The organism is Bifidobacterium sp. LH_417 (assembly GCF_056357035.1).
In genome coordinates this window covers 57,672-115,342 of record NZ_JBKEVI010000006.1, presented here as the reverse complement: position 1 = coordinate 115,342, position 57,671 = coordinate 57,672, and the positions used below count along the sequence as shown (strand labels likewise).

General features: G+C 58.6%; 49 protein-coding genes, 1 tRNA gene and 1 pseudogene (2 of these 51 cut by a window edge). 8 read left to right on the top strand and 43 right to left on the bottom strand.

What is annotated here, in order from left to right; translation table 11 throughout:
- From AC1AYR_RS05675 to AC1AYR_RS05595, 17 genes are all read right to left on the bottom strand, one after another.
- A protein-coding gene (locus AC1AYR_RS05675) for a hypothetical protein (RefSeq protein ID WP_476511735.1) crosses the window boundary here: on the bottom strand, positions 1-306 show its 5' portion. The gene continues 117 nt to the left of window position 1, outside the view; the window shows 306 of its 423 coding nt (coding positions 1-306); its start codon is at positions 304-306; its stop codon lies off the left edge, out of view.
- Between the two features lie 13 nt (positions 307-319).
- A complete protein-coding gene (locus tag AC1AYR_RS05670) occupies positions 320-691 on the bottom strand; it encodes a hypothetical protein (protein ID WP_476511736.1) in 372 nt (123 codons plus the stop codon).
- Entirely contained in the window at positions 688-1,020 is a 333-nt protein-coding gene (locus tag AC1AYR_RS05665; protein WP_476511737.1) for a hypothetical protein, read from the bottom strand. The genes AC1AYR_RS05670 and AC1AYR_RS05665 overlap by 4 nt, the downstream gene beginning before the upstream one ends.
- Positions 1,021-1,034: 14 nt before the next feature.
- On the bottom strand, positions 1,035-1,460 hold the full coding sequence (locus AC1AYR_RS05660; RefSeq protein WP_476555147.1) for a hypothetical protein: 426 nt from the start codon (positions 1,458-1,460) through the stop codon (positions 1,035-1,037).
- Between the two features lie 134 nt (positions 1,461-1,594).
- Complete coding sequence (locus tag AC1AYR_RS05655) at positions 1,595-1,939, bottom strand: hypothetical protein (protein ID WP_476511739.1); 345 nt, start codon at positions 1,937-1,939, stop codon at positions 1,595-1,597.
- A gap of 16 nt (positions 1,940-1,955) precedes the next feature.
- Entirely contained in the window at positions 1,956-3,581 is a 1,626-nt protein-coding gene (locus AC1AYR_RS05650; RefSeq protein ID WP_476511740.1) for an HK97 family phage prohead protease, read from the bottom strand.
- Positions 3,574-4,719 (bottom strand): phage portal protein, encoded by a 1,146-nt coding sequence (locus AC1AYR_RS05645; protein ID WP_476511741.1) that lies wholly within the window; start codon positions 4,717-4,719, stop codon positions 3,574-3,576. Before AC1AYR_RS05645 ends, AC1AYR_RS05650 begins: the two co-directional genes overlap by 8 nt.
- A gap of 93 nt (positions 4,720-4,812) precedes the next feature.
- Positions 4,813-6,246, bottom strand: coding sequence for a hypothetical protein (locus AC1AYR_RS05640; RefSeq protein WP_476511742.1), 1,434 nt, complete (start codon positions 6,244-6,246; stop codon positions 4,813-4,815).
- Positions 6,243-6,551 carry a hypothetical protein gene (locus AC1AYR_RS05635; protein WP_476511743.1) on the bottom strand — a complete coding sequence of 103 codons (309 nt, stop codon included), beginning with the start codon at positions 6,549-6,551 and terminating at the stop codon, positions 6,243-6,245. Before AC1AYR_RS05635 ends, AC1AYR_RS05640 begins: the two co-directional genes overlap by 4 nt.
- Before the next feature lie 151 nt (positions 6,552-6,702).
- Positions 6,703-7,338, bottom strand: coding sequence for an HNH endonuclease (locus AC1AYR_RS05630; RefSeq protein WP_476511744.1), 636 nt, complete (start codon positions 7,336-7,338; stop codon positions 6,703-6,705).
- Positions 7,339-7,341: 3 nt separating this feature from the next.
- On the bottom strand, positions 7,342-7,503 hold the full coding sequence (locus AC1AYR_RS05625; protein ID WP_476511745.1) for a helix-turn-helix transcriptional regulator: 162 nt from the start codon (positions 7,501-7,503) through the stop codon (positions 7,342-7,344).
- A 30-nt stretch (positions 7,504-7,533) separates the two neighbouring features.
- Positions 7,534-7,884 carry a hypothetical protein gene (locus AC1AYR_RS05620; RefSeq protein ID WP_476511746.1) on the bottom strand — a complete coding sequence of 117 codons (351 nt, stop codon included), beginning with the start codon at positions 7,882-7,884 and terminating at the stop codon, positions 7,534-7,536.
- Complete coding sequence (locus tag AC1AYR_RS05615) at positions 7,881-8,186, bottom strand: hypothetical protein (RefSeq protein ID WP_476511747.1); 306 nt, start codon at positions 8,184-8,186, stop codon at positions 7,881-7,883. The genes AC1AYR_RS05620 and AC1AYR_RS05615 overlap by 4 nt, the downstream gene beginning before the upstream one ends.
- Positions 8,187-8,611: 425 nt before the next feature.
- Positions 8,612-8,791 (bottom strand): hypothetical protein, encoded by a 180-nt coding sequence (locus AC1AYR_RS05610; RefSeq protein WP_476511748.1) that lies wholly within the window; start codon positions 8,789-8,791, stop codon positions 8,612-8,614.
- A complete protein-coding gene (locus AC1AYR_RS05605) occupies positions 8,772-8,960 on the bottom strand; it encodes a hypothetical protein (protein WP_476511749.1) in 189 nt (62 codons plus the stop codon). Before AC1AYR_RS05605 ends, AC1AYR_RS05610 begins: the two co-directional genes overlap by 20 nt.
- Complete coding sequence (locus AC1AYR_RS05600) at positions 8,957-9,253, bottom strand: hypothetical protein (RefSeq protein WP_476511750.1); 297 nt, start codon at positions 9,251-9,253, stop codon at positions 8,957-8,959. The genes AC1AYR_RS05605 and AC1AYR_RS05600 overlap by 4 nt, the downstream gene beginning before the upstream one ends.
- A 181-nt stretch (positions 9,254-9,434) precedes the next feature.
- Entirely contained in the window at positions 9,435-9,644 is a 210-nt protein-coding gene (locus AC1AYR_RS05595) for a helix-turn-helix domain-containing protein (RefSeq protein WP_476511751.1), read from the bottom strand.
- Between the two features lie 115 nt (positions 9,645-9,759).
- Here AC1AYR_RS05595 and AC1AYR_RS05590 point away from each other — a divergent pair, with 115 nt between their 5' ends.
- Together AC1AYR_RS05590 and rfbB are read left to right on the top strand one after the other, a co-directional pair.
- Positions 9,760-10,074 (top strand): helix-turn-helix domain-containing protein, encoded by a 315-nt coding sequence (locus AC1AYR_RS05590; protein WP_476511752.1) that lies wholly within the window; start codon positions 9,760-9,762, stop codon positions 10,072-10,074.
- An 83-nt stretch (positions 10,075-10,157) separates the two neighbouring features.
- A complete protein-coding gene (gene rfbB, locus AC1AYR_RS05585) occupies positions 10,158-11,216 on the top strand; it encodes a dTDP-glucose 4,6-dehydratase (protein ID WP_476511753.1) in 1,059 nt (352 codons plus the stop codon).
- A 46-nt stretch (positions 11,217-11,262) separates the two neighbouring features.
- Here rfbB and AC1AYR_RS05580 read toward each other — a convergent pair whose 3' ends face one another.
- The 13 genes from AC1AYR_RS05580 to AC1AYR_RS05520 form a co-directional block, all read right to left on the bottom strand.
- Complete coding sequence (locus AC1AYR_RS05580) at positions 11,263-11,835, bottom strand: NUDIX hydrolase (protein WP_476511754.1); 573 nt, start codon at positions 11,833-11,835, stop codon at positions 11,263-11,265.
- Between the two features lie 63 nt (positions 11,836-11,898).
- Positions 11,899-13,479, bottom strand: coding sequence for a hypothetical protein (locus AC1AYR_RS05575; protein WP_476511755.1), 1,581 nt, complete (start codon positions 13,477-13,479; stop codon positions 11,899-11,901).
- Positions 13,480-13,511: 32 nt separating this feature from the next.
- On the bottom strand, positions 13,512-14,582 hold the full coding sequence (locus AC1AYR_RS05570) for a LacI family DNA-binding transcriptional regulator (protein WP_476511756.1): 1,071 nt from the start codon (positions 14,580-14,582) through the stop codon (positions 13,512-13,514).
- A gap of 281 nt (positions 14,583-14,863) precedes the next feature.
- On the bottom strand, positions 14,864-15,748 hold the full coding sequence (locus AC1AYR_RS05565) for a carbohydrate ABC transporter permease (RefSeq protein ID WP_476511757.1): 885 nt from the start codon (positions 15,746-15,748) through the stop codon (positions 14,864-14,866).
- A gap of 1 nt (position 15,749) precedes the next feature.
- Positions 15,750-16,661 carry a carbohydrate ABC transporter permease gene (locus AC1AYR_RS05560; protein ID WP_476511758.1) on the bottom strand — a complete coding sequence of 304 codons (912 nt, stop codon included), beginning with the start codon at positions 16,659-16,661 and terminating at the stop codon, positions 15,750-15,752.
- Between the two features lie 72 nt (positions 16,662-16,733).
- On the bottom strand, positions 16,734-18,128 hold the full coding sequence (locus tag AC1AYR_RS05555; RefSeq protein ID WP_476511759.1) for an ABC transporter substrate-binding protein: 1,395 nt from the start codon (positions 18,126-18,128) through the stop codon (positions 16,734-16,736).
- 59 nt (positions 18,129-18,187) lie between these two features.
- Positions 18,188-19,714: an arabinosylfuranosidase ArfA gene (gene arfA / locus AC1AYR_RS05550; protein ID WP_476511760.1), complete on the bottom strand. Its 1,527-nt coding sequence runs from the start codon at positions 19,712-19,714 to the stop codon at positions 18,188-18,190.
- A gap of 358 nt (positions 19,715-20,072) precedes the next feature.
- Positions 20,073-22,283, bottom strand: a complete 2,211-nt coding sequence (locus tag AC1AYR_RS05545; protein WP_476511761.1) for an LTA synthase family protein — start codon at positions 22,281-22,283, stop codon at positions 20,073-20,075.
- 483 nt (positions 22,284-22,766) lie between these two features.
- The gene (locus AC1AYR_RS05540; RefSeq protein ID WP_476511819.1) at positions 22,767-24,026 is read right to left on the bottom strand and encodes a nucleotide sugar dehydrogenase; all 1,260 of its coding nucleotides are present in this window, start codon (positions 24,024-24,026) and stop codon (positions 22,767-22,769) included.
- Between the two features lie 367 nt (positions 24,027-24,393).
- Complete coding sequence (locus tag AC1AYR_RS05535) at positions 24,394-25,473, bottom strand: glycosyltransferase (protein WP_476511762.1); 1,080 nt, start codon at positions 25,471-25,473, stop codon at positions 24,394-24,396.
- 34 nt (positions 25,474-25,507) lie between these two features.
- Complete coding sequence (locus AC1AYR_RS05530) at positions 25,508-26,764, bottom strand: ABC transporter ATP-binding protein (protein WP_476511820.1); 1,257 nt, start codon at positions 26,762-26,764, stop codon at positions 25,508-25,510.
- Positions 26,765-26,787: 23 nt separating this feature from the next.
- Entirely contained in the window at positions 26,788-27,621 is an 834-nt protein-coding gene (locus AC1AYR_RS05525) for an ABC transporter permease (protein WP_476511763.1), read from the bottom strand.
- A gap of 99 nt (positions 27,622-27,720) precedes the next feature.
- Positions 27,721-28,893 carry a glycosyltransferase family 2 protein gene (locus AC1AYR_RS05520; protein WP_476511821.1) on the bottom strand — a complete coding sequence of 391 codons (1,173 nt, stop codon included), beginning with the start codon at positions 28,891-28,893 and terminating at the stop codon, positions 27,721-27,723.
- Between the two features lie 547 nt (positions 28,894-29,440).
- Between AC1AYR_RS05520 and AC1AYR_RS05515 the strand changes: the two genes are divergently transcribed.
- The gene (locus tag AC1AYR_RS05515; protein ID WP_476511764.1) at positions 29,441-31,513 is read left to right on the top strand and encodes a glycosyltransferase; all 2,073 of its coding nucleotides are present in this window, start codon (positions 29,441-29,443) and stop codon (positions 31,511-31,513) included.
- Positions 31,514-31,520: 7 nt separating this feature from the next.
- Here the strand turns inward: AC1AYR_RS05515 and AC1AYR_RS05510 are convergent, their stop codons facing one another.
- The gene (locus AC1AYR_RS05510) at positions 31,521-33,527 is read right to left on the bottom strand and encodes a glycosyltransferase (protein WP_476511765.1); all 2,007 of its coding nucleotides are present in this window, start codon (positions 33,525-33,527) and stop codon (positions 31,521-31,523) included.
- A 117-nt stretch (positions 33,528-33,644) separates the two neighbouring features.
- Here AC1AYR_RS05510 and AC1AYR_RS05505 point away from each other — a divergent pair, with 117 nt between their 5' ends.
- Entirely contained in the window at positions 33,645-35,540 is a 1,896-nt protein-coding gene (locus AC1AYR_RS05505) for a glycosyltransferase family protein (RefSeq protein ID WP_476511766.1), read from the top strand.
- Between the two features lie 192 nt (positions 35,541-35,732).
- Here the strand turns inward: AC1AYR_RS05505 and AC1AYR_RS05500 are convergent.
- The 6 genes and pseudogenes from AC1AYR_RS05500 to AC1AYR_RS05475 all read right to left on the bottom strand — a co-directional run.
- A pseudogene (locus tag AC1AYR_RS05500) lies at positions 35,733-35,954 on the bottom strand (transposase); the annotation flags it as partial.
- A 233-nt stretch (positions 35,955-36,187) separates the two neighbouring features.
- On the bottom strand, positions 36,188-37,915 hold the full coding sequence (locus AC1AYR_RS05495; protein ID WP_476511767.1) for a hypothetical protein: 1,728 nt from the start codon (positions 37,913-37,915) through the stop codon (positions 36,188-36,190).
- Positions 37,916-38,053: 138 nt separating this feature from the next.
- Positions 38,054-39,025: a glycosyltransferase family 2 protein gene (locus tag AC1AYR_RS05490; protein WP_476511768.1), complete on the bottom strand. Its 972-nt coding sequence runs from the start codon at positions 39,023-39,025 to the stop codon at positions 38,054-38,056.
- A gap of 137 nt (positions 39,026-39,162) precedes the next feature.
- Entirely contained in the window at positions 39,163-42,051 is a 2,889-nt protein-coding gene (locus tag AC1AYR_RS05485) for an RICIN domain-containing protein (RefSeq protein WP_476511769.1), read from the bottom strand.
- Positions 42,052-42,274: 223 nt separating this feature from the next.
- Positions 42,275-43,987 (bottom strand): ATP-binding protein, encoded by a 1,713-nt coding sequence (locus AC1AYR_RS05480; RefSeq protein WP_476511770.1) that lies wholly within the window; start codon positions 43,985-43,987, stop codon positions 42,275-42,277.
- A gap of 696 nt (positions 43,988-44,683) precedes the next feature.
- Positions 44,684-46,153 carry an ATP-binding protein gene (locus AC1AYR_RS05475; protein WP_476511771.1) on the bottom strand — a complete coding sequence of 490 codons (1,470 nt, stop codon included), beginning with the start codon at positions 46,151-46,153 and terminating at the stop codon, positions 44,684-44,686.
- A gap of 465 nt (positions 46,154-46,618) precedes the next feature.
- Between AC1AYR_RS05475 and AC1AYR_RS05470 the strand changes: the two genes are divergently transcribed.
- Positions 46,619-47,824, top strand: a complete 1,206-nt coding sequence (locus AC1AYR_RS05470; protein WP_476511772.1) for an ATP-binding protein — start codon at positions 46,619-46,621, stop codon at positions 47,822-47,824.
- A 104-nt stretch (positions 47,825-47,928) separates the two neighbouring features.
- Here AC1AYR_RS05470 and AC1AYR_RS05465 read toward each other — a convergent pair whose 3' ends face one another.
- From AC1AYR_RS05465 to AC1AYR_RS05455, 3 genes are all read right to left on the bottom strand, one after another.
- Positions 47,929-48,858, bottom strand: a complete 930-nt coding sequence (locus AC1AYR_RS05465; protein WP_476511822.1) for an AEC family transporter — start codon at positions 48,856-48,858, stop codon at positions 47,929-47,931.
- 198 nt (positions 48,859-49,056) lie between these two features.
- The gene (locus tag AC1AYR_RS05460; protein WP_476511773.1) at positions 49,057-49,932 is read right to left on the bottom strand and encodes a DUF559 domain-containing protein; all 876 of its coding nucleotides are present in this window, start codon (positions 49,930-49,932) and stop codon (positions 49,057-49,059) included.
- Between the two features lie 972 nt (positions 49,933-50,904).
- Positions 50,905-51,891, bottom strand: coding sequence for a glycosyltransferase family 2 protein (locus AC1AYR_RS05455; RefSeq protein WP_476511823.1), 987 nt, complete (start codon positions 51,889-51,891; stop codon positions 50,905-50,907).
- A gap of 466 nt (positions 51,892-52,357) precedes the next feature.
- On the opposite strand from AC1AYR_RS05455, the gene AC1AYR_RS05450 reads away from it, so the two are divergent.
- Positions 52,358-52,442: transfer RNA gene (locus tag AC1AYR_RS05450), tRNA-Ser, on the top strand.
- Between the two features lie 576 nt (positions 52,443-53,018).
- On the opposite strand, the gene AC1AYR_RS05445 is transcribed toward AC1AYR_RS05450, so the two are convergent.
- From AC1AYR_RS05445 to AC1AYR_RS05435, 3 genes are all read right to left on the bottom strand, one after another.
- Positions 53,019-53,333, bottom strand: coding sequence for a hypothetical protein (locus AC1AYR_RS05445; protein WP_476511774.1), 315 nt, complete (start codon positions 53,331-53,333; stop codon positions 53,019-53,021).
- 59 nt (positions 53,334-53,392) lie between these two features.
- Positions 53,393-53,767 (bottom strand): hypothetical protein, encoded by a 375-nt coding sequence (locus AC1AYR_RS05440; RefSeq protein WP_476511775.1) that lies wholly within the window; start codon positions 53,765-53,767, stop codon positions 53,393-53,395.
- Between the two features lie 741 nt (positions 53,768-54,508).
- Entirely contained in the window at positions 54,509-55,933 is a 1,425-nt protein-coding gene (locus tag AC1AYR_RS05435) for an MFS transporter (RefSeq protein WP_476511776.1), read from the bottom strand.
- Here AC1AYR_RS05435 and AC1AYR_RS05430 point away from each other — a divergent pair.
- Entirely contained in the window at positions 55,920-56,837 is a 918-nt protein-coding gene (locus tag AC1AYR_RS05430) for a winged helix-turn-helix transcriptional regulator (RefSeq protein WP_476511777.1), read from the top strand. The genes AC1AYR_RS05435 and AC1AYR_RS05430 overlap by 14 nt on opposite strands.
- 400 nt (positions 56,838-57,237) lie before the next feature.
- On the top strand, positions 57,238-57,671 hold the start of the coding sequence (locus tag AC1AYR_RS05425) for a hypothetical protein (RefSeq protein ID WP_476511778.1). Its footprint extends 1,273 nt past the window's final position; 434 of the gene's 1,707 nt are visible here — the first part of the coding sequence; its start codon is at positions 57,238-57,240; its stop codon lies beyond the right edge, outside the window.

Here is a 57,671-nt window from a genome sequence, read left to right as displayed (position 1 = left end):
GTCTCCGGTAATCTTCAACGCGCCGGCCTTCGCGGGCACGAACTCGAACGGCATTGACTCGCCCTGATGCGTCAGACACCACGCCTGCACGCCGTCCGTGCTGTAGTCCTCCTTGATCGTGCCCTCCACGGTCCATGAAGTCGTCTGAGCGCCCGTGTCCTGCGATCCGTCCAAGTAATTGATCGTGTCGTCCGTGCTCGTGTCCGGCGTGATGGTCACGTTGGTCACGTCGGCGCTGAAATCCTTCACGCTGCCGGACGCACCGATGGTGAGGCTTCCCGGTCCAAGAATCCTGTTCTTAGCCATGATGGTCGTTCCTTTACTGTTTGTTGATGGTGAGCAGATAGGCGGCGAGCACGTTCGACGTGTCGCGCGTCCAGTTGACGGGCTCGGCTTCCACGACGTTCACCGTCGCCGTCGCGGTGATGTCGTCGATGACCTGGTAGAGCAGTCCGAGCGCGTCGGCCGCGCTCGTCGTGGTGCCGGCCACAAGATACACCGAATATTCGGCCGTGAACATCGTCCACGACTCCCATTCGATCCGGGGCGCGGCGATGTACGCGTGAACCTCGCCCGTACCCGGTTTGACTCGCGCCGCGTCCTGAGTGACGCGCGTCAACACGTCCGGTACGACGTTGGAGAGCAGGGTTTCCAATTCGGTGATGTCCTGCACGATGCTGTCGGCGGTCATGCGATGCCCTTCCCGGCGAGGATGCCGGCCGCGCGGAGTTTCGGCCAAGCGGCCCGCAACGGATCCGTGCTAACCCGGTACGGTTGGATGCCGTCCGCGTCGCCCACGGCCATGACACCGTTCCGCGCGTCCCGTTGCCCATACAGGTCGGCCGCGACTGCAAGCACAATGTCGTTGCGTACCGGCGCGGGCAACGCGTCGAACCGGCTGCCCACGCCGGCCGTGAGGTAAGCGCGAGCCGATTCGAGCGCGTCCGCGAGGTCGTCCCGGTCACGGTCGGTCGCGTCCACGAACCGCATGAACCGGGACAACAGTTCATCCTCGGCCATGTCCATTCCTTTCCTTAGTCGAGTTTGATGAGGCGTGGTGTGAGGTCGGTATCCACGGTTTGGCCTTCCGCCACGAATACCGAGACAGGCCACAGGTTCACCGCTGTGTCAATCCCCCCCCCTGTCGCGTTCACGTCGTCGGGTTTCTCCCACGGCGAGGACTGGCCGGCGGGTTGGAGCATGCACCGAAGCGTGGTCGCCGCGAGGTCGCCGACCGGCGCGTTGGAGTATTGGCAGATGCCGAAGTACAATCCGGTCGCGATGTTCGCAGCTGTCACCTTCACCTTCCCCTCGGTGGCGTTCATGGTGACATAGCCGAGACTGTTCCGCGCCGGGACGTCTCCTATCGGGCCCGCCCACACTCCTACATAGGTGTTGCCCTTGAACGCGGGCGTGCAGGCGAGCGTGTACGTTCCGGGCGTGAAACGCGTCGCGTCCAACGGCCACGCGATGCCCTTTGCCGGGAGTAGCCCAGTGCCGGACACTACGAGAGCGCCGTCGTCCGCTATCGACGTGGTGAAACCATTGACAGGCGTGGATGTCGGCCCATAAGACAGCAGGTTCTTAGAGCCTGTCACGCTTTTGGGGCGGCGTTGATGGCGTCGCGGGCGGCGTCGGCGCTGGCGGCCTTCATAAGGCTGCGTCCGACGGCGGTGGCGCCGGCGAGCGTGTCGGCGGTCGGCGTGGCGGGGATGACGCCGGCCGCGATCTTCGCGGCGGTCACGGCGCCGGCCGCGATCTTGTCGCCGGTCACGGCGTTCGCGGCGAGCATGTCGGCGGTGATGCTGCCGGGCGCGGGCGTGCCCGACTGGTTGCCGACCTGTTCGCGGAGCTCGTTGACGGCGGCGATGAGGGACGCGATGGCGTCGGGTCCCACGGGGTCGCCCACGTCCGGCAATGCTACGGTGAAATCAGCCATGATGGTTCCTTTCGTTCTACTTGGTGGCGAACTTGACGGGGGTGATGCCTTGGGGGAACGTGACGCCGAACGCCGCGTACCCGTAAACGCTGAACTGTCGTGTGAGGTTGATTGCGTTGTCAGCCTGGAGCTGGAAGGGAGCGCCGCCGGACTCCCACATGGTCACGGCGGTCCTGTCCATGAACACCACGGTTTCGGCGGGGGCACCGTCGAGCAGGTACACGTCACGGCGGAGCAGTCGGCCCGTGGTGGCGGCCGGGTCGAGACTGCCGAGCGTGGTAGCGCCCTGGCCGGAAACGTCCATGAACCTGTCTCCCGTGTCGGTCAGGTGGGCGATCAGCTTGAAAACGTCCTCGCTCACGCCGATGTAGTCAAGAGTCGCGTTCACGTCATCGAAGCGTGCGGCCGCGTCGATAATCAGGTCCACCCAATCGTTCGGGGTGAGCGCGTCAACGGTCTTGGAGACGGTGAGCTTGTCCGCGTCCTGCACGTTGTTGATGGCACCGTAGAAGGCGACGCGGGCCGCGTTCTCGGTGGCCTTCGCGTAGGCGGCCGTCAGCGCCGACATGTACGTGTTCAGGTACGGGGACGTGGCGCGTTCGATGACCTGGCGTGACAGGTCGCCGTAGCCGCCGTAGGTGGCGATGTTCGCCGAGCGTTCCGTGAACGCGATCTTGCCATACGGCAGGTAGTCGCCTTCCTTGGCCTGCTGCTTCACGGTGGTGGTGTCCGTGTCGAGCACGAGGTAATTCAGGCTCATTCCCTCGGCCGGCAGCGCCTCATGTGCGAGAAGGTTTGCGATCGTGCGCTTCTGCTGAAGGATGCGGATACGGTCCGCGATCCATGCGGGCTGGGTGTCGGTGTCGGCGATGACCGCGCCCGTGTAGTCGCGGGTCACGAGCTGCCGGTAAGCGGTGCGGGCGGCTTCGGCCCTGCCGTCGTCGCCGCTGACGAGCGCCTTGAGCATGTCGGCCTGGGAGTCGTAGGGGATGCGCGTCGTGGCCGGCGTGGAGCGTGCCGCGATCTGGTCGTGAAGGCCGCTCAATGCGCTGCGCGTCTCGGTCTCCAGATTGTCGAGTCGTTCCGTGAGTTCGGTGAGCTGGGTCATATCCTGTTCCTTTCCGATTGTCGTGGTAGTGGTGGTGTCGTCGTCTGGCGTGTCGGTGCGTTGGCTTGTGATGACGGCGCCCTTGTAGGCGGGGGTGCCGCATACGGCGACTTCGCGTAGGTCGATTTTCCGGCGGTGGAGGATGGTGAGCCCGTCGCGTTCCTCGTTGATGGTCTCCACGGGGTCGAAACCGACGCTGAAACTGTCATAGACTCCATCGCGCACGAGCTGCGCGGTCTCGCGTCCGGCCGTCGTGTCGCTGATGACGGCCGTGATGTGAAGCCCGTCGTCCTGCACGTCGGTGTCGGTGACGCGGCCGATCAGGTCGCCGTGTTCGCGTGACAGCTTCACGCGGGATGTGTCGCCGAAATCCGTGTCCGGGTCGAACACCTCGCGGTATTCGCCGAACAAGCGGTACTCTTCGCCGAACGGTACGGCGATGCCTTCCACGGTGGTTCCGTCGCCGTTCGCGGCTTCGCGGATCTGTAGGCCGCGCACGGTGATACGGCTCGGCTTGTCGGTGATGTCACTCATTCGTGTTCCCTTCCTCGGTGACGTTCTCGGCCGGCGCGGGTTGTTCCGGCAGAGGGTCCATGTGCTCGTGCGCCCGTACCTCGTCCACGGTCATCCATCCGGCCTGCACGGCGCTGGCGTATGCCTCGTACCTGGTTTTCGTGTCGGAGCGGCGCGAGGAATCCCAGTCCATCGCCACGTAGGATCCGCGCGGCAGTATCTCGCCCAGAGCCTCACATATCGGGTCGGCGTAGGCGGCGAGCGTGTACGAACTGAACTCGATCCATGATTGTTCGATGTTCTGGTACGTGAGGCTGGAGCCGTCCGCGCCGGTGAGCATGAGATTCGCGGGGATGCCGAACAGGCGGGCTATCTGCGTGCCGTCGAACTTGCGCGTCTCCACGAATTGCAGGTCGGCGGGGCTTAGCAGCATGCTCGAATACGTGGCGTTGCCGCCGAGCACAAGCGGGGTGCCGGAGCGTGCGGCCATAAGCCGTTGTTTCGCCACCGTGGCTTCCTCGTCGCTGATCGGTTCCTTGAACGTGAGCACGCCGGACGGGCGGGCGGCTTCGTTCCTCCAGTTCGCGGCATAGTCGCGTGTGGCGGCGGCGCCTTCCAGTTCGACGCGGGCGGCCGCGATCGGGCCCAAACCGCGGATCGTGTTCGCCCGCACGGTCAGACGCTTGTGGATCATGTCCCTGTCCGGGATGTCGCGGCCGCGCCACGCATAACGGATATCGGGGTTGAGGGGATCCGTGGCCGCGTCCCATACCGTGACCTCGTTCGGCGGCAACGGCACCACGTCCAAGGTAACGCCGCCGACGGTGCGCTTGTAGAGGAAGAAATTACCGTCGGTGGCGAGGCAGCTCACGAGCCACATGACGAGTTCGCGCCGCGTCATCTGCCGGCACGGATTGTCTAGCAGGGTGGACGACGCGGCGCGGGGGCGGCCGTCCCTGCCGACCTGGACGATCGGCAGCGCGCTTACCGCCGTCTGCAACACCTGGACGGCGCGGAACACCTGGATAAGGTTCGTGGGGTCGGAGCCCACGGGCATGCGCGACGGCGGAACCACGTCCGGCGACACGACGTTACCGGTGTCGCCGTCGTTCGTGAGTTCGCGCGTCATCCACGCCGCAAGTCGTCGTTTCCATCCCATGCCCCACATGATGCGCCCGCAAGGATCCCGCTCCTAATCCCACGGGCGCATAAGGGCACGCAAGGGTGCAGGACGGCGCATAAGGGCACACGTTTAAAAAATCTGCAAGGGCACGCGTGCCGGCTTGTGGAGCACGCCCCACGCGGCGAGCTGGACGGATTCGATGGGGCTCACGTCGCCGGGCGATTGGCGGCGGTCAAGGAACCACGTGTCGCCCGCCCAACGGCGGACGGCCACGCCCACGGCCGTATCAAGGCGTTCGTCGGGAGCGTGCGTCGCGGTGTTCTGTCGTAGCAGGTCGATGAACGTGGGCCCGGTCTTGCCCATGTCCGCTTCGGGCATGTCGATGAGGCGGTACACGTCCGCGTGCTGGCGCATGTAGTCGGCGAGCGGCGCGGCCGGGCCCTTCCGGTCGATGCATATCGGCGCGTCGTACCGTTCGGCCGTGTCCGCGATCCAGTCGGCCGCGCCGGCCGTGCCCGCCCGCATGCCGACCATGCCGACCTTGAGCGGGTCGCCGGGCACGCCCACGGCTATCGACGTGGATTGTTGGTCGATGCCGACCGCGACGCCGAGACAGCATTTGCCGCGCATGTCCTCGATGCCGGGGAGGTCGCCCGTGGTCGCGTCCCATAAATCCTGCGTGTACACGCGTTCGGTGGTGCCGTCGTCGCGGATATTGCAGAACGCGCGTCGCCAACCGGCGGGGTCGGTTTTGAACTCGTCTCGGAACTTCGCGAGCTGACGGCGGTTGAACAGGTGGCCCGCGCCTGGGTGCGCCGCCCACACGGCCGCGAGGTCTTCCGGGTCGGCGTCCAGCGGCAACCCGTAGTCGATGAACGCCCAACCGGCCGGCGCCATGCCCTGCCGGCACTCGGTGAGCATGGGGTTAAGAAACGTGCTGTCGGCCGTGCCCTCGGTGCTCATAACCCATAGTTGGGGTTGCTGGCCCATCAATTGCAGTCGCGTGATCGTGGTCGGTATGAACGCCTGCAACAGCGCGTCGCCCTGTTTCCTCGTGAACGCCCACGCCTCGTCCAACGTGATGCGGTCGCCCTGGAAACCGTGGCCGCTGTTGTCGGTCGGCGGCGACGGCCTGAAACAACTGCCGTTCACGAACTCAAGCACCGAATCCGCCGCACCGTATTTCACGGTTTTGACGAGCGGGCGCAAAGGGCTGTTGTCCACGTCCTTGACGAGCTGGCGGAAACGGGCGGCCGCGTCGCTACCACGCTGGGCGATGTACCAATGCTGCCGGTTCGGACCCAACAGCATGCTACGCAGGTGTTCCGCCTCATCCAACGTGGTCTTTCCCGCCTGGCGGGGCACGGTCACGACGACGCGCTGGTACCGGTATATCTTCCGGCCTTGCTCGTCGGTCTCGTATTCGCCGGCGATGTCGGCCGTCAGCCGTTGCCACGGCAACAGGGGACGGCCCAACGCGGCGCTAACGGCGGCCACCTTGCCGCCGTCCGTCTCAAATGCCGGGTCGCGGCCCGTGCAGTAGCGTGGGCGTGCTTCGCTCACAGGCTCATTCCCTTCAACAGTTCGCGGGTCTCGTCCGGCAGTTCCGGCGCCGTGTCCGAGTCGTCCCATTCGTGCAGCGTGCGCACGAAATCCAGCAGGGTAGCCATGTTGCGGGAGATTTCACGGCCCTTGCGGTTCTGCGCGTCGATGTTCTCGCCCAACGAGGGCAACGAGTCAAGCACGAGCGCCCTGTCATAGGACATTTCGGGGTGTTCCTCGCGGTATTTCGCCACAAATCGGCCGATGGCCTTTTCCTGACGGCCGATTTCACGGCCCGCGTCCTCCAATCCTTCCAAAATCGGCATGTTTTCCACCTCAATTCCAACGTGTCCGCGACACTCGTAGAATGGTCGTAATCCAAATGTTTTCTAGGCGTGTCGCGGTTCAGCTATTTTTTAATTTTCCGGTCGAGAAAATAAGGAAAGGCGCCGGGCTTATTTCGACGGCCGGCCGGGCTTAAAAAGCGAGGTCCACCCGTCTCCAGTCGTCGTCACGCTCGTCGATCAACGCGCGAAGCGTGTTCGGTCCGATCATGTGGCGTTTCCACGCGCCGAGCGCCTGCCTTTCGCCTTGGTTCGACGGCGTGAACCCGCTCCCACGGTCCAAGCGTTCGACCTGATAGCCCAAGCGGATCCATTCGCGCACCGTCTTCGCGTCGATATCGAACGAGGGCACGATCGTGAGTTGCGGTGTGGCCGGCACGCGCAACGCGTGGCGGGTCGCGCCACGCATGGCGGCGGTCATCATCCCCCATCCCCCTTCCTCGTGGCCTACCGCCTCATACACGCGCCGGTAGTCCAGCAGTCGGCCGTGATAGTCCACGGGCTCCATGTCGCCCGGCTGGAGCAGCACCACGCGCACATCGATACCACGCCCCTGTACTAGACAATCTTGGCGTTTGCTGTTGCACTTACGGCACGCGGGACGGAGGTTGGCCACGGTGGTGCGTCCCCCGCACGAGTGCGGGTATATGTGGTCGAGCGTGTCCGCGTAACGGTCGCAACCGGGGAACCCTAGCCAGCACACGCGCCCGTACCGCTCGTACACGGCCGACTTGACGCGTTCCGGTATCGCCTGACGTATCGTTGCCATGATTCACCTCCTCGATGCCCGCATGAACGCGAGAACGTCGCTTTTGAGATAGCGCACGCATCGTGGGCCCAATACGGTCACGCGCGGGCCGCCGCCCTTGCTTCGCCACCGTTTCACGGTGCCCACGCTCACGTTCAACGCGTGTGCGACTTCCTCGGTCGTCATATAGTTGCCGTTCGCCAATTCCGTCCCCTCCTAGAACATGGATCCCTGAACGTTCGCCGGCCGCGCCGGTTTCCGTCCCTGCGTGGCCCATTTGCGGAAATCCCGGTTGTCCACATACCACACGCCGTTACGCCGGTAGGCCGGGAACCCCGGCAACGTGCGCAACGCCATGACGTTCGGCATGTGCAGGGCGTGCAGGACCTCCCAGCACGTCAATTCGGTGCTGTTCTGCCGTCCCGCGATTTCGTCCACAGCGTCCGCGAACTCGAACAGCTTCACGGCGCGGCGTTCCTCGTTGTCGCCCTTCCACGCCCACACCTCGGCCAGTGAATACGCTTCCTTGCGGGGCTTCGCGGGCAATCCGGCCGGCGGCATGGTCACACGAGCCATTGATAGGCCCCCGACCATTTCGCCACGTTCTCGAACACCTCGCGAGCGTCCCAGCATCGTTGCCCGTACTGACGGACCTTGTTGGAAGGCACCTGCGCGAGCTGGAGCAGGTGATACAGCTGGTTGTCATCGATCCGACCGTTACGCCGCGTCAATCCCGCCCATCTCGCCAACTGTTCCGCACGGATCAGGAACGAATCGGTGGTGGAACGCGCCTGAATGAAGTCGTGGAGCTTCGGGAGCAACCGTGTTCCAGCGTCCTTCAACTTCTGTTCATAAGTAGCTTTACTCATATCATTTCTCCGTTGTTCCAGTTACGTTAAATGTCTCTTTGGTTGGTGGACGGGAGAGGTCAAGACCAGAAAGACTGACGCGAAAGCGCGATAACGCTTCTCGTCAGTCCTTCGTGTGGGTCTTGCTTGGCACTCTTTGGTCGGAGCCACGGTGTCGTACACAAGAGCGGGCAAAGCCCGCCGGGAATGGTCCCCCACGTGGGCCCGCGCCATGATGGCACGCTATGGCCGCCCGATTCCGCCTTTACCGGCGGCCCACGGGGATCGGTGGCACTCTCTTCGTCTCGCTACTACCGCAAGTGCAATGCGGCGGACTTCACCCCGACCACGGGGCGCGTTGGTATGCCTAGCCCTAGCCATACGGGGCATTATCGGCGTTCCATTATGAGTGCCGGCGCATTATCGCCCGCCGGCGGCCGACTCGACTAGTCGAGGATGTCAAGACACGCGATCAACGCCTTCACCTCGTCACGCGTAAGCCAATAGGCGCGGGGCGTCAGCTGACGGTTTGACGCATGCGGTTCAATCTCCAAGTACAGAGACTTTCCATCCGGTCCCTTCGCGGTCGCGAACGAATACCCGAAATCAGACACCTTGGCCGCCATGCGCCCTCCCTCCGTTCACGCGCCGGTCGATACGTTCCGGCACATCCGCCAACACCATTCCGAGACAGAGGCAGACCACGCCGCCCAGCAGGTAGCAGCCGACCACGAACAGAATCAGCGCACTGAACACCGAACAGAACGACACCACGCCCTTATACGCGTCTCTCATGCCCCGCCCTCCTCGCAGTCGTCGCGATCGTCCGGGCGGTACGTGTCCCAGTTGCTCAATGTCCGTCGTTCCGCCTTGGCGCGGCGGTGCGCCTTCAACTCGTCACCCAACACGCCTTCAAGTCGCTGGTACAACGACATGAGGTCATCCACGCTCACGAGCTGCGTGAAGCACATGCCGTCACCGATGACGCTGAACGACGCGACACCATCGGAGAAATCCTTCCGAACGATATTGAACCCGATCCACACGGGCTTCGCGGATCCATCCTTCTTCGCGGTCTTCGCGGTCATCGCGCCAACCCCTTCCCGGCCGTCTTCAACATGTCTTGTTCAACGCACTCATGGCACTTGCAACACAAGCCGTTCACCCACCAACCGGCCCGAACCGCGTAATCCGCCGGGTCGTTGTTGTACGGGCAACGAATCTCTTTCCTGCACTTGTCGCAGTGAATCACATACGAGAACATTTGTTCTACTCACCTTCCTTGGTATCGGTGCGGCCGGTCAGATAATCCAGACTCACGTGACACGCGTCCGCGATCTTCGCCACATCCGTCAGCGTGAACCGAATCCGGCCGTTGAACTTCTGAGAGACAGCCGAGGTAGACACGCCGAGCTCACGCGCCACGTCAGCACGAGACAAGCCCGCCGACGCACACGCCAACTCAATGCGTCCAGTCATCATTCCTTCTATTTTTGAAGTCACGCTTCAAACAATAGCACATGTTTGAAGTTTCCCTTCAATGTCTCGAAGACATGGTGTTAAGTCTCGCTAAATTTGATATATGATGTTAAGTATGACTACACAGACGATAAACAAGCGAGACAGCGCGGAACTACTAGGAAACGTCATCTCTTCCAACGTCCGCGTTGCCCTTGCGCTGCGTGACAAGAACCAATCCGACCTTTCCCGCGCATTGGGCGTGTCGCCCACGCTCATTTCACAGAAGCTACGCGGCGTCACGTCCTGGACGATTGCGGACATGGCGAACGTCGGCGCTTACCTCGATGTCGATCCATCCAAATTCCTCGATCCGCACGGCCTTCTTGCGGGAGGTGTGACCGGGCCCCAGTTCTTCGTCTCGTCCGACGATCTAGGGTGTATCGTTTGACTTTACAAACATCAAGATTGAGTTATTGAAGTCCCGCGCACGCGCAACGGCCCCAATCGCCGACACCCCGATATGATGAGGCCATGAGCGATTACGGGAATCAGGGAGCAGCCGGGCCGCGTCACATCCTGGTGACGGGCGGAGCGGGGTTCATCGGCGCGAACTTCGTACACTGGGTGGCACGCGAGCAGTCGGACGTGCACGTCACCGTGCTCGACAAGCTCACCTACGCGGGCAAACGCGAAAGCCTCGACGGTGCGCCTGCCGACCGTCTCACGTTCGTGCGCGGCGACATCTGCGACGCCACGCTGGTCGAATCGCTGCTGGCGGGGACGACAGGCACCGCGACACCGCCGATCGACGCGATCGTCCACTTCGCCGCCGAATCGCACAACGACAATTCGATTCTCGACGCGACACCGTTCCTGCGCACCAACATCGACGGAACGTACACGCTGCTGGAGGCGGCGCGACGGCACGATCTGCGCTTCCACCACATCAGCACCGACGAGGTGTACGGCGACCTCGCGCTCGACGAACCGCGGCGGTTCACCGAAACCAGCCCGTACAAGCCATCCAGCCCGTATTCCGCGTCGAAAGCGGCGAGCGACCATCTCGTGCGCGCATGGCATCGCACCTACGGCGTGAAGGCGACGATCAGCAACTGCAGCAACAACTACGGGCCGTACCAGCACGTGGAGAAGTTCATCCCGCGGCAGGTGACGAACGTCCTCGCCGGCATCCGGCCGAAACTGTACGGCACGGGTGCGGCGGTACGCGACTGGATCGATGTGGAGGACCATTGCAGCGCGATCTGGGCGATCCTCACGCGCGGGCGCATCGGCGAAACGTACCTGGTGGGCGCGGACGGTGAGATGAGCAACATCGACGTGCTGCGCATGATCCTCGAACGCATGGGATTGCCGGCCGACGCGTTCGACCACGTGAACGACCGGCCCGGCGGTGATAAGCGGTACGCGATCGATGCCTCGAAGATCACGCGCGAGCTCGGCTGGCGGCCACGTCACACCGACTTCGCCGAAGGACTCGATGAGACGATCGCGTGGTATCGCGCCCATCAGAGCTGGTGGCTGCCCGACAAGCAGGCCACCGAGGAGAAATACCGGCTGCAGGGCCACTGAGGGGCCTGCCATCCCGCATCAACTGATCAGACACCATATATCAGGCTCATTGCAAGACGCTCTTCAATCGCCAGATAGCATAAGCAGCGATGGTGATACCGTCTACGATTTCACCATCCGCAATCATCCGGTCGATGCTTTCGGGCTCAGCCCACGTGAGATTCGACAATTCCCAGTCGTGCGCATCGACATGGACGTCATCACCCACTGCCAGCGACACCACTCCTATCGAATCCTTCAACACGCCGGTATCCGCGTGCATGTATTGCAACAGGGTTGCACCATCCGGCGTAGCACGTATGCCGGTCTCTTCATGAAACTCGCGTAGAGCAGTCTGTTCACTCGCCTCTCCGACTTGGCTCATACCACGCGGGAACTCCCATTCCCAAGCTCCTGTAGTAACACGCCAATGCCGAGCCAACAGCAGACGTCTGCCGTGCACCGCCACGCATACGGCACCAGGGTTGCCATCTTTGACTGAAGCATAATGTACCGCGAAACGATTCCCTGTCCCGGTATCCCGTACCCGCACTCTGGTCACGGTAAAGTCAGCGCCGCCTTGTTCGCGGTATACCACGTCTCTTCTTAAAATTGCGAGCGGGACAGGAGCATCAGTCATGGTTCTGTCGCTTTCCCACGGCGCGTTCGATATATTCGTCTCCACAATCAGAACCTTCCTCCCTTATCCCAAATACACTATGGTTTTGAAACTCGTGTTCATGCTCCGAACCCATTTGAAGATATCAATGAGATTAGGAACAATACCGATAAGCCACGCCACCAGCACTACCAGCCATATTGGCGCATTACCATTCAGCCATACGTTATCTGCCAGAGCAGAAAGCAAAGCCAATACAAAAGCTACCGCCGCACTTTGCATAATATCGTTGCGATCATCCTTCAGGCTATATCGCTGACACGCCTTCTCCACTGCATAGGCTACATTGCGCGTACGCGTTTTCTGCACACGTATGCTCATGTCTGCCGTACATTCTCTCCATTCATCGATTACAGGCTTGCTCCGATAGCAAAATATCGAGAACAACACAAATGGCATGCCTCCAAGGCTACGCGTAATGACGCCATTCAAAATCAACGATAGACCTTGGGATTTCTCACCCGCGATGCGTGCAAATGAATTGTCGGGAGTGTTCACCGCTACCAAGTACACGCCTAGATGCTGCGCCAACGTTTTCTGATAGACAAATTGGTACCAATCCCGCAACAGCTGACGGGATAATCCGTCTCCGCTTTCCCGCAACTCCGCTTGCCTAATGCACATGCGCGCAGCCGAGCGTTCCTCCATTGTTGAAATGGATTGCAGCGTATCAGTGAATATCCGCACGTCATCTTGTAGCGGCAAAGAGTCCAGTGCGTGTCCAACAGACGGCAAGTGGAGTTGGTCAAGCAACAGCTGCTTGTACCTCGATGCGTTGCAGTCGAATTGTGCAGTAAAACTTCTTTTGTTGGAGCATATTTGCGCATCGGTCCCCTTCCACTTCTCGATTCCCTGATTCTGATTCTCATACGACACCAACCCCTGGCGTTCAGCGTCAATCCATTCTTGCCATCGCTGACTGAGAAAGCGGCAACGATCAGCAACGTCACCTGCATTATCATCTTCAGACCTCTTTCCGTATAAAACACGTGCATAAGCTTCCGCGATGATATCCACCCGCGACTCTCCACGGCGGCGCGCGTCCTTCATTCGCTCGGTGAATTCCCGATAGAACGAAGCGTTAAACCCCAAAACCTGCGCATTCGTAATCGTTACGCCCAACACGCTGTACTCCAAGGGACGCAAGGTCAGCTGATCCGACTCCCCCTCACAGTCAATATCGCACGTCCGAGTGGACGAATCCGCTTGGCCAGCACTTTTCTGTACAGAGCCAACGGTCGCAGTGGTGAATGCTACAAGACATTCTTCCAGTGTCGGCATGCGGCCTGAAACAATAATTGCAGGACCGTCCTTATAGGATTTACCCAATATGCCGTTGACAGCGGTGGGGCCAAGTGCCATGAAGAATATGCCGTCCAACAGCTGCGCATCCGTGAGTAGTATTTTAGGGCAATACATATAGGCAGTGCGAATGATGCCTGCGAAATGCGTGGAGATTTCGGTATAATCGTTCAACAAGCGTTCACAAGGACAATTCGTGTCTGTTTTGCGCCAAAGACATTCATCAGAAGGGTATGACTGATATTCATGGACTAATTCATCCCACTCTCGCCGTTGCTCAGTAGAATCGAAATTGGAAATCATCGTTGCTCGTAATGACTGGCTACCACTCGTACTCATACCGCTAGTGTAGATTGCTGACGCCCCGAGGTTCCCAACCGGGTCGACCCGCGTTCGATGAGCGTGTAATCAGTGGTGTAGGTGCGCGCTGGTCCGCCATAGCCTTCCAACCGCTCGATAAGCATGTCCACGGCCTTGCGCGCGTAGATTTCGACATGTGGGTCGATGGTGGTAAGCGTCGGCGTGGAGAAGGCGCCTTCCGGCACATTGTCGAATCCCACGATCTGCACGTCCTCCGGCACGCGAACTCCCTGCGATTGCAGACCGCTCATCATACCGAACGCCAATGCGTCGTCGAGACAAATGATTGCATCCGGGAGATTCCCCTGTTTCGCCATCGCCCGCGACACTTCGACTCCCTCCGGACTATTCAAGGGGAAGACCGAAAACACCTGAGACCAGTCGACTTCCAGTCCTCGCTCCTCAAACGCCTGCGCATAACCTTGGATGCGCAGCTGCTGCGTGCCTTGTGAGGATTCCAATACCTTGCCCCAATCGCGATCCAGAGGAGCTCCGATCAATGCGACCGACCGACATCCGGAGTCCAGTAGACGTCCGACCGTTTCCCGCATCGCTTTGACATTGGGCATGGTGACCGTATCAGCCTTCCCGTAAGACAGGTAGTCGCCGGTCAGCACCACCGGATACGGCTGCGTGAGAATGGCGGCTTCGTTCTCCAGAGCGATATCCGAGAAGAAAATCCAACCGTCCGCCCCAAGCCGATGCGTCTCCGCAATAATCGACGGGATGCCCGCGCCGCCGGAACGGTAGGTGCTGATGATGACGCCATATCCACGTTCACGGGCGATATCGATGACTTTATCGGCAAAATACGGAGCAAAGGGCTGCAGGAAGTCAAAGACCGCCAAACCTATGAGCTTCGATTCTCCAGTCTTCAACGACCGCGCGGACACATTGACCGAGTATCCCAGCTTGTCGATGGCGAGCAGCACACGTTCACGGGTCGATGGACGCATGCTGCCCGTACCGTTCAGCACATTGGAAACAGTTTTGAACGATACATCGGCCTCTTTGGCCACGTCTTTGATGGTCACCCGCCTAGACATCGTCCGCTCCTTGTTCGGTCTTCGTTGACTTGGATTCTAACGATTCCCCCAGCCTAACCTCCCATTGCTCCTTCACCATGTCACGACACCGCGATTGCAGACGAATACGCAGACGAATATGGGGATGAATCCCGATGCGCACACGACGACACCCAGCCCATGCCGGAAAAAGGAGAACATGTGCTGGGTGTCGCCCGAAGAGGAAGGAGGAGGTAAGAATCGATGATGCCGTGGACGTTGGGCCTAGCGCTTATCCGACACGGCCCAACGTGATATGACGGTCAGCCCTTCACCGAACCGGCGGCGATGCCACCGACCCAGTAGCGCTGGAGGAAGAGGAACGCGAGCACCAACGGGATCACCGAGATGAACGCGCCGGAAGCGATGAGGTTCCAGACCTGTTCGACACCGGCGCCTGCGTTGGACTTCGCCTGCCACTGGGTGAGGCCCACGGTGATGGGGAACAGCTTGGTATCCGCCAACACGACCTGCGGCAGGAAGTAGTTGTTCCAGCAGTTCACGACGGAGAGCAGGAACACGGTGGTGATAGCCGGGGTCATGATCGGCAGGGATACTTGGAAGAAGGTGCGCAGCTCGCCGGCACCGTCCACTCGGGCGGCTTCCATCATCTCGTCGGGCAGGGATCCCGCGCAGTAGACGCGCATGAGGTACGTGCCGAATGGAGAGAGCAACGAAGGCAGGATCACGGCCCAAACGGTGTCGTTCATGCCGATCTGCGTCATCAGGATGAAGGTCGGGATGACCAGCGCCGTGGTCGGGATCATCAGTGCGCCAAGCACGATGTTGAAGTAGACGTTGCGTCCCTTGAACTTGAACTTCGCGAACCCGTATCCGGCCATGACGGAGACCGCAGTGGCACCGAAGCCGCCGACCAGCGCGTACAGGAGCGAGTTGCCGAGCCAGCGCCAGAAGATGCCGTCCTGATAGGTGGTCAGCTCTTTGATGTTGTCCCACAGGGCGAAGTTCTTGTCGAACCACATCGGGCCGTTCGAACCTACGAACAGTCCGGCGTTGGTCTTGGTGGCGGCGACGATCAGCCACCAGACCGGAAGGATGAAGTAGAGCACGCACACGCCCAGCAGGATCTTCGAGAAAACCTGCGGCCTGGCGATGGTCTGGCCATGCGACGAACCGCGCTTTGCCATGTCAGTCCCCCAATCCCGACTGCTTGCGGGTCAACCGCATGAACAGCACGCTGAAAATCACGACCAGAAGTCCAAGGGCGAACGAGACCGTGGCCGAATAGTTGAGCTGGTTGTAGTTGAACGCCAACGCTTGCGCATACATGTTCGGAGTGTATTCGGGCGGAATGGCAGAATTGGCGTTGTTCCTCAGCACCATCGGTTCGGTGTAGAACTGCAGGGTGCCGATGAGTGAGAAGATGGTCACCATCACCAAGGAGCTGGCGATCATCGGAACCTTGATGCGCACCGCGATTTTGGTCTCGGAGGCACCGTCGATACGGGCAGATTCGTACAGCTCGGTCGGAATCGACTGCAGGGCCGAGTAGAGGATGACCATGTAGTAGCCGGTCCACTGCCAGGTGACCATGTTGACCAACGCGCCGAAGATGCCGCTTGTGCTGAGGAAATCAGGTGCCTGCAAGCCGAACAAATCGAAGAACGTGGCAAACGGCCCCATCTCCTTGGAGTAGAGGAAACCCCACATCAGAGCGCCGATGACGACGGGGATGGCGTACGGGAGGAAGTACAGCAGACGGCAGACCGACGCGTACTTGTTCTTGACGGAATCGAGCACCAGCGCCAGCAGCAGCGCGAAGCCAAGCTGAATCGGGACCATCACCACGGTGTACAGCGCCACACGGCCCATGCCCTTCAGGAAAATCGGATCGGTGAATACTCGCTGATAGTTGGCGATGCCGGTGAACACGCTGCCTCGGACCTGCGTGTAGGTGAACAGCGAGACGTAGAACGCGTAGATAAGCGGGATGACGAGGAAGAGAATGAAGATGATTCCGAAGGGGGCGGTAAAGAACCAGCCCCAGCGATTGGCGCGACGAGAACTCAACGCCCCTGCCTGCGCTTGCTTCTGTGACATGATGCGAGACTCCTGATGGATGGTGTGGTCCGGGGAGACGCCTCTCCGAGCGTCTCCCCGGAACCGTGTGGTTTACTCGACGGTGAAGCCCTGCTGCTTCGCGTAATCCGACAGCGTCTTCTGGAGAGAATCCATGCTGGAGCTCACGTCGGCGCTATCGCGGAGAATCGAGGACAGGGTCTTGGTCTGCTCGTCGTTCGCATAGGTCTGGAACGGCAGGAACTGGTAGCCTTCGTAGGCCTGAGCGACCGGAGCGATGATCTCGTTGATCTTCTGGTTGTTGAAGAACTTCTCCTCACGGTTGAGGAAGTCGGTGGACTCGAGCTTCTTCTTCCAAGTCGGGTACAGGCCGGATTCGGTGACGGCGAGTTCCTGGGCCTCGTCATCGCCGAAGAACTCCATGGCGACCTTCGCGGCGAGTTCGGTGTGCTTGGCCTGATCGGTCACGGCCAGTGCGGAGCCGCCGCAGTTGATGGCCGGGTCGCTGTTGCTCCACACCGGGGCCTTGGCGACCTGCCAGACGGATCCCTCCTGAACACCGGACAGACCGTTGAGGTAGCCGACCATCCACGAGGCGTGGATGATGGTGGCGTAGGAGCCGTCCACGTTCTTCTTGTTCCATTCAGCGGTATCGGTGTCGTCCGTGGCCACGATGTCATCCTTGGCAAGCTTCTGCCAGAAGGAGACCACGTCCTTGACCTGCTTGGAGTTGATGTCGATGCCGACCTTCTCCGGATCGTTGGCGGAGTACTTGAACACGTCGCCGCCGTTCTGGTCGTAGTAGGCGTAGTTGAACAGGGTGCCGTTGGGCTGCCAGTTGCCGATGTGGCCCTCGTAGCCCTTCTCCTTGAGCTCGCGGCCGGCCTTCTCGTATTCCTCCCACGTGGTCGGAATCTTCACGCCGTACTTGTCGAAGATGTCCTTGCGGTAGTACATCACAACCGGACCGACGTCGACCGGCACGCCATAGACGCCCTGATCACCGCCGAGCTGCACATCCTTCCATGCGCCGGACGTGTAGTTGTCCTTGATTTTGTCGGCACCGAACTGAGTCAGGTCGACGAGATGCTTTTCCACACCGGAGGCGTACTGCGGCATGACCGCGTACTCCAGCTGGACGATGTCGGCGGCGCCGGACTTCGCCTTGATGGTGGTGCTCAAGCGTGAGTATGCCTTGGCGGACTGGTCGGAGCTGGTCCAGCAGACCTGAACGTCCTTGTGCGTCTCGTTGAAGTGGTCGATGAGCTTCTCGACCTGCGGGTACCAGGACCACAGCGTGACCTTCTCCGCATCCGGGTACTTCACCGTGTTGATGCACTTGGCGTTGTCGTTCGCCTTCGGGTCGTTGTTGACCGTCTGGGAACCATCGCTCGCTGACGACGGGGCGCCCGGCTGTCCACAGGCACCGACCGACAGCGCCATGATTCCCGCGAACGCGAGAGCCAGCACCTTCTTGGTGTTCTTCATGGTGTTCTCCTTTTCTTTCCTGCCTTCATTGGCAAAACCATGGATTATTCGGTTATGGATCAACGGATGTGAATGGTGGTGAAGGAGACCGGCGGTAGCGTCACCGAAACCCTGTCGTTCTCGAAGCGCGCGGTTCCGTTGTCGTGCATGACAACACGGTCGGGCTCGTCCTTGGTGTTCTTCGCCTCGATGTCGTCCTCGTGCAAGGTTCTGGCCTCGACGGAACCGTACGAGGAGGAGCCGCGCAGGTCAATGTCGAAGTCGATAGACTCATCCATGGACCTGTTCACGACGAACACCGCGAGCGAGCCATCGGCGCAACGCACTGCGATGGAACCGAGCGCATCCACCTCGCCGTAGCGCGGGGTGCTGATCTTCGGGGAATCCAGATTCGGCGTGAGCGCCGTGCCTCCCTTCGCATATCGCGCGATGGAGGCGAACGGATGGAACGTGGTCTGCCGCCAGGCCGGACCGTTCGGTTCAGTCATGATCGGGGCGATGACATTGACCAGCTGGGCAAGCGATGCCGAACGGACGCGGTCAGCGTTTCGGATGAGCTGTATCATCAAATCGCCGAAGACCACGGCATCGGCGGCGCTGTAGACCTGCTCGAGCAGCCTCGGCGCGACCGGCCAGTTGTCGATACCCGGGTTGTCCAGCGGATCGGTGGAGGCGTACCACACGTTCCACTCGTCGAAGGACAGGTAGACATCGTGCTTGGACTTCTTTTTGGCCTTGGCCGCATCGATAATGGCCGCGATCTCCTTGATGAAGTGGTCCATATCGTCGCCGGAAGCCAGGAAGCTCACCATGTCACCGTCCCACGGACGGTAATAGGCATGGCAAGACACATAATCGATGACGTCGTAGGCCTTGTCGAGAACGGTCTGCTCCCACTCACCATAGGTCGCCATCTCGTGGGTGGACGAACCGCAGGCAACCAGTTCGAGGTCCGGGTCGATCATACGCATCGCGGCCGCAACGCGCAGAGCCAGTTCGCCGTATTCCTCCGCGGTCATATGCCCGGTCTGCCATGGGCCGTCCATTTCGTTGCCGAGGCACCACATGCGGATATCGAACGGCTCTTCACGACCATTCTGTTTACGCCAATCGGACAGCTTGGTGCCGCCAGGGATGTTGGCGTATTCCAACAGGTCAAGCGCTTCCTCAAGACCGCGAGTGCCGAGGTTCACGGCCTCCATCAGCTCGTTGCCGCCGACCTTGTCGAGCCATTCGGCCATCTCATGCAGGCCGAATTCGTTGGTCTCGGTGGAGTGCCATGCCAGGTCGAGGCGGCGAGGACGTTCCTCCTGCGGGCCGACGCCGTCCTCCCAGCGGTATCCGGAGACGAAGTTACCACCCGGGTAACGAATCGCGGTGGCTCCAAGTTCCTTGACGAGGTCAAGAACATCCTCGCGGAAACCGTGTTCATCCGCCGACGGATGCCCCGGCTCGTAGATGCCGGTGTACACGCATCGTCCGAGATGCTCCACGAAGGATCCGAAGATGCGGTCGTTGATCGGGGCGACCTCAAACGCGTCGTCCACGACGAGGCGGGCCTTGCCGGTGGTGGTTTCCTGTGTCATGGGAACCCTTTCGTTCTCTATGCTCCATAGTTATGTACAACGTTGTCTCAATCGAGATAGGCGACCGGAGAACCCCTCTGCGAAACGCCGCATCGGACTTTTCCCGTAACTTTAAGCTCGCTTTCCTAGATTAGTACAACCTTGTACCGATTGCTGATACCTAAGATACACCCAGCCCGAAGGGCGCGCAAACGAAACTAGTACAACGTTAGAGTAACTGGCGGAATTCCGGCCGACACGCCGCATAGTCCTCCGTGCGACACGAGAAAACCGCACAAAACACAGCACAGAAACGAACATCACCAGAGAACGAACCACTCCAACTCGACAACGCACAATGCCTGTCTGCCGATACGGGCTACTTCACATCGAAGAAAGCGGTATCGGCCAGATAATTCTTGCCGGCGGTCATGTCGTATTGGATGAGACGGTACTCCTTGAGAATCTTCCGCTGTTCCTTGGAAAGGTCCTTATGCTTGATGACATTGCCGTTCCCGTCCAGATACGTGGTGGCCGTGTCATCGGTGAAACCGCCTTCGCCGAGCACCAGACGCTCCACGGCCGGCAGATTTCCACGCACCGTGGAAAGGAACGTCAGATACGGGGAGATCTTCGCGTTCATATGCTCGCTGGCCAACGCCATGAAATAGTTCGGTGACGTGAAACTGGTGAGCGCGGCGGACGGGTCGAGTTTCACGCCTGAGCCGACCGCTCCCGACGCCTGATTCGACCAGATGAAATAGTCCGTCTCATGCAGCGTCAGATTATTGTTCTTGTCAGCGGCGGCCGTCACGTAGTCGCTGGGCAGATGATCACCATAGAAGATCACGGTGACGGGCTTGTCCATGGTGTTCAACTGGTTCAGGAAATCGGCGGTCGCCTGATCGGTGATGTTCACGCCCTTGATATACGTGTTCACCGCGTAGCGCTCGCCATCGCCCAGATTCTCGGAGACATTCGCCCAGTCGAACTGGTTGTCGTTGTACCAGCCACTGTGCGGCGAATGGTTCTGCATGGTGACGAGCTGCACGAACTGCGGATGGTCGGTGCCGCTGATTTGGTCGATCACGTTCTGATAGGCGGCGGCATCGCTCACATACGGGTTGTTGTCCACTCTGTCCTGATGGGTAATCGACGGCTTGCTATCCAGCGTATAGAACTTGTTGAACCCGAACTTCTTGTAGTTCGCGTCACGCAGATACATGTTCTTGTAGTACGGGTGGAAGGCCGTGGAGCCGGTCTTGCCGTACTTGGCGTTCCATATCTGGTTGAACGAGTACGGGGTCTTCTGATGGGGCACGAGCTCCTGATACATGGACTGCATCGAGTCGTCGAACAACGCCAGATCGAGGCCGGTCAGCGTCTGGTATTCGATGTTTGCTGTGCCGCCGCCGTAACCGGGAGAGACCATCAGGCCGGATGTCGTGGAATCCTTGACGGCGCGGATGTTCGGCATCGGATCTTCGAGTAGGCTAATGCCGGGTACGCGCGTCGGATCGGAGAACGTCTCTGACAGAATCATTACCACCGTGCTGTCGGTCAGATTGTTCGCGCGCGACTGATTGGTGATCTGAGCCTGCTTGGCGTACTTCTTCGCCAGCGCCTGCATGGTCTCCTGGCTGTATCCCTCAGGCTTATCCATGATCTTCGGGTGAGTCAGGCGTAAAAAACTGATCACTGGCCCATTCGCCCATGCGTCATTGGCTGCATCCCATAGACGAGGAGTATCGCCCCACGACTTTGCCCACTCATAGCCCCACGCGCCGGGGATGCTCAACGTCCACGTGAACGAGCACAGGAGCGCGATGCTGACGCCTGCCGCGACGAACCTTGTGAGGTTGCCGACGACGGTCTTCACGTTGCGGAACGGACGCCACCAATGGAACGGGATGACACAACGGCGTCCATCGACGAACTGGAGAATTAGGCAGATGACGGTCAGCCAAATCAGCATGGTGATGGTGCCGTCGACCAACCCCCGGCTCCCTTTGGGTATGAACGAGGCGATTTCGCCGCCGTTGCCGCTCGACAGGAAACTCAGGTCGGAGGGTAGGACAGACTCGTTGCGCAGTTGGAACTTGATATGGTTCGCCACCGCGTATACGCTCATCACGATGCCGAACACGGCTGTCGCCACCCAGAATCGGTTCAGCACGAACACCAACACCAGATAGATCATGCCCAATGCGAGGAAGTTCAGCAGCCAGTTGAGCTTGCCTTCCAGCCACATCTGAGAAACGAATGTGGTGAGCTGCCCGTTCACGCTGTTAAGGGCTTTCGTGGTCTCATCCACCGCGTTCGGATCATCATAGGCGGGTTCTGAATACATGCCCCACTGGATGAAGATCGTGGCGGAGGCGGTCATCAGCGCCATCGCCAGCACGTACAACGTGTACGGGCACTTCGGGCGTTTCCGCCACAGGTCGCGAACCGCTTTAAGCAACATGCGCGTCGGATTCGTGAAGACGACCGCAAGAGCTTCCGAAGTGTTGGCCGATCGTATGGAAGCGACGATGGCCTTGGCGGGAGAGAGCCGTGCGCGACGACGGAAATCAACGAAATCAAGCATGCTGTCGTGGCGAGATGACAAGTCGGTGCTCCTAGCGGAGTCATCCGTGACGGAATCCTTGATAGCGGAATCCGTGGGCATCGACTCTGGAGATCCGGGATTCGTATCCGGGACAATCCCACTGGCTGCCGTTTCGGGCGAAGCCGTTGTGTCTTCGTCCTGATGCTGCATTTCGCTCACTATCCCTGTCCTACCTGTCCCGCTTTGGCAACGTACCGAGACATTGTAATCGCAGGTTCAGGACGAATTCACCTGATGTTTGCCTGAACGTACCGAGATGGAATGTGTCGGCACGTTCAGGATTCGGCTTCGTCTCGCGAAAGGATAGGCGGGCACCACGCCAATGGCGAAGGCGACGTATACGGGGAATCAGCGGTAATCAGCGGAGGCAGACGACGGGGCCGGTACGAGCCGACGTGCCTGCGGGCATTGGCGATGCCGGAGGCCTAGGTCGCTGGCATCGCCCAATCCCTGCGGAGGGATTCAATCCCTGCGGAACAGGTCCCTGGTGTAGACTTTGCCGCTCACGTCGGCGAGATCCTCGTTCCAGCGGTTGGAGATGATCACATCGGCATCGCGCTTGAACGTATCCAAGTCGTGCGTGACCGGACTGCCGAAGAAATCAGGCTTGTCGAGCGTCGGCTCGTAGACGATCACATCCACGCCCTTCGCCTTGATGCGCTTCATCACGCCCTGCACCGCGGACTGTCGGAAGTTGTCCGAACCGGACTTCATGGTCAGACGGTACACGCCCACCACCGGGTGCGACTTGCCGGCCGCGCGTGCCGCTTCCACACGCTGCAGAATCTCATCGGCGACGAAATCCTTGCGCGTGCGGTTCGACTCGACAATCGCCTCGATGAGGTTCTGCGGCACCTTGTCGTAGTTGGCGAGCAGCTGCTTCGTGTCCTTCGGCAGGCAGTAGCCGCCGTAGCCGAAGCTCGGGTTGTTGTAGTCGTCGCGAATACGCGGGTCATAGCAGACGCCCTTGATGATCTCGCGCGTATCCAAACCGCGGCTCTCCGCATACGTGTCCAGCTCGTTGAAATAGGCGACGCGCAACGCGAGATACGTGTTCGCGAACAGTTTGATCGCCTCCGCCTCCGTGGTGCCGACCACGAGCTCCGGGATGCCTTCCGTGCCGTCCGGGTTCGTGCGCGTCGCCTCGGCCGGATCGGCGCCGGCGGCGAGCAGCTCCACGAATGTGCGCGCCGCCTCGCCTGCCTCCGGGTCGTCCTGCGGGGCGCCGGCCACGATACGGCTCGGATGCAGATTGTCGTACAGGGCGTGGCCCTCACGCAGGAACTCGGGGGAGAAGAGAATGCGCGTGTCGTTGAAGCGTTCGCGGATCTGCTGCGTGTAGCCGACCGGAATCGTGGACTTGATGACGATCCACGCGGTCTTGTCGTAGGTGCGGATCGCCTCGATTGCCGCCTCCACGCTGGAGGTGTCGAAGTAGTTGCGTTGCGGGTCATAGTTCGTGGGCGTGGCGACGACCGCATAGTCCGCGCCCGTGTACGCCTGCTCCGGGTCAAGCGTCGCCTGGAAGTCGAGCGGACGTTCACCGGACTTGTCCGCGTCGAGGAACGCGGTGATCTCCCTATCCACGATCGGGCTCTTGCCGTTGTTGAGCAGCTCGACCTTCTCCGGCACGATGTCCAACGCGTGCACCTCGTTATGCTGCGACAGCAGCAACGCCACCGACAAACCCACATAACCGGTACCGGCAACCGCAATCTTCATATTCACGCGCTTTCTCTAGGATTCCGCTTTTTCGCTGGCTACCAGCTTAGTCGAAAGCGGCCTTGCCTCCAACGGAAGGGCTGTGAGGAATGCGCATGCAGAGGAAAGGATGCCGGGCCGAGCTTGTACGGGGGAAGAGAAGCCGACCCGATTGGGGTTCGCGGGCGGATCTGTAGAGTGGGAGGCGAACCTATAGGGGTTTCGGGTGAATGTGTAGGGTCTTCGAGCGAACCATACACATTCGACTCAGGATCCTACACGTCCGATTCGGAACCCTACAGGTTTGGCCTGGTGATAAGTAGATCAACTGCCCTAAGAGCCCGCATTTTCGAGGCTTCTGCTTATGTAAACACCCAAAGTCCTACCATCACGCCTTACGCATTGTCAATTTTCCTCTGACCCAGCGCGGAAAAGCAGTCAACGCAACGCCGATTCTGAAGGACCGGGAATGACGAACCTGTTCTAATTCACGTGCAATCTGGTCAGCACGAACCTGCGCAGCATATAAAGATTCCCTTTGTTTGAAAAAAGCCTCGTACAAAAGCATTGACTCATCAGATAAGAGGTCTCCGAAAACTGGAGCATGAATATGCTTAAAGTCCTCGTCAGCAAGATGAATGAAATCTATATACATCCTGCCTAAATGCTTTTTTAAATCAGAATTACTAATAGAGTTATATATTGACCTAATGTGTTCACTAATCGTAAATCTACTAATAAAATGCTTGCGGTATTCAGGATTTACATTATACATAGTGGACCCCGAACGGATTCGTCTACTATAATATTTGGTATTAGTTATACCAACCAAACCGGCTTTAACCAGCATGTCCAAAGTGAATGGATTATCTTCATACACGATACCTGGAATAAAAGGATCATTGCCTAATAAATCTCTGCGATATATAGCAAAAACAGCCGATGGGATAAAATGGTTGTTGCCCAACATCCAGCACAGAGCCTCCGGCCCGGTCTTTATAGTCAATGTATCAACACAACGGTCGCAGTATTGCAAATAGTCATTGACGCGCTGTTGACCAATTTCTGCATTCCCTACGGGCCTTAATGCATCCACATATGCCGAAGAACTAAACATTAGCATGTCTAAATGCTCGGATTCCATTATTCCGCTTAGCTCTTCTAAAGCATCACTACGTATGGTATCGTCTGAATCTAAGAAATAAACGTACTTCCCTTTCGCAAGCTTTAACGCATTATTCCTTGCCACACTCTGGCCTGCATTAATCTGATGTATAATGCGAGTTTCTTGCTGGGTAATGTCATCGAGACACTTAGTAGCCACAGCCAAGGTATTATCAGTCGACCCATCGTCAACAACAATAAGTTCCCAATCATTAAATGTTTGATTTTTAATACTCTCGATACACTCTTTGATATAAGACTCAACATTGTATGCTGGAACAATAACCGAAATCGTAGGATTCATATCTGCCCCTATCTAAAACCAGTATTAGAATGATTTAACATTGAGTTATCGAATACGCACGCCGGCTCAATAAGGCATAACCGCCATCATTAGTGCGATTCCTAATCATAAAAGCACAGGAATTCGATTCATTGGTATAAGCTATAAGCTCATTGCTCTTGATATTCGTGGGATCTTTTAATGTATGCAATTGCGCCTGAATACGAAACTCCCCATTAGTGAACGGATTTATGGGCAATTCAAAGGTAAGAACGTTCTTGCCTGTTTTATTTATCATGAAGTCTGCGCCTGTATCAAATACGGCACCGCCGCGTTTCACATCCAACAGAGTCAATGTGATATAAAATGGAACATCTTCATTGAATTCATATTCAACAGTGAACCTAAACGGGTTTAAATTACTGCATACTTGCTTAGAAATCGGCTTGATATTGAATACAGGAACACGATTATTCAGACCATCGGGATATTCTTCCGCACTCAAATTGGCTCCAACTTCAGATTGACTGAAGTTGTCTATAGTATATTGGTCTGCAACATCGTTCTTATTGCCGGATACAACAACCCTGCCATCGCGAATGAGAATCGCCTTATCACAATATTGTTTCACGGCATCCATTGAATGGGTGACCAAGATGACAGTTTTGGTGGGATCCTTTTTAATTTGAGCAAAGTAATTGTCGCACTTACGCTGGAACGCCTCGTCGCCCACGGCGAGAACTTCATCAAGCACGAGGATGTCACCTTGCGCCTTGATAGCGACGGAGAAGGCGAGACGCACCTGCATGCCAGAGGAGTAGTTCTTGAGCTTCTGATCCATGAAGTCTTCGAGCTCGGCGAACTTCACAATGTCGTCGTACATCGCGTCAATCTCATCGCGGGTGAAACCGAGTAATGCACCATTCAGATACACATTCTCACGACCGGTAAGCTCCGGATTGAAACCCACGCCCAACTCGATGAACGGCACAAGTTTACCTTTGACGGTCACTCTACCTTTTTCCGGCTTATAGATTTGAGAAATGACTTTCAAAAGCGTGGATTTGCCGGATCCATTGCGCCCAACAATGCCAAAGAAGTCTCCCTGCCGGACTTCGAAGTTGATATCACGCAGCACCTGCTGCTCGGTGTAACCTTTGATACCCTTCGTCCAGTTGAGAAATGCCATTTTCAGACCGGTAGCCTGTTCAGTGGGCAGCCGGAAATATTTTGCTACATGCTCCACCTTAAGTACCACAGGACGATCATCGTTGGCAGCTATATTCAAATCGGCGCTGTCTGCAGCATGCATTGCAGCTCTTACGGTCTTGCTCATCAGAGTACCTCCGCGAACTTAGCACTGTACTTACGGAAGATATGGACACCCAGCCATAGAACCACTACAGATAGTACGTATGGCACCAAACACAACAGCTTGTTGTCTACCACCGTCCAAATCGTCGGCACGTATTCCGGCGACAACAGATTATGACGGATATCCATGATTGTCTGCGTAGTCGGCACGAACATCATGAAATCGGCAGCCCAGCTGAATTCCGGATTCTTCTGTACCATGGAAAGGGGGTAGATAATAGGCGTCGCGTAAAACATCGCTTGCAGGATGACGTCCCAGATGTGGCCGATGTCGCGAAAGTATACGTACAGCGACCCGAGTAGTAGGGCGACCCCAAGCGAGATCGCGTACAACTGTAGAATGCTGGGGATCACGGTTAACACGCGCCACGTGTAGTGCGCGTGCGCGAAAAAACCGAAGAGGATGACCACGCCGAGGTTGATTGCCAAGGAAATCATCGAACCCATCGTTGTGGCGGCAACGATAATGTAGTTCGGGAAGTGAATCTTGCGCAGCAGGTCACCACGATCCACGATGGAACGCATGCCCATGCTCGTGGACTCGGTGAAGAACTGCCATAGACAGGTGCCGCACAGCAACGAGATTGGGAATGTGGGCGTGCCATCCGTGAACTTGAGGAACTTGACGAACACCATGTACATCACAGCAAACAGCATCAACGGCTGGAGGACCGACCACAATACACCAAGGTATGAGCCCTGATAGCGCAGTTTGAAGTTGGTCTTCACCAGCTCTTTGAATACGACCAGTGCGTAATGATACCTCTCCCGGAGGCGTTTGATCACGTCTTTCACAAGTGTCCTATCCTACTCGCATGCAGCCTCTGAAAGATGAGGCGTCATCTCTTCCGGTGTTTTCACATATTCTATCGGAGAGCTCGATAACCTTGAACATCATGGACGTTTTCCGCTTCTCTTACCTAACAGGGAGCGCAAAGCACGAAGCGGAGTCGCAAGCAGTTTCCCAATCTTGAATGATTTGGAGTTAGCGATTTTGGCAACCTCAGCACGTGCTGCGTCGGTTGCCCGCCAGGCAGTTTCCTTATCATGTCGTTCTGCAAGCATGGCAGTGCGCAGATGTTCCACATCATCATGCCATTTCGCGGAATTGATAATCTGCTGGCGCAAAGGGAACGTCAAGCTGACATGTTTGCCTGAATCAGTCAGCAAATCACGCATCTCGTCCGAAAGCAACTCCGGTTTGACCATCGAATTCAGCTTGGCAGCGGCTGCAAGCAGATCAGGATTATCATCCAGCAGCCACCAGTACAAACCGGCGTATTCTTTCTCCAGCCTACGAATGGCCAAATCATGCAACCTTGCAAAATGATATTGGCCAGATAACGCGAGCTCGTCTGTCAATCCGTTGAGTACTCCAAGTTTTTTGGCAGCTGTCCATTTGATTTCCTGATGACCCAATGAATAGCGATAAACCACATCGCGAATAGCAACAAATCGCTCAGCTTCTGCCAAAACTCGAACCAAGAACGGCGGATCCTGGTAGCGGGTATACGGCGGAAATCTGAGATTCTCATGAGTCCGCAAGAACATAGCGCGGAACATGAAACGATGAAAACCGTAATCAAACTGGTAGTCGGTATAATTGACGATGCCATCCGTTGGTAGAGTATATCCCCAAAATAGGGGATCTTCGGAAAAATCCGTTTGCACGCAATTGGTTTCCTCGTCGTAAATCGAGAAGGATCCTCCAACTACTTGTACATCTTCATAACGTTCGGCAGCTGCAAGCAATTTCTCCAAAGAATTATCAGCTGCGAATGCATCATCAGGATCATGGAAAATTATCCAAGTCCCATTAGCTTCACTAATGGCTCGATTACGTGCCGCGGAAACACCGGCATGAGGTGCCGCGACAACGCGAACACGCGAATCCGTTGCTGCGATGGATCTCATAATGTCAAGCGAGCCGTCTGTAGACCCATCATCAATGCACAGAATCTCTATATCTGCAATAGTCTGCTGAAGCAAATGGCGAATACTGGCTTGAATGCATGCCTCTTGGTTATATATCGCCAAGGCAACGGTAATTACTGGCGCTGGCATCATCGCCACCTTTCTTCATCTTTCTGCTTCATCATGCTGGATAGAGCATAGACGGTTTCCCAGACCAATGACCGCTTGTTGTTGCGCTTGTGCCATACGAGAATCGCGGACAAGCCGGAAGGTCACAGCCGCAAACCATGCGAACACTGGCGAAGATGCACACCAATGCATCTGTTCAATAGAAAACAGGCTGCGTGTACGCGTAGTTGCCTTCCTCATAAGAAGTGTCTAGTCCCGGGTTTTGGGCTCTTCGGATGTTTGCGCGAGTGTGGATCACTAGTGTGATTGTCCAGCCCGAGCGGATAGTTGACACATGTCTCAGGGCACAGTTGACAGTGTCCATGTTCGGCAGTCATGTAACATATCGTCCCAGAACCGCCTGACACACCGTATCCGGCACCATCACCGAGCCAAGGATCACCAAGACCGCAGTCGCCGTCACCACCAGTACCGCACGTACCGCGTCGTGTACCCGAGTGTGCGCCGCGACGTGTGTGTTCCGGATAATCTCACTCAACAAAGCCGGTCCTCCATTTGTATACTGACTGGTATGGCACAGGCACAGATTCCACCCACGAATACGACGTTCGAGCATACGCCCGAAAGCTCCGACGACACTCGCTGGGAGTCGGTGAACAGGGTCGTTTACCCGATGCGCGACGCCGACCAGACGATGCCGTTGTACGCGGTGAACTGGCATCCCGCGCATTTCGACCCGAGCGTGTTCGACGAGCGCGACAACCTGTACAGCGCGAATCCGAGCGGCATGACCCGTTCCGAGCTCGCGCGCCTCGTCGCGCAGGGCCGCCGCGCGCCGGTCGAGGAGCCGCATGGGTTTGCCGTCGATTCGCGCAATACGGTCACATTGGCGGCGGGCACGCACCTGTCGCTGTGCACGTATTTCAACGCGTTCCCGGCCGGCTATTGGCGGTATTGGACGCGCGTGAGGAGCGTGCGGTTCGTCGCGTGGGCGACGGGCAAGGGCACGGTCACGTTGTTCCGCTCCACGGCGCGCGGTCTCGCCGCGCCGGTGGAGACGTTCTCGATCGATACGAAGCATGGCGACGGCGGCCCGGAGCGTCTCGTCGCGGAGCTCTCGCTCAAGGGCATGCTTGACGGCGGCCTCTACTGGTTCGACGCGCGCGCGGACGTCGACGCGTCGCTGACGGTCGGCGACGCGGTCTGGCAGGTCCCGGCTCGCGTGCGTCGCACGCGCGAGCCGGGTACGGTGTCCGTCGCGATCACGACGTTCAACCGTCCTTCCTACTGTCTGGACCAGTTGCGCGCGATCGCGGGCGAGCGCGGGTTGCGCGAACGTCTGGATACCGTGTATTGCACCGATCAGGGCACTGATATGGTGCGCGACCAGCCCTGTTTCGCCGAGACGGCGGACGCTCTGGGCGGGCAGCTCACGTATATCCGTCAGGGCAATCTGGGCGGTTCCGGCGGTTTTTCGCGCGGCATGTACGAGACGGTGAAGGCGGGCGTGAGCGACTACACGCTGCTACTCGACGATGATGCGATCAGCGAGCCGGAGTCGATTCTGCGTGCGGTGCAGTTCGCGGATTACACGGTGCGTCCGGTGCTGGTGGGCGGCGGCATGTTCCATATCGATCACCGCACGGTGCTGCACGTGCAGGGCGAGCGGTATGACGCGCACGCGCAGTGGATGGAGCCGTCGCGCGGTGCCGAGTTCAACCATGATTTCCGTTCCGAGCCGTTGGCGGACAGCCCGTCGATGCACGCCGTGCGCTTCTCCGACTTCAACGGGTGGTGGTTCTGCCTGATTCCGGCTGAGACGATGCGCGCGATCGGCTTGGGATTGCCCGCGTTCATCAAGTTCGATGATATCGAGTATGGCCTGCGTGCGAAGCGGCACGGGTTCCCGACGGTGAGCCTGCCGGGCGTGGCCGTGTGGCATATGGGTTGGCATGACAAGGATCCGGCGCGCGGCTGGGAGGAGTACTTCCAGGTGCGCAACCGGTGGATCTGCGCGCTGCTGCACTATCCGGGCGCGGGGCGCGCGGCCGCATTCCGTATGCTCTACGAGGAGGCGAATCTGGGCCTGCGCATGCTCTACTCGGGCATGGCGTTGAGCCAGATGGCCCTCGCCGACATCCTGAAGGGGCCGGATTATCTGGTGGAGTCGCTGCCGACGAAAATCGACGAGGTCCGCAAGGCCCGCAAGGGCTTCGCGGACAGCGTCACGTATGCCAGCCCGCTGGACCTGCCCGAACCGGACGACCACGCCGATCGTTCGTGGGCGCCGCAGGGGCCGCGCGACGTGACGAAACGCGGCATGAAGGCGGTGCTCGCCGCCCTGCGCTCCCGTTCCCGCGCGGACGGCGCGAAGGACGAGACGCCGCAGGTGGCGATTCCGGCCCGGTTCTCGATCTGGCCGTCGTTCCTCGGCGTGCGGTCCGCGATGGTCACGTCCGCCGACGGCGATTCGGTGGCGTGGTTCCGCCGCGACAGCCGACTGTACCGCCGCAACATGCGCAAGTGCTTCGGTCTGGCGCGGCGGATCGCCCGCGACTGGAAGCGTCTGTCCCGCGAATACCGCGATTACGGCGTCGCCTCGATGGACACTTGGGAGCGCATCTTCAAGGACGCGGAGCGGTAAGGCCGTCTCACTCGCCGAAGTACCGCCGCCACCATTCCGGCGAAACCATCGTGGCGAACGCCTTGCGATACTGCTTCTGGTAGGTGCGCCAGTTCGCCACGAGGCGCGCGTACAGCGCGCAGGTCCGCACGAAGCCGGTGATCGCGAGCAGCGGCCTGCGCGTCAGCAGGATGCCTTTGCCTCGGTCCGGGTCGACGAACACGGCGGAGTCCATGAGTCCCGCCGCGCGCCAGTGGTCGGACGCGTCGTTCGCGACGAGGGTCAGCGTGTCGAGTCGGTCGGCGGGCACGTCGCTCGTGTGGTGGTCGTCGGCGATGAGGCAGTGCACCTTGGTCGGCTCCATATAGCCGTCGATGACGGTGTTCCGGTCCGCGCGCGGCGGGGTGATCTGGTGCAGTCCGATCTTCAGCGTGACGGCGGCCCGGGAGTCGTCGTGCAGATGCTCGAACTCCTCGCTCTGCGCGCGCAGCGTGTCCGGCAGCTCCTCGATGGGAACCATCGTCGAGTCGGCGAATCTGCCGCGAATCTCGCGGATTTCGGGCAGACGGGTCTCCAGAATGGAACCCACATGCTCCGGCCCGGCCATGATGTCCTTCATGGCGGCCTGGTGCAGCGCAACGGCGGAGTAGCGCATCTTGGCGGTGGCGGACATCGTGAACCGCACCATCTCCTTCAGCACACTGTTGCGGTACGCCTGGTTCGTGTACAGCAGGCCCATGATCGTGCGGTTACGGATGTGGAAATACGCCTGCCAGTCGAGCTGGTCGTCCTTGTCCACGAAGGACTGGTGCCACAGGCACACGCCGGGGACAGTGACCGTGCGGTAGCCGGCGCGCTGGGCGCGCACGCCGTATTCGACGTCGTCGTTCTTGATGAAGAACGGGTACGAGAGTCCGATCTTGCGGATCGTCTCGACGGGGATGAGGCACATCCACCATGCGTTGTAGTCGGCGTCCACGCGCTTGTGCAGGTAGGTCTTCTTGAGGAACGGCTCGGATGCGAGGTCGTCGTAGCGGGATTCCTTCACGGCGGTGCCCCAGCTGATGCTCTTCGCGTCGAATACCTCGGCCAGCGCGCAGATGCGGGTCGGTTCGCTCAGGAACAGCATGTTGCCGCCGACGAGCGTGGGTTCGATGCAGTGGTTCGCGAAGGCGATGGCGCGGGAGACGGATTCTGGTTCGAGCACCGTGTCGTCGTCGAGCAGCATCGCGTAGCCGCTTTCGTCGTGGCGTTCGACCTCGTACATGCCGCGCGCGAAGCCACCGGAGCCGCCGATGTTGCCTTGGCGGATGACGCGCAGCTTGTCGCCCAGCTTCGCTTTCGCCGCGGCGAATCCGGGGCCGTCCGTGACGAGTTTCGTGCCTTGGTCGACGACGTAGACCGCGTCGATGAGACGCATGTCGGCCGTGTCGGCGAGCAGGTTGAACTGGCGGATGCACCATTCCGGCTTGTTCATCGTGGTGATGGACAGGGACGCGGTGAGCGTGCGTTTCGCGGGCACGGAGGACAGCCACTGCGCGTCGACGATGGAGAGCGGGCCGTCGGATGCCGCCTGCGCGTCGAACCACAGCCAGCCTCCCTCGCTCATGCCGGCGATGGGGATGATGGTCTCGACGGCCTCGCCCGCGCTGGAGTCGCCGTCTACAGTGTTCACGTCGACGCTGTGGACGATGCGGTCGTCCGCCTTCTCGTCGGAGGCGTGGACGGTCACGGCGCCTTGACCGGCGACGCGCAAGCGCAGCGTCACGGATTGCACGTTCGTCCACTGCGCCCAGTACGCCGCCGGGAACGCGTTGTAGTAGCAGCCGGTCGAGTACTCATGGCCGGCGGGGATTTCGATGGAGGAGCGACCCTTCACCCACGAATGCAGCGTCCCGTTGTCCACGGATTCGCCGGCGGCGTCCCGCCCGCTGCCGTAGATCGGAGCCGCGGCCACACGGAATGACTCGTCCAATCCGACGTTCCCCGAAGGAAACACCACCCGCCAAATCGTCTCAAGCTCTGCATTAGGCATAGGAACACCTTACGAGCAGAACCGAACAAGAGATCGGCAGCCATTTTGTGTCACATACAGGAATACCGGTATCCTTGAAATGTTTGCAAGCAACACACCTAAGCGAGGTAAGGGCACATGCCATCAATGCGTTTCGCAAATGTGCTCATGGAGACGACTCCACGAGCGCTCAGCTACCCGACGATGTACTATCGCACCGATCAGCCAGTACGTGTCGATTCGGATGCTCATGAGTGGAGCATCGAGGGTGCAGGCACCGTCGACTTCACCACGTATTTCAACAGTCTGTCCGTGATGAAGCTGCTGAGGTACACGCGCGCGACCAACTTCCACCTGCATCTTGAAATTAAGGGCTCGGCCTGTACAGTGACGCAGACCAAAGCTTACCGCTTGTCCTCTTCGCCAGAAGTAGAGTCAGCAGTTTCGCAAAAGATTGAGACCAGCGAAAATTGGCAACCCGTTAATCTTGATCTCGCTGTTGACAATGACATGGTTCTTGTGGGATTCCAAATTGAAACCACTGGCAGAATCGTAGTTCGTAACGCTTATTACACACTCGATATTGACGGCGCGTTGACAGATGTGGAGCTTTCCCTCTCGACCACCACGTTCAAGAAGGAATCCTATATCACCAAGAACATCGAACTGGTGAAGAAGGAGATTCTTGGCTCTGGCAATGATATCGCCGAGCATTTCCGCATGCATGTCATCGACAATGGTCGCACACTCCCTTACAAAGAGCTCAGCACCGACAAGGTGACGGTCTCCCCGAATGAGAATGTGGGAGGGGCCGGTGGCTTCGCACGAGGCATGATCGAATCCATGGAACAGGACGTTCCCGCAACCCATGTGCTACTTATGGACGACGACGTTGAAGTCTCCCCCGAGAGCATCATGCGCACCTACAATCTTCTTCGTATCGTCAAGCCCGAATATTCGGAAGCGTTCGTCAGCGGCGCCATGTTGAACTATGAAGATGTACAGGATATGAAGGAGGACACGGGCTTCATCGATCCGAACGTCGGTGTCTGTGTTGCCGCTAAGATTCCCCTGCAGATTACGAAGTTCACCGATATCGTGTTCAACGAAGCGTATAACGAGGAGATGCGTGTCGGGAACGGCCGGCGTTACGCAGCTTGGTGGTATTGCTGCATTCCTATGAGTGTCATCAAACGCAATGGTATGCCGTTGCCGGTCTTTGTCCGTTATGACGACGTGGAATATGGCATCCGTTGTAATCCCACGTTCATGACGATGAATGGCCTTGGTATTTGGCATTCCAAGTTCGAAATTCGATACAACGCCGCAGTGGAACGCTATCAAAGCATCCGTAATGGCATGATTGCCCAGATGACGACGGGCCTAGCCCCCAGCATCGATACCTTCCTGCGTGAACTTCGCGATCAGGTCGATCTGGAACTTAAAAAGTTCAATTATACTGATGCGGAACTTGCACTCAAGGGCTTTGAGGACTTCCTTAAGGGTCCTGATTTCATTAAGCAACCGGTCGCACAAGACAAGTTCATGCAAGCGAATCGAGAGAAGGAGAAGCTTGTTTCCTTCCCTGAGCTGCAGAAGATGGCAGACGATATGGGGTTGGAAGGCTTCGACGTATCCAAGCTAACACGTCAGGAAATAGATAACGACGCCCCCCGCTCGATTCAGCAGCGCGCTTTTGATTTCCTGACTGACAATGGGCAGCGCCTCCTGCATGCCAGCATCCACGGTGCCAAAGGAACCTCTGGTAAGAGTTACGCTTTGATTCCAAGCGCCGGCTGGATTTATCCCGCGGGTAGCATCCATGGCGAAAATATCATTGTGGCTGTTGACTGGTTCAACCGCAAAGGCACCATCAGGGTCAAGGACCTCAAACGATACAACGAAGTCATGAAGCGGTACAAGCGCGATCTCACCTATTTCAAGAAGAACCGTGCACGTCTTGAATCAGAATACAAGGAAGCCAGTATTGAATTAACTTCAATTCCTTACTGGAAGCGATACCTTGGTATCTGAGTCATTGATTTGACTTGCCGAACACGCTAGTTATTCTGGTTCGGCACTGTTGTTGAGTTCGGTGCTTATTGCCGTTCGACACCGCGGTTATTGCTGTTCGGCACCGGGCGGATTAGGCTCCTTTCATCCATGCGATGGTCGCGTGGATGAAGGGAGCATCAACGATGACACGCAGAAATCAAGCCCGTATTGCTTCAATGCTTGTCGGCAAGCCGAGCGGCGTTTTCTGTGGGGGTAGTGGCCAGCCCGATACGCCTTCCTCGTCCCGCTGCGCTCGTATCCGGCGGCGCCGGTGATCTCGTCGGCCTCAGCATCGAGCATCGCGTTCAACGTCTCCTCGACCGTTTTCCTGATCATCCGGTCCAGCGTGGTCTCGAGCATGGCCTGGTCGACCTGTAGAATCTGCTGTGACATGGCTCGTGCCCTCGTTTCCAATCGCGATTTGTTTTGTTTGGCGACAGAAAATCGTACACAGGACACGGGCATGCTCATCACGTCAAAGCCCGACCAAAGTGCGCAAAATCTCGCACGTCATCACCGCCGGTACCAGTCACACGGTACCGGCGGTACCACTTCAGGAGCCCCCATTAGCAAACCAGATTATCCCCCACATTGAGTGGAGGGCAATCGTCTTCCACCAACGACACCTAATTCTGTACACTAATTTTACGTCGCACAATTCCGAAGATTTTACGAGCTAAATGCCGCGTTCTTGGTTCTATATCGCTCATCAAATATTGTCCACCCAATGCAGACAGAGGAAGCAACAGCAAATAAAAAGGTAGTGCATACACGCTCTTTGCTTCCCAGAATATATAACATATAAAACCACCCAAAAATGTTATAGTCAACATTTGGAGTACTGGATCGCATGCAGTTTTGTAATGCAAGCTCCTCACCAACATAGCCATAACGGCAATAACGGCAAACCCGTATATCATAGTCTGCATAACGTTATCAAATCCAATCATCACCTTATAGCCTCTTCCGGCAAGGAGCATATATTCCAAGCCACCCGTAGCAGAGCGATCCCCCTGAGACGAATACAAGGCAGTCTGGAATGAAGGTTCAGCCCATTCTGAAGCAATTTTGCGAGCGAAAAAAGAAAAAGCGCCAGCGGGGTTATCTACGAAAGAACTAATTAATGAAGTAAGAAGCTCTTTAAAACGCAAAGATTGCAGACCATAATCGCCATTGCTGCGTTGATATTCCTGTATGGCAATATTCGTCCACCAACCTGGCGCAGTGGGAGGATTTTCACGTAACCCAATTACCACCCATGCAGTCATCGGCATTCCTGTACCAAATTTCTGACCAGTTACCCTCTCCAATAAAACAATTGGAACCTTTGATATCAGGTTAGCAACTATCAGCATGGGGATTCCAAGTAGCACAGGCCACCTATTCATATGGCTAAGGAAGAAAAGAATGCAAACAATAGTAATGGCAATCAAGAATATTAAATAAGTGGTCTTAATCAAGACACTTAAGGATCCAACACCATATGCCAGCACAAGCATTACAGTACTTTTACGAATCGAGACCGCCGACAACGACCTTGATGCAATATATATTGCTAATATTCCAAAAAATACACCTACCACATTGGTATAAACAAATGCCGAAAAGAACAGCAAAGGCAAGCATGTGGACAGAATTACAACAAGAAAACATATACCCCGTTTTTGCAAGCCAGACTGCTTAGACATGCACACAAACAGTACAGCCATCCCAGAGACAAAAAAAGCATTAACAATTTGAAATGCCAATACGTTGTAAGACCCAAAGATAGAAAAGACGAACAAAAACCACATCATCGGCCCGGCCTGATAAGGGTACCATGAAAAATACTGATACAAATTCCCCTTATATAAATCAGGCGTAGCAGTACAACGAGCAATCGCTGCCGCATCCCCAAACGCACAACTAGAAGGCGCAAACTTACTGTAATCGTGATTAAGAATAGCGTCAGCAGCTCTCATTAAACTGATTGAATCAGCATACCAGTAATTGGTCAACGCCAAAGATGCAATCCAAGCCAACTGCACTATAAAAGTAGTTAGAAAAAGCAGAATCAACAGTCGTCTATAAGACAGAGATGCAAGCAAGCGACTTAAGAAAAACAAAACCAGCATAATCACAACAAATACTATCGGGAATAGTATTGAAGAATGCCGGTACATCAAATACTCAGTGAACACATCCGGCCTGTCTTCAGAACGAATGAACTCCACCGTAATCAAGCAAGACAAGCTCAGTAAAACTAGAAGTATAACGCCTTGCATAATAAGCGCAATATCATACAAAACACGACTAAAACCAGATAATCTCCAGCTTCTACCACATGACCCTCTGCTCACTACCAAATTATCCATAGCTCACCCTTTCTAATAAAGAATATTTTTTGCAGTAAATACACTGCCGCACATCGGTCTAGCGATCCAATATAAAGCTGCGATATGTCTATCCCGGACAAACAATCAGAAGCCAATTACGCAGACAGTTTTCTATCATCATTCATCCAGCAAATGCTGTTCTTGCACCAGGTAATTCGGGCGTCCCTTGGTCTGCATGAAGATACGGCCAAGGTATTCGCCGATAATGCCAAGACTGAGCAGCTGCACACCACCTAGGACAAGGACCACGACCATGGTGGATGCATAGCCGGGCACGTCAATACCCTGCACGAAGGTCTTGACCAAAATCACAATCGCGTATATAACCGCGGCCAGCGAGACAAAGCTTCCCACCCATGTTGCGATCTTCAACGGTGCGGTGGTGAAGCTGGTGATACCGTCCATGGCCAAATGGAACAACTTGAGATAGTTCCACTTGGTTTTGCCTGCCACACGCTTGTCGCGGTCATACAGGAACTCGATCTTCCTGAACCCGATCCAGCTGAACAGCGCCTTGGAATTACGCTCGGACTCGTCCAAACGCTTCAGCGCATCAATGCACTTACGATCCAACAGACGGAAGTCGCCAGTATCCTTCTGAATGGCCACGCCCGATACCTTCTGCAGCAGGTCATAGTACCAGCGGCTCGTGGCTTTCTTCAGCCAGCTTTCGCCTTCACGGGAACGCCTACGCGCATACACATCGTCATAGCCTTGCATCCACAGCTCCGCCATCTGCGGAATAAGCTCCGGCGGATCCTGCAGATCTGCGTCGATGATCACCAGACCATCCGTATGCACGCTCTCGATGCCCGCATACATGGCCTTTTCCTTGCCGAAGTTGCGCGACAGGAAAATGTATTCCACGTACGAGTGCTTGTTAGCGTACTCCTTGATCAGAGGCCGGGTATCATCCTTCGAACCGTCATCAACGAACAGCACCGTATATTCGAGACCGTCAGCATTGTCCACCAGAGCATCCATGCGTTCGAAGAGCAACGGCAACGACTCCTGCTCGTTATAGCACGGAATCAGCACCGTAATCGTCCGCTTATCGGGAGCCAGTTGCTCTACGGCCTTCACGTCCATATCTCACCTCAAAACACAGTCAATTAACCACATACATGGTAACCCAAGGAGCATCATTCACCGCAAATATAAAGCGGGCGGCTTTTCCAAAAGCCGCCCGCCACTGGCTACCACTCACGGCACCTGCCGCACCGCCACTACTTCACCACCCATTGCTGTGCTGCGGTGCCGTTGGACGCGTACAGCTGCACGTTCGCACCATTCGCCGTGCTGCCGCCCGAAACATCCACCACCATGCCCTCCACGGCCGCCGAACGCAACGTCACACTGCCGTTCGCATTCCGCACCGCAATCCACTTCTGCGCCCACGTACCATTCGACGCATACTGCTGGATATTCGCACCACTCGACGTACTACCGCCGGACACGTCCAACACCTTACCCGAACCCACATTCGTCAACGTCACATAACCCTTCGCATCACGCGACACCCTCCAACGCTGCGCGACCGTACCGTTCGACGCATACAACTGCACATTCGCGCCATTCGCCCTCGACCCACCGGACACATCCAACACACGGCCCGTCTTCGCCTCCGCGGCGAACACATACGTACCGTTCGCCAGAACATCCTTGTTCGCGGCCGCCGCCGCATCAAGACGCTCACGCGCGGTCTTCTGCTTGTCCAACAGCCATTGCTGGGCGACGGTGCCGTTGTAGGTGTACGTCTGGAGCTTCGCCTGGGAGACGGCGTTGCCGCCGGGAACGTCGATGGCCTTCGCCGATTTGGCGCTGAGGAACGTGAGCTTGCCGTTCACGTCGATCACGGACCAGTGCTGCGCCGCGGTGCCGTTGGACGCATACTGCTGAATGGCCACGGCGTTGCCGGTACGGCCGCCGGCCGTCTCCAACGCCTTGCCGGAATTCGCGTTCCTGATCTCGTACACGCCGTTGCCGATCGCCGTGAACCGGTGGATCTGCGCGGCCGTACCGTTCCACGCGTACAGTTGGGCCTTCGCATTGTTGGCCGTGGAACCGCCGGTCATGTCGATGACATACGTCGTGTTCCTCACGGAACGCAGACGGACGGACGTGCCGGTGGGCACGCGCGTGGAGGCGGACACGGACGCGAGCGAGAACTTCTGCGCGTCGGAACCGTTCGGCTCGTACAGCGCGACGACGGTACCGTTCGCGGTGTTGCCGCCGGCGATGTCGAGCACCCAGTTGCCGAGCGCGGACTGCAGGTACCAGCCGGCGCCGGAATCGCGGATGAACCAGCGCTGCGCCGCGGTGCCGTTCGCGTCATACTGCTGGACGGTCGCGTTGAGACCGGCGTTGCCGCCCGACACGTCAAGCGCCTTGCCGGAGCCGACGTTCCTGACGACGTAGCTGCCGTCGGACTGCCTCGTGAACGTGAACCGCTGGGCTTTGCTCCCGTTGGCGCCGTACAGCTGCGTCCTCACGCCGTTCGCGGTGCCGCCGCCGGCGATGTCGACGCCGGCCGAGTTCCTCTTCGCGGAGTTGATGTAGTACGTGCCGTTCGGCACGGCGATCGTGTCCAGCAAACGCACGTCCATGGCGGCCTTATAGGTCCTGTACCCGAACACGTTGAGGTCGACCTGGCCGCTGATGCCGTTGATGGTACCGGAGCTGGTGTACTGCCAGCCGCGATCGTTGGACGGCCACGCGGTGTACTGCATCCTGGCGCCGTACTGGGCGACCCAGCGGGTCTTCGCGTGGATGCTCGCACTGTTCAATGCCGTGTTCAGGTAGCTTGTGTACGAGTAGACGCTCAGATTGTTGTAGCCGGCGGCCTGCAGCTTCGCATACCAGGCGTTCACCATGCCCTCGTACACGCTCGGGCTCGTCGGGCTCTTATGCCCCGTGTACGTCCAGCTCTCCAGATCGTAGAACACCGGGTAGCTCAGGTCGCCCGGATTCACGCCCGCCTGGCGCAGCAGGTTCACCACATCCGCGCCCTCGGACGCGCCGTCCGCAGCGCTCTCCGCATACGAGAAAATGTACACGCCGAACGGAATCCCCAGACGCTTGCACTCGGAGATGTTGCGGCGCGCCTGCGCGTCGAAGCCATTGCCCCAGCCGTAGCTCAGACGGATGATCGCGCCCTCGACGCCCGCGTTCTTCACCGCCTGCCAGTCAATCGTGTTCTGCCACGCGGACACGTCGATCACGCCCTTCGCCTGCTGGGCGAACAGGTTGTTGCGCGCATCGAAGAACGCCTGCGTGCCGTTGTACGTGCCCCAATGCGCGCCATACTCGTTGTTCTGCAACGCAGCGAGCTGCACCGACGCGCGGGAGCCGGCAGCACCGCTCCGGCGCTGCGCGGACGGGGCGGTGGACTGCTGCGAGACGGAATCATCCTGCTGCTGCGTCGCGTCGCCATCGGCGTCGCCGGACGCGCCGGCATCCGCATTGCCGGTACCATCCGCATCATTCGCACCATTCGTGGCACCGGCGTTCACGTCACCGCCGTTCGCGGCGACCTTCTCCTTCACATCCGCGGCGCTCACCGGAATGAACGACTCGCCATCCGTCTTCGCCAACGGATCGGGCTGCTTGCTCTCCGTGCCCACGATCTTCGGATCGGTGACCGTCTCGCCCGTCTCGATGTCCTTCAACTCGCCTTCCGGCGTAGCCGCATATTGCTCGGACACCACCGTCGCGTCATCGGAGATCTCGGCGGACACCTTGTCCGGCAGCTCGGCATTCGGATTGTCCGGCATCGCGGTGGCAGCCGTCTCATCGGCGACCGTCACACCGTTCGCGACCGGGTGCGTCGTGGAAGCCGCGGAGGCCGCGGAGGCCGTCACGGAGGCCGCGGACCGGACGCCGGACGCATCCGCGTCGGCGTTCACGTCCGCGAGCGCGCTGGCCGGAGCGACACACACCGCGCCCAACATCGCCATCGCCGCGACGGACGCCACTGCCGCAGTCACACCGCGTCCCGCGCCGGATGCCGTTGCACGCGCACGCAACGCACGCAACGCACGCAACATGCTCACCGCACCGGAACCCGCACCTTTCGCACCGGAACCGGACCTGTCGAACCGCTTCTTTTCCACCATGCGTAACTCCTTGACGCGCCCGCATCCGCGTACCGCCGCATATCACCGCGCGTTCCAGCGAGCAAACCGGACTCTCGCACGCGGGAACAGGCAGGCGCGAACAGGCGTAATCCCAACGTTTTCAACCGCAGCCCAGTCTAACGGGCAAGGCGGATAAGGCGAGGCAGAGTGGAGCGGCCAAAATCAGCGGAACTCCGCCGCACATTCCGGCGACGGCATCATCCTATCTTGTGAGAAGGTACTTCCTGTTTCTGCTGCGCGGCGGCGCAGTGGCGAGAACGACTCCACGTTCGACGAGCCGGCTCAACGCCTTACGCGTCGTAGGAAGGCCTCTCCCCGAGCGACGGCCGATTTCGTGGACATCAAGCGGCGTATCCGCCGACAATACGGACAGTATCGCGGATTCCGATGCCGTAAGCCCCTTACGGACTCCACTCGGCTCCCCACCATCAACCTTCTCCGCTAGTGCGTACCGATCAGGACCGATTTCATCGGCCAGCCCCGCTTGAACCAATCTATGCAGAATCACCCTGATGTCGTCGGAATCCAGATACAGCGCGACATGCAACTGCGGGACCGTCATATCGCCATGCCTCTTCAACAAGAGCAACGCCATACGTTCATGACGAGTCAAGGGGACACCCACATGATCAAGCCAGTCACGGTTCTCCTGCTGCTCCACGCCGTAGCGTCCAAGAACGACCGTGAACCGATCGGGAGTCGCGCGGAACACAGGTTCCCCCAGTGCATGGGATTTCATCTCGCGAATCACCAGAGGAATGCCGGAGCCACCGCCTTCCACGGTCACATCATTCGCATCGTCATACGGTATCTGATGAAGCAGCTGCATCAACGTCGCATTGCGGCAGCACGACACGCCGCTGCCGATCGTGGCCAGTGTGACCCCACCCCATAATCCGCCAGGATTCGACACCTCCACCCGATCGGGGTAGATGTCCACGGTCACGGATTCTCCGAGGAATTGCGCATCATATTCCCTGTGAACCACTGCATTGGCGACGACCTCGCGCAGCACCTCCTTTGGAATCTCGCTATCGGTACGGGCTCCGACCCCCACGACGAACGTGGGAGCCCGCAGGTTTTTGGCGATGGCCTCCACCGCCTGTTCGATTGCTTCCGGCATATTGCCGTCGCATTGCACACGATCCACGAAACGCGGACCCTCAACCGCCGATTTCTCGACACCCGGATGTGCGACGACGTCGATGATCAGCTTGGGATAGTACTGCTGCGGGTACTGTCCGGCGGCCAACAGTCCCGCAAGACGCACCTCGCCAACCTTGTTCACCATATTCAATCTGGTCATGCGCTCAAGACGAGTATCAGTCCCGCGCAGCGCCTTGGAATTACGATGCTCGGCAAGCACCCTGTCCACCGCCTCGGCATTCAGATCGGAGACGTCGGCTTCAGGGACAACCATGCGATCCGCGGAACTGGGCGTCAGGGCATGGGTCATTTCGAACACTTCGGTTGGCGACAATCTCAAATCCTTGTCGTCCATACGGCGGTACCCACCGGTTTGCGGCCCTCTCGCCGTAAGATAGCAGGGTTTGTGCTGAATGCCGTTTTCATGGATGTCGATGACCAGGAACGACAAGCCGTTCTGCTCGCATCGGGAAACGTCATACTCCGGAGGATTCGTCAACCGTGCTCCTTGCGGATTGCCATCTCCCATACCATCCATGAACTGCGATGCGATATGGTTGGCGTCGAATCCCGGAACAGGCGAGAAATCACCATCCTCGCTGATTCCCAACAACAGCACGCCGCCCTTGGTGTTGGCGAACGCGCTCACACTCTCCCACACGCTGGTGCCGATGGTCCGCGCACAGGATTTCGCCTCGAAACGGGCGTCATCGTTGCCTTGGACGCGTAGATGTTCCAGCACCTCGGCGATATCGTCGTTCGTCCACATCATCATCCCCCTTGATCAGCTCATTTGTCTTATTTGTCCTATTTGTTGCGACCACATGGATCCAAGCAGTCGCCTCCAATCGACCCCAAACCCACGTCTGAAATCTCATGATAACGTGAAGATAAATACTCTATGATGAGCTTATCATGATTGCATCATGATAAGCTCATGACATCAAGAACCGGTATTATGACAAGCGGCACGAATACGCATGTCGAACGGCAACAGGAACCTGAACGCAAGCATCAACATGTAAATATCAAAATTGACCGAACCAAGAAAATCACGGAAAATCACGCACGACATTACGCAAACAGGCGTAATCCCAACGTTTCAACCGCAGCCCAGTCTAACGGGCAAGGCGGATAAGGCGAGGCAGAGTGGAGCGAGGTAGGGCCGGCCGAGTGGGTGGATCGCGTCGGCGCCGCACGCTAGGGGTAGGCCGTACGCCGGGAGTAGGCCGTATGCCGAGGCAGGCAGTGCGTCGCGGCAGACAGTGGCGTCAAGGCAGGCAGTGCGTCGAAACCACACGCCGAGGCGAACAGAAGCAAATACCCGGCAAATAAAATTTTGGCGGAATTCCAGCGATTTCCGCGATTCACGCATCGAAAACGCAGTTACGAAGCAAATAAAACGCCGGGGCATCCTGAGTACATACCGGTCAAATACCGAGCACGTCGAGCATACCGGTGAGCACTATCCGCGCTGGCCAACCCATCCGGGCACATACTGCATCTTCTTGTTCGCGGCCTCGGCATCGACCGGACGAATCAGATTCTCCGCAATCGCCGCCGCAATCAGCCGCGACATCTGCGAACTGGCAGTCGCAGACAACCCGAATCGACGACGCAGCGAAGCATTCGTCAGCGTCTCTCCATTGGCGAACTGCACGCAGGCATGCCAGTAACAAGCCTGCAGACGTTCCTCCGACGTGAGATTCCGGTATGAGCGCTTCTGCATCAACCGTACCCGCATACTCGGCGCATCCCCACGGGTCTCCTGAATCTCCGGAGCCGGAAGCTGCATGAGTTCGCAGGAGCGGATGATCTTATCCCAACCGGACCCCGCCTCCTCGCAGATATGAAGACGACGAGCCAACTTCGCCAATTTCGGGTTCCTCGATTGCGGCGGATCGTTGACCAGACGAGACACCTCAATGAGAGACGCGCCCGGATTAGAGAACTCCACACGATCGTCGAAAATCTCGATCAGCGGGCCACCGCCGCGAACCGTCAAATCCTGATGAATGAGCATATTGCCCAGCAATTCACGAATGGCGAGCTCTGGATACCCGTTGACCGTCACCCGCAGTCCCCGGTCAATCTCCTCACGCTCAGGCAACAACGCCTGCAAATACTCCATGATGGCGTCGATATCCGCATACCCGCCTGGGAAGGTCTTCGATCGGGTCGCCGCCAGACGGTCCCTGCCGGCATACCGAATCGTACGAATGGCTTTACGGGAAACCGTCTCGAAATCATCCATCCTGACCGCGAACAGCAACGCTCCCAAATTCGTGACCGCATACTGTCCGCTATCCAGTTCCTTCACAATGCCATCGGCGAGAAGATAATGCAGGATGCCGGAACCGCTCTCCGGAAGCGAAATCTCAGTCTGAGTGAAATAACGAGCCCAATTCAACTTGGACAACACCTCATCACGAGACAACCATCGCAGCGCGATCTGGTCCTCGAACAAACCGGTCCTCGTCAAATCCCACAGTCGCTGCTCACGCTGGGAGTTCTTCTTCAACGGCTGTGTAGCCGTACCGGAACGAATGTACTCGACGTTCTCAAACGTGACCGGATAGCCGACGGCCGGCCAGATTCGCAGCACGACCACGCGCTTATCATCCACATCGACACGAATGAAACGAAACTCCGCATTGGCGGACAATTTCACACGCAGCCAAATCTCCAGCTCCTGGTTGCCACGCTTCTCCTTCAACGGGTCGAACGACGTCCCCACGATGGCGTGACCGGAATCCTCCACACCCCACACCATGTACGCGTAATCCTGCCCCTCAACGACGGCGGAATTGGCTAAGGCCGCGATATCTCTGCCGATCATCTCGAACCGCGCATTTGAATCCTTGAATTCGATGGTCTGAGTCTCCGTCGCGTTCCGCGTCAAGCGCCTGACAAGCGCCACATAATCTTCCGGCATCTCCGCACCATCCCATCAATTCGACTCGCATCAGACGCACCACACGCCGTCACACACGCCGTCACACACGCCGAACGCACCAAGCACGCACAGGCAATGCAAAGCGACGCAAGAGCGGCGCAAGAGCGGCATAACTCCTGATCTCCCCTCCGATTGTACATACAGAAGCAAATACCAGGCAAATAAAATTTTGGCGGAATTCCAACGATTTCCGCGATTCACGCGTCGAAAACGCAGTTACGAAGCAAATAAAACGCCGGGGCATACACCCGGCAACAGGAACCTGAACGCAAGCATCATATGAATGCATTGCGCGGGGACGTTGACACAAGTACCACAAAGAGGGAAATTCTCTCACTTATTTGAGAGAATTTCCTATATTTTGATATACTTATCACATACTTGGCAGTAGTTTGACTACTGCGGCAACCGCAATCGGCCACGCAACAGAGAGGACGGCGGACCATGAAAACCACAACCACAATCGAACGACCGACATATACGGCCTGGTTGGACCGGTGGCGCGACAAGGACGTCATCAAGGTGGTCACCGGCCTGAGACGCTGCGGCAAATCGACCATACTCCGCATGTTCCGCGACCGACTCCTCGCCGAAGGAGTATCCCCCGAACGCATCATCGCCATCAACTTCGAAGCACTGGACGAGGAATACCCCACTGAAGCCAAGCCACTGTACGACTACATCGTCTCGCGCATCACACCGGGCGCAACGAACTATGTGTTCCTCGACGAAATCCAGCACGTGCACGAATTCGAACGCGCCGCCGACGGGCTCTACGTACGCGACGACGTGGACCTCTACCTCACCGGCTCGAACGCCGATCTGCTCTCCAGCGAGCTGGCGACGAGACTCACCGGCCGATACGTGGAACTCCGCATGCTCCCCCTGTCGTTCAAGGAATACCGCAGCACACGACCTTCATCGGAAGCCGCCGAACAGTCCTTCAACCGGTACCTGCTGTACGGAGGCCTGCCATACGCATCCACGCTTGACCACGATCAGGACATCGCAGACTACCTAGGAGGCGTGTTCAACACCATCCTGGTCAAAGACATCGCCCAACGTCACCCCCGCACCGACACCGCCGCCTTCAACGAAGTGGCCTCGTTCCTCGCGGACAACGCCGGCAACATCACCTCCGTAAAAGGCATTGCCGACGCCATGAAGCAAACGCATCGGAGCATCTCCCCCACCACGGTGAACGAATACATCGCCGCCTTGCGCGAGAACTACCTGCTGTTCCGCGCCGACAGATACGACATCAAAGGCAAAGCCTATTTGAAAACCCTCGAAAAATACTATCTGGGAGACCCAGGATTCCGCTTCTGGTTCCTAGGCAAGACCGGCGGCGATCTCGGGCATCGCATCGAGAACGTCGTCTACCTCGAGCTTATGCGCCGCTACAGCACGGTTCACATCGGCAAGGTGGGCTCCACCGAAGTGGACTTCTACACGCCCGACCCGCAAGGCGATCACTACTACCAGGTCTCACTGAGCGTGATGGACGAATCCACGCTCGACAGGGAACTCAGACCGTTGCGCGCCATCAACGACAACCATCCCAAGACACTGCTCACCATGGATCGCATCGGCGACGGCGACCACGCCGGCATCAAACAGGTGAACATCATCGACTGGCTGCTGGAATAAAGCCCGCGCCGGCCGAGCCGCATCCGTGCGGTGCTGTGGCACTATCGGCCTACGCGCCCGCGCAGCGTCCCGGTGCTGCCGGCCTACGCGCCTGCGCTGCCGGCCTACGCACCCGGCAGCGCCGCGTGGAGGGCGGTCATCACCACGAGGGAGATCACGGCGGTGACGGTCAGGGAGAAGCCGGCGAGCTTCGCATTGCCCGTCAGGGAATCCGTGAACTTCGTCGAGAAAATCGTGATCGGGGCGAACGCGCCCAACACGACGATCTCTCGGATGCGCATATCGAACGGTAGCAGGAACCAGGCGGCGAGCGCGATCAGCACGCCGAACAACGCGCGCCAGGCGATCACCTTGGCGAGCTCGACCTTGTCCTTGCGGTTGTCCGGAATTTCCATCATCAGGCCGATCATCGCCATCGCGCAGAACGCGTTCGCATTCGCGAACGGCGTGATCAACGTGACGATCGGCTGCGGAATCGTGATATGCAGGAACATGAACACGAGCATCAGCATGTAGATGTCGAAACTGATCGAACCGAGGAAATCACGCGCGATATTACGCAGACGCAGGCTCAGCGGCAGGCTCTTGAAATTGCCGTCCATGTGCAGCAGCGTGCGCGTGATCGTGAGCGAGCCCGCCGTGGCGACCGTCGCATTGCCGATATCCAGCATGATCACCGGCAGACCCGCGGACGCACCCATGAACGTCTGCACCACAGGCAGGCAGAACGCGCCCAGGTTCAGGCCGGACGCGTTGAGCATCTGAAACGCGCGGTAGTTGCGCTCGTCGCCGCGCGAACCCGCGTACACCACGAACAGCGGGATCGCGCAGGCGAAGAAGCCGAACAGGACGATCCACAGCATGCGCATGTCATGCTTGTTCGTCGCGAACGAGAGGATGATCGCGCACGGCAGGGTGAGGTTGAACACGAGGCCCTGCGCCACCTTGTAGTCGCGCTCGCCGAACACGTGCAGATGCTTGAGCGCATACGGGCCGATGATGGCGAGCAGCAGCGCGCCGGATTTGGACAGCATGGACACCACGGACAGCATGGATTTGGCCTACCCTACCTCTGATTGCATGTGACGGATGAATACGCAAGCCACCATAGGAGCATTCCGAGGCTGGTGGAGGCGCGGCGGTCACATGGCGTTCGGCCGGGTAACGGTGCGGTTGCCGATGATGGGGTGAAGCGGGGGCAGTCAGCACTGGGGCTGGTGCTGACGCTGACGCTAACGCTGACGCTGGGTCATTACCAGAGCCGTCAAACGGACCATGAACTCGCTCCACTGGCCGGGGTTCTTCAACGTGTCATTATGAGCGGTCAGCACCTCCCATCCCACGGCGGTGAGCGCGGATTGACGGGACACGTCGTCGCTCCACTGGCCGGCATGATGCCGGCCCGCATATTCGATGCCGATACGCAGATCGGGCAATGCCATATCCAGATACACCACCGCCTTCTCCTCATCGATTCGCACGCGATGGTTCACCACCAACGTGCGCAATTCCGGCAACGGTTCACCCTCCAACTTGAGCCGCATACGAGTCTCCATCGAGGAATCCGTGTTCTCGCGCATACGCTTCACGGCGTTTCGGCATTTCGCCCGCCCCTTGAACTGCTTCGGCAGAACCTCGAGCATCGCACGGAAATCATCCGGGGTGAAATGCGGGTCGGACTGGTTGCGGCGCATCATCGAATCAGCAAGCACCGTCAGCTCTTCCTCATCAAGCAGACGAGCCATCTGTGCCCAGACGATAAGCGGGTGCGTGGCACGCACTCCATCCACGACGAGAGTGGGCGAGTAATCAGATCGATGGTCCCTTGGAAGGGAACACAACGACGGGTTGGTCAGCAGATGGCATTTCGCCCCATTCCAGAGCACCCGTTTCGCCGGATCGCCCACCACGATGTGCAGTTTCTCCAAGTCAATGGCTCCACGCGGAAACAACGGCAGCTCGATGCCGTGGAGACGCAGCGCGGAAATCAGGCCGCACTCGAATTCGATTTCGTGCTTATCCGCGAGCTCTACGGCCTTATGCAGCTCGTCCAGTCGATTCAATGCCAGTTGCCTCATCGCTATGCCCGGCGTCATTGCAGCGTTCATGCCCTCAGGGTAAATGGCGCGCACGGGAAGGCGAAATCGGGATCGGATGCGGTGGATGAATGTTCATAAGGCGGTGGATAAGCATCGATGAGGAGGGCGAGCGTCGAGGAACCGCCAGGGCCATCAAAGGGAAGGAATCGCCCGAAGCTCGGGGACGCCCGGCGAGCCCCATGAGGAGGCGAACACACGCGGGAGAGGCGCACCTGTACGGTTCAAGCCCATTCTTGTACGGTCTGAGAGTGCTTCTGTATGGTTCAGGCGGGAACCTGTAGTCTACAGGCGTAAACCTGCGGAGTGCGGCTGGGAAGACGCCTCCAGACGGAGCATGGCCACATGGCCAGAATGCTGCAATTCCGCCAAAAACACATGGCATGGAATCCCTCTATGGCGGTCGCTTCGCTACCACACCCTACAGGTGTGGCGTTTTCTCATACACATCGCCCTCCGAATCATGCACATCATGCCGCCAACTCCACACATATCGTTTCCCATTCCACACATCCGCCCATTCCCTTCTTTACCCCCTTGCATACCCCCTTAATTCTGCCCAGTCTGAGACGATAGCTGGCATAAGCCCCCAAAGCACGGCCGACACGGCTGCACTTGCAATATACCCCCTTAATTCCCACCCCCGTAATCAGCTCGCGCCAGCACGCCACATTGCGCCAGCACTGGCGGAAGCCAGCGCTTCCAGCGCAGAAGGACACCTCGCCCGACACAAGGGAATACCCCTAACCCCCTTATAGATTCCGTCACACCCCGGGCCGATGCGATGACCTAGGGCCGCTGAGAACCGCTGAAAGGCCGCCCAGCCCAGCCGTTTTGTCAAAGCACCACCTTCGGTCTCTGAAACCCACTCAACAAATCGCCGGAGGCCGCTGGACACCGCTCGGAAACGCCTGACCGAAAAGCCGGCCGCAGAGCCGGTCCCGGGGGGGCATCACCCCGGAACACCGGCTCCGCCCCCTCGAATCAGTCGTCGAGCACGTCGGGCAGCGGGCACGGCATGGGACGCCAGGCGTTGTCGTGCAGGAGCTTGCGGGAATCCCACCAGCCCTTGGCGATCTGGACGATGCCGGTCTTGAGATGTTCGCGGTCGACCATGACGAGGCGGATGAGCTCCTTCGCGGCGGTGGCGATCGTACCCAAACCGAAGAGGAACGGGCGGTAGTCGCCGTACACCATGAAGTAGCGGGCCATGTAGCCGCGGTTGCGCATGATGTGGTAGCGGTTCATGTCGGACGTGGAGTTGAGCTGGCGCAGGCCGGCGATGTCCCAGTTGCCGATTTCGCGCGTGCGGCGCAGCACGACGTCGGGCACGACGATCGGCGCGGTGACCTTGCTCGCGCGATAGCCATAGATCGTGTCGTCCCAGTAGATGAAGAAGCGCGGGTCGGGCAGGCCGATCTCCTTGACGACGCGACGGTTGAACAGGCCTCCTTCGAAGCACAGCGTATTCATCGTGCGGAATCCGGCGCGGCCGAACGCGGCCGGCGCGATCGGGTTCGGAATGCCCAGGCCAATGCGGAAGTCGTACTGCCAGTAGAACGGGCCGCCGTCGTAGTCGAAGCGGCTGCCCTGGATGACCTCGTGGCGGCGGGTCCACGGGGCGAGCTTGGCGATGCCGTCGGGCAGGACGGCGACGTCGTCGTCCATCACCCAGAACCATTCCGCGCCGAGCTGATATGCCTTCTTCACGCCGGCGGAGAAGCCGCCCGCGCCGCCGAGGTTCTCGGCCTGCGGCGCGTAGACGACGCGCGACTGGTTGCCGGCGCGGTCGGCGACGGTCTTGCCCCACTGGGCGGTGACTTTGGCAGAGAAGTCCTCGACCATGGACTTGGTCTCGTCGGAGTGCTCGTTGTCGACGACGACGACGCGCCACGGCGCCTGCTCAAGCGCGAGGATCGACTCGAACAGGGTGGCAAGCAGGTTCTGGCGCTTGTAGGTGGTGATGACCATGGCGAGCTTGTCGATGGTCTTGGAATCTTTCTGGGCGCTCGTGGCGTTCTGGGCGCTCTTTGCGTTCTTCGCGGCGTTCACGGCTTGTGTGGTCGTCTTCACATCGGTCATGCGCCTTATTCTCTCACTACCCGGCGAACGCCGATGCGGATATCGATGTGGATGCCAACACGTGGATGCCAACGCAGATACCTCCAACGCACAGCCAGGGCGGACTGCACCACGCATTGACGCTTCACCACATCCCGTTAACCTTCGCCCCCTATGCTGGAGCATGGGGAAGGCTCCCGCGGCTCCAGTAAAGAGCGGTGAGGAACAGTGACGCACGTCAACGGCGACGCGCACGACAAGCTACGACAGTTGCGACACGCCGAAGAGCCGCTGATTGGACACAAGGACAAGCACAGTGCTATGCTCTCTCAATTGTGTGCTGAGCTTGCTTGTTCAGGAGTTCAGGGAAACACATGGAGGATTCGCCTAGTGGTCTATGGCGCACGCTTGGAAAGCGTGTTGGTGTAACAGCCTCACGAGTTCGAATCTCGTATCCTCCGCCCGGTAAGGATTTCGGCGTTTCGCCGGAATCCTTTTTTCATGCCCGAAACCCGCAAAAACCGCGAAATTCCAACGTTTTCACACCATTGGCCGCATGACCGGACCGCGCCACGGACCGCCATGCAGACCCGTGTTCCGCTCGCCATACGTGAGCGTCTACGTGAGCGTTTTTCGACCGGCCCGAGCGCACTCACGCCATCACAATTCCATCACATTTGTGCAGATCCGCCATTCCCCCATGCCGTGACCCGCATCGCCGCGGGGAGCCGCGGGATTCCGCAATGCATGGACGATGCCCCAGCCGCAGGCTTCCTCGCCGTGAACCAACCGGCTCCGATGGAGCCGGCGAACCCGGTATCGGGAACAGGGGCGAACGTCATGCCATCCGTCGACGGACACCGCGGACGCCGTCGGACACGCACTGACAGCGCTCATGGCCGATGACGGATGCACGCTCGCGGCCATCGTTCTGGGCGCCATTGAACGCGGCGTCATGCCGGCCACTGGCGGGTCATCGTGCGATGATGCGGCCGCTTCCAGTGTTGTGATGTCCACCAGTCCCTCCATGAGAAGCCCTACATCCGTTGCGCGAGCAGACGGCGGTAGATGTGCGGCTTGTGGCGGTTGCCGAATCCCTTCACGACGATGCCCTGCTCTGTCCGCCGGTAGACGATGCGGGTGTCGGCCTTGGCCCCGCGGGCACGGTGGTGCTGGAAATGGAACGAGCTCCATGCGGACAGATCGTATTTGAGCCGCGTCCCCTCGACCTTTCCCGACACGAGATCGTCCATCGCCGTGCATACGGCGAGCGTGGCCCGCATGAACTCCTCCTCGTCGGGCCACGCCTGGGCCATGAGCACGACGTCGTCGACCAGATCGTCAGGGTTCATGGACAACCCCCCGACCCGGGAGATCATGACGACGGCGTCACGAATGACGGTTCGGGAGATCACCGCGGCCCGCCCTTCGCGACGACGCCCATCAGCATGTCGGCCCTGGCATCGAAGCTGGCGAGCGCGGCATCGATCAGCCCGCGCCCCGACTCGACGTCGGTGCGCGCCTGCCGGGCCACGAACATGTCCCTCACCGAAAGAGTCTCCAGCTCGTCCTCGTAAGCGTCGAGCGAGTCCAGCAGGTCGTTCATCGCGTCCACGGACACGATGAAGCCGGCCGTGTCGGAACGGTCCATGAGCTGGAGCACGCCGTTGTCGTCCAACCTGCGCCGCCATGCGTTCGACCGGCCGAGGTCCGTGAGCGTCACCTTGGAATCGGGATTCGCCGCCTCACGCAGCGCGTCGGCGCGCTCCCTGGTGATGGATGCCATGACAACCCCCTTTACGAAAAACAATCGGAATCTATTTCGAATAGTACTTCGTGTTGCAATACTTAGCAACCATCGTAGGAAAATGTGGCCGGCTTGAGAATCAGGCACTCGAAGCCTGTACCGTCGGTGTGGTCCACATAAGGGACGACGTGGTGGAGGGGCGGCCACATGGAAGGATCTGCAGTCTGACGTTCCTTCGTGATCCGTCAAGGTTCCCCCGGGGATTACGGTATGCCATCATGGGGGACGGGGCATGATCATTGGAATGCCAACGATTCCGACGTCCTTATCCAAGTCGGGTTCCCAGGTTCCGGAATCGTGTGAGACTTTTCTGGAAAGGTTCGCCGACTGATTACCGACTCGTCCAAGTGGCGGACTTCATCTGCACTATCGAATTGACTGCCCGCAAGTACGACAACCATGAACAGACGGCGACTGATGAACGGTTCTTCGGCTCGGCTCGCACATTCAAGAAGAACTATCTGCAACAGGTGCGCAGACACCTGCTACCAGTCCGATGGCAGCATCGGGAATTCCCATTCCAGACTCGCGTATACTTCGCAGTAAGCCAACCCCGCTGGGGAAATGGAAGTGAGAGCCGGACGCCCCGAGTATCTTGGGGGCCGGCTCTCGCGTTATCTATACACATGCAGGGATGTATTCGCCACTGTTTTCCCAGGCACCGCAGCCTTGTGAACTGAATCCAGCTACACCGTCAGGAATAGTGACCATCGACTCGGCTCAGCGTTCGCGCCAGCGCAGAACGGCGTAGACGAACGCAAAAGCGAGCAGGACGGCGGCCGCGACGAACACGGCCCTCAGCGAACCGTCCAGCGAGGGCATGAAGGTGGCGACCACGCCGAACACCGCCACTCCAATCGCGCCGCCGACCTGACGGAACGTGTTGAACACCGCACTGGCGATGCCCGCCTGCCTCTGGTCCACGCTCACCAACACCAGTCCGGACAGCGCCGGCGTGACCAGAGCGCCGCCGAGTCCGACGACGCTCAGCGCCACGGCGATCACCCATGCGGGCATCGGTGCGGGAACGAGCACGGCGGCGAGGAATCCGACCGCCATAGCGATCAGGCCGAAAGACACGGCGAACCGGGTTCCCATCGAATTGATGATCTGCCCACTGAACACATTGGTGACCACCATCACCACCGCCGAGGGGATGAACACCAGTCCGGCGGTGAACGGGCTCATGCCCTGCTCGCTCTGCAGGAACAGGGTGGAGATGAAGACCATGCCGAACCAGTTGAAGATCATGATGAATCCGACGATCAGCGAGATGCGCATGCCGTCGTTGCGGAACAGCCCCAACGGCACCATCGGATGCGCGACCTTGGCTTGGGAGACCACGAACAGCACGAGCGCCACGACGCCGATCGCGAGCAGAGCGATCGTCACCGGGGACGAGAAGCCCAGGGAGCCGATCTCGATGACTCCCGCCACCAATGCGGCCAGCCCGATCAACGCCAGCGTCTGGCCGAGCCAGTCGAACGAGATGGCGCGGGTGGGCGACGGCGCGACCTTCGGCGCGAGCGCGAGCACGATCAGGCAGAACGGCACGTTCACCGCGAAGATCAGACTCCAGTGAATCGGCGTCAACAGGCCGCCGAACAACGGGCCGAACGCCGAGGCGGACGCCGAGCCCGCGCCCCACAGCCCCAGCGCGAACGCACGGCGACGGGGATCGGGATTCGCCTCGTTGATGAGGGCCATCGACGCCGGCAGAATCAGTGCGGCGGCCACGCCCATCACGCAGCGGCCGATGATGAGCACCAGCATGCTCCATGCGAAGGTGCTCAGCAGTGAGGCCGCACCGAACAGCGCCGTGCCGAAGAAGAACATGCGCTTCGCGCCGAACCTGTCCGAAAGACTCCCGGCAAGCAACAGCAGCGAGGCGAACAGCAGCGTGTAGCCGTCGATCATCCACTGCTGCAGGGCCATGTCGCCGCCGAGTTCGGCAGTGATGGTGGGCAGGGCCACGTTGACGATCATCGTGTCCATACCGGTCAGGAAGAACGCCAAAGACGTGGCGAACGTGGTCACCGCGGCGCTGTGACGGGCCGTACGACGCAATAGACGTCCGAAACGCAGTCCACGCACCTCCTCCTCATGCACGAAGTCCAAGGTCCCGGATTCGTTGATTGTTGTCATTCTCACCTATGCTTTACCGATTGATTATTTCTATTTGGTTGTTGCAGTCATCATGGTATGCCCGGCGATTCGTTTGAAACAGCGGATTATAAGTGCTTTTCATTTACTCTGTATAAACCAATGGTTTACACAGAACGCAATACCTCCAAGTCGATTGGAGAAAAATTCCGGGGCGCGACCGGCGGCACGGAGGGGACTCCTCCCCACCACTGCAACCGAACACATCGAATACGACGGCAGACTCGTGATCCGCGTATGGGCCCCGGCCGGCCCCGCCGTCATCAGCTTCAAGCACGTGATCTACGACCGGGTGGCCGATGTCGACCGCCGCATCACTAGCGAGACGCAGATCGCGCAGATGCACATCCGCAAACAGAACCATTTCAGCGAACAGCGCGTGTACCGGTACCTGAAACCATCCGACTCCCGATTCGACCTGCTGCCGCGCGTACGCAAGATGGCCGCCCTGATGCTGCTCGGCAGCGGCATGCGCAACCTGTACAAGTACTCGAAGCCCTACTCCGGCAAGGACCCCGTACTGGACGACGGCGACGTGTTCGAGGCGTTCGTCCCCGTGCGCTGGGTGGAGGGCAACACTGCCGAAGACGATTTACCTGCTCGCGATACGCCGAACCATGATCCCGATGAACAGGTAAACGACCCAAGTGAAACTGTAAATGAAACTGTAAACGGCATCGTACCAAGGGAGTGGCGTCTTCTGGAACTGCTTCGCGAGAATCCGGCGATCACGTACCGTCAGGCGGCGATCGCGCTGGACGTGTCCTACACCACCGTATGGCGCACGTTCCGGGCGATGCAGGAAGCCAAACTGATCGAACGCACCGGCTCGGACAGGCGCGGCACATGGCGAATCCTCACCCCGCCGCAACCATCCCATGAATGACGCGAAGCCCCGTCACGACGCGCCGTAGACCGGTAACGGAGGTGGCACGGCAAACGCATGACAGCCCACAAACCCAAGCGACAGTAGGTCTAAGTCACCATGAAGGTTGGGGTCTCGTATCCTCCGTCATCGCCGGAACCCTTATTTTCCAAAGGATTTCGGCTTTTGCTTAGCTTTCTCACAGGTTCCGGTGCTATTACTTTCCGCTCATTTCGGAGCCTCGCTCGCGGTACCCCGTACGGGCACCGCACTGACCCCACCCGCATGAACTGTTGAGCATGTTGCCTCGCGCACCCACCCAATCCCCAAAAGACTGGATTCCCAGACACCGGAGAAGTCTCGCCATCCTTGTTTCCCAGTAGAATTGAACAGTTATCTGTTCTATTAAGGGAGAAGAACAATGGCGTTGAATACCACGCAACTGGAGCGTTACTATAATGCGTCCATCGGAGAAGTATACGGGGCGATGAAGCGCTATCTGGAATCAGGGCAGTCCCGCTTCACTTTGAAGAACGCCGATGATTTATCGTGCTCATGCACGTTCTCGTCGGGTATCAGCATGACCACATGGGGAGAGAACTTGACAGCCTCGGCTGTCCCCAGCGGGGATGGCACCTTGGTTAGACTCACTGTGGCCGGGAAACTGGGGTCAACGGCAGCCGGGTTCCAGAACTCCCACAACGTCACCATCGCGGATGAATTCTTCTCAGGAGTGTCCGGAGTTCTTTCTGAGAGTGACGCAGAACCGCGAGACACACAAGAGCAATCAGTCCCGGCTGCATATGCAACGCCTCAAGCTCCCGAGGAGACACAAACGGGGAAAGAAACGATCTC

Coding starts and splice junctions, on each gene's coding strand:
- AC1AYR_RS05670 (WP_476511736.1), bottom strand. CDS start 691: ATGACCGCCGACAGCATCGTGCAGGACATCACCGAATTGGAAACCCTG.
- AC1AYR_RS05665 (WP_476511737.1), bottom strand. CDS start 1,020: ATGGCCGAGGATGAACTGTTGTCCCGGTTCATGCGGTTCGTGGACGCG.
- AC1AYR_RS05655 (WP_476511739.1), bottom strand. CDS start 1,939: ATGGCTGATTTCACCGTAGCATTGCCGGACGTGGGCGACCCCGTGGGA.
- AC1AYR_RS05650 (WP_476511740.1), bottom strand. CDS start 3,581: ATGAGTGACATCACCGACAAGCCGAGCCGTATCACCGTGCGCGGCCTA.
- AC1AYR_RS05645 (WP_476511741.1), bottom strand. CDS start 4,719: ATGGGATGGAAACGACGACTTGCGGCGTGGATGACGCGCGAACTCACG.
- AC1AYR_RS05635 (WP_476511743.1), bottom strand. CDS start 6,551: ATGCCGATTTTGGAAGGATTGGAGGACGCGGGCCGTGAAATCGGCCGT.
- AC1AYR_RS05630 (WP_476511744.1), bottom strand. CDS start 7,338: ATGGCAACGATACGTCAGGCGATACCGGAACGCGTCAAGTCGGCCGTG.
- AC1AYR_RS05625 (WP_476511745.1), bottom strand. CDS start 7,503: ATGACGACCGAGGAAGTCGCACACGCGTTGAACGTGAGCGTGGGCACC.
- AC1AYR_RS05615 (WP_476511747.1), bottom strand. CDS start 8,186: ATGAGTAAAGCTACTTATGAACAGAAGTTGAAGGACGCTGGAACACGG.
- AC1AYR_RS05610 (WP_476511748.1), bottom strand. CDS start 8,791: ATGGCGGCCAAGGTGTCTGATTTCGGGTATTCGTTCGCGACCGCGAAG.
- AC1AYR_RS05605 (WP_476511749.1), bottom strand. CDS start 8,960: ATGAGAGACGCGTATAAGGGCGTGGTGTCGTTCTGTTCGGTGTTCAGT.
- AC1AYR_RS05600 (WP_476511750.1), bottom strand. CDS start 9,253: ATGACCGCGAAGACCGCGAAGAAGGATGGATCCGCGAAGCCCGTGTGG.
- AC1AYR_RS05595 (WP_476511751.1), bottom strand. CDS start 9,644: ATGACTGGACGCATTGAGTTGGCGTGTGCGTCGGCGGGCTTGTCTCGT.
- AC1AYR_RS05590 (WP_476511752.1), top strand. CDS start 9,760: ATGACTACACAGACGATAAACAAGCGAGACAGCGCGGAACTACTAGGA.
- rfbB (WP_476511753.1), top strand. CDS start 10,158: ATGAGCGATTACGGGAATCAGGGAGCAGCCGGGCCGCGTCACATCCTG.
- AC1AYR_RS05580 (WP_476511754.1), bottom strand. CDS start 11,835: ATGACTGATGCTCCTGTCCCGCTCGCAATTTTAAGAAGAGACGTGGTA.
- AC1AYR_RS05575 (WP_476511755.1), bottom strand. CDS start 13,479: ATGATTTCCAATTTCGATTCTACTGAGCAACGGCGAGAGTGGGATGAA.
- AC1AYR_RS05570 (WP_476511756.1), bottom strand. CDS start 14,582: ATGTCTAGGCGGGTGACCATCAAAGACGTGGCCAAAGAGGCCGATGTA.
- AC1AYR_RS05565 (WP_476511757.1), bottom strand. CDS start 15,748: ATGGCAAAGCGCGGTTCGTCGCATGGCCAGACCATCGCCAGGCCGCAG.
- AC1AYR_RS05560 (WP_476511758.1), bottom strand. CDS start 16,661: ATGTCACAGAAGCAAGCGCAGGCAGGGGCGTTGAGTTCTCGTCGCGCC.
- AC1AYR_RS05555 (WP_476511759.1), bottom strand. CDS start 18,128: ATGAAGAACACCAAGAAGGTGCTGGCTCTCGCGTTCGCGGGAATCATG.
- arfA (WP_476511760.1), bottom strand. CDS start 19,714: ATGACACAGGAAACCACCACCGGCAAGGCCCGCCTCGTCGTGGACGAC.
- AC1AYR_RS05545 (WP_476511761.1), bottom strand. CDS start 22,283: ATGCTTGATTTCGTTGATTTCCGTCGTCGCGCACGGCTCTCTCCCGCC.
- AC1AYR_RS05540 (WP_476511819.1), bottom strand. CDS start 24,026: ATGAAGATTGCGGTTGCCGGTACCGGTTATGTGGGTTTGTCGGTGGCG.
- AC1AYR_RS05535 (WP_476511762.1), bottom strand. CDS start 25,473: ATGAATCCTACGATTTCGGTTATTGTTCCAGCATACAATGTTGAGTCT.
- AC1AYR_RS05530 (WP_476511820.1), bottom strand. CDS start 26,764: ATGCATGCTGCAGACAGCGCCGATTTGAATATAGCTGCCAACGATGAT.
- AC1AYR_RS05520 (WP_476511821.1), bottom strand. CDS start 28,893: ATGATGCCAGCGCCAGTAATTACCGTTGCCTTGGCGATATATAACCAA.
- AC1AYR_RS05515 (WP_476511764.1), top strand. CDS start 29,441: ATGGCACAGGCACAGATTCCACCCACGAATACGACGTTCGAGCATACG.
- AC1AYR_RS05510 (WP_476511765.1), bottom strand. CDS start 33,527: ATGCCTAATGCAGAGCTTGAGACGATTTGGCGGGTGGTGTTTCCTTCG.
- AC1AYR_RS05505 (WP_476511766.1), top strand. CDS start 33,645: ATGCCATCAATGCGTTTCGCAAATGTGCTCATGGAGACGACTCCACGA.
- AC1AYR_RS05495 (WP_476511767.1), bottom strand. CDS start 37,915: ATGGATAATTTGGTAGTGAGCAGAGGGTCATGTGGTAGAAGCTGGAGA.
- AC1AYR_RS05490 (WP_476511768.1), bottom strand. CDS start 39,025: ATGGACGTGAAGGCCGTAGAGCAACTGGCTCCCGATAAGCGGACGATT.
- AC1AYR_RS05485 (WP_476511769.1), bottom strand. CDS start 42,051: ATGGTGGAAAAGAAGCGGTTCGACAGGTCCGGTTCCGGTGCGAAAGGT.
- AC1AYR_RS05480 (WP_476511770.1), bottom strand. CDS start 43,987: ATGTGGACGAACGACGATATCGCCGAGGTGCTGGAACATCTACGCGTC.
- AC1AYR_RS05475 (WP_476511771.1), bottom strand. CDS start 46,153: ATGCCGGAAGATTATGTGGCGCTTGTCAGGCGCTTGACGCGGAACGCG.
- AC1AYR_RS05470 (WP_476511772.1), top strand. CDS start 46,619: ATGAAAACCACAACCACAATCGAACGACCGACATATACGGCCTGGTTG.
- AC1AYR_RS05465 (WP_476511822.1), bottom strand. CDS start 48,858: ATGCTGTCCAAATCCGGCGCGCTGCTGCTCGCCATCATCGGCCCGTAT.
- AC1AYR_RS05460 (WP_476511773.1), bottom strand. CDS start 49,932: ATGAACGCTGCAATGACGCCGGGCATAGCGATGAGGCAACTGGCATTG.
- AC1AYR_RS05455 (WP_476511823.1), bottom strand. CDS start 51,891: ATGGTCATCACCACCTACAAGCGCCAGAACCTGCTTGCCACCCTGTTC.
- AC1AYR_RS05445 (WP_476511774.1), bottom strand. CDS start 53,333: ATGAACCCTGACGATCTGGTCGACGACGTCGTGCTCATGGCCCAGGCG.
- AC1AYR_RS05440 (WP_476511775.1), bottom strand. CDS start 53,767: ATGGCATCCATCACCAGGGAGCGCGCCGACGCGCTGCGTGAGGCGGCG.
- AC1AYR_RS05435 (WP_476511776.1), bottom strand. CDS start 55,933: ATGACAACAATCAACGAATCCGGGACCTTGGACTTCGTGCATGAGGAG.